Here is a 57,671-nt window from a genome sequence, read left to right as displayed (position 1 = left end):
TATCATAACCATTGTCGTCATTTGGTGATTTGTACATCGGAGAGAGCCAAATGACATCAACGCCCAACTCTTGTAGGTAATCTAGTTTGGTAGTCACACCTTTTAGATCACCAATCCCATCGCCATTACTATCCATAAAACTACGGGGATACACTTGATAAGCGACACTTTCTTTCCACCATTTTTTGTTCACCTGTACACCTCAGTTCTAGACCTAATTCATTTAATAGCTTAAAAATTCTTGTATGCCTCTCAATCTAAACCCACCACATTTGCGAAACCGATTCCTCAATTAAGACCGATTTCAAATTGGTTACTGCCCGATTGAAACCTTCATTAATCGACATAATTGGATCCTCATGTTCGATACTGACCACATAATCATATCCGTAGGTTCGGAGCGCACTCATCATATCAGACCATTCTTTTAGGCTATGTCCACAGCCAACTGAACGGAACGACCATGCCCTCGTTTTCACTTCTCCATAAGGCTGCATATCCGTTAATCCATACATATTCACATTTTCCTGATCAATGTACGTGTCTTTGGCATGGAAATGATGAATCGCATTTTCCTTTGCCAAAATTTTAATCGCTGCCACCGGGTCAATGCCTTGCCACCATAAGTGACTTGGGTCTAAATTAGCGCCAATGGCATCACAGGTCTCCTCACGAAGCTTTAAAAGTGTATATGGAGTGTGAACTAAAAATCCTCCGTGAAGTTCAAGCCCTATTTTTACATTGTGGTCTTTAGCAAATTGACCAACTTCCTTCCAATAAGGAATCAGTTTTTCTTCCCATTGCCACTTTAATACATCGCCATACTCATTCGGCCAAGGCGTAACTGGCCAGTTTGGATATTTAGCTCCTTCATGGTCGCCTGCTGTACCAGAAAAACAGTTAACAACCGGAACTTTCAGCAATGAAGCAAGTTGAATTGTTTTTACGAGTGTTTCGTGCGAGTTTTTAGCAAATTCTTTTTCAGGAGAAATTGGATTTCCATGGCAGCTGAAGGCACTAATCGTTAGTCCACGCTCTTCTACTTTTTGAATATACTCTTGGCGCGCCGCTTCACTCTCCAATAACGTGTCTAAATCACAATGGCTATTACCAGGATAGCATCCAGTTCCGATTTCAACCGCATGTAGTCCTGCACCTTTAACTGTATCAAGCATTTCCTCGAATGATTTTTCAGCAAATAAAACGGTAAAAACGCCTAGTTTCATAATGAATTTCCCTCACTCTCATAAATACGATCAATGATTTGTGAAACTTGAAGTGCCTCTTCAGGCTTTACCACTAGTTCTGCAATTCCAAGACAGGCATCGATAAAATTTTTCGCCTGCGGCACACCCGGATCTTCCTTGCCAGGAAGCCAGGCGGCCTCACTATTTAAAAGCATTCCGTTTTTCGTTGTAAAAAGTTCAAATGGAAAGACGCTTAAACCGCCGTCCGCTCCGGAAATGCTGACATTCGCCTGGTCGTCCTTGATATTCGCCGCCCAAGAAGTTTCAAATAGCATCGATGCGCCATTTTCAAATTTCATATAGGCGGTGACATGATCATCGACATTAAAGGTTTCATGATCAAACCTACCCCATTGGTTCACCTGATTCGGCTGTTTACTTAATGTGTTATATGTGGTGCCTGACACCGCGGTATGTTTTGGATTTCCCATCAGCCAAAGCGCTAAGTCGAGAAGGTGACAGCCAAAATCAATCAGGCTGCCCCCTCCTTGAAGGTCTTTATTGGTAAAAACCCCCCAGCCTGGTACCTTGCGGCGCCTTAATGCTTGGACTCTCACGACTAGCGGCAACCCTACTTCATCCATTGCCTTCTTAGCGGCCTGTGCTTCTTTCATAAAACGGTAATGGTAGGCGATCGCCAGAACTTTGTCCGCTTGTTTGGAAGCAGCGACCATCGCCTCGCATTCTTCGAAGCTAAGAGCCATCGGCTTCTCACATAGAACATGAACCCCAGCATTAAATGCGGCGATGGTAATCTCAGCGTGAAATTTATTTGGCGTACAAATACATACCGCATCCACTTCTGGAAAAAGATCTAGATAATCCTCAAACGCATTAGGGATGTTATACTTCTCAGCTGTCTCTCTCGCTCGGTCGATATTCACATCGCTTAAGGCCGTTATTTCACAAATATCACTTAACTGTAAAAAAGCCGGGATATGGCGGCCCTGTGCAATACCGCCAACCCCGATAATTCCTATGCGAAGTTTTATCATTGTTCTCTCACTCTTACAATTTGTTTTGTTTCATTTGACTCAAGCGCTGCTAAAATAACCTCTAGTGATTTCATCCCTTCTTCACCGGGTACAAGTGGCTCCTGATCGTGAAGCACAGAATCTACAAAATGATTGATAACATGAGAGGTTCTTTGTCCACCCGCGTCATTGGACTGGATTTTCCCTAGCTGATAATTAACCACTTCTCCGTTCGAATATTGAACAACAAGTGAATTGGTTGGATCATCCTCTAATCGTAAGATCGCTTTTTCACCATATATAATAGTAGAATTATCTTCTTTACTTACATAAGCCCAGCTTGCAGCAAGTGTTCCGATTATCCCGCTTTCTGTTTTTAACACACAAACGGCATTGTCATCAACATCGGCAAATTCCTTAGCGCTCGTTTCAACAAAAGCACCTACTTCAACAATTTCTTCTCCTAGCACATAGCGAAGCAAATCGGTCTTATGAACACCTAAATCGCCCATCGCCCCAACGAATGCTTTTTCCTTTTGGAAAAACCATCCTTCTTTGCCTTCGACACTCCAGCCTTCTGGGCCGCCATGTCCGAATGCCGTACGGAAGCTATAAATTTTGCCAATTTCCCCGCTTGCTATTAACTGACGTGCTTTTTGATGAGACGGAACGAAACGTTGATTATGGGCAATCATTAACTTTTTGCCGCTCTCTTTCGCTGCGGCAATCATCGCTTTTGCTTCTTGCTTCGAAGTCGCCATTGGTTTTTCACAAAGAACATGTACACCTGCATTTAATGCCGCAATCGAGATTGGCGCATGAAGATAGTTCGGTGTACAGACGCTGACGACGTCCACTTCAGCATTTTTCAATAACTCTTCATAGCTTGTATATGCTGCTGCTCCGAATTTTTCAGCTACTTGATTTGCCCGCTCTTCGTTAATATCACAAACAGCTAAAAGCTCTACCTGTTTATTTGCTTTATATTCTAGTAAATGACGGTGCTGAGCAATACTGCCGCATCCGATTACTCCGACTCTTAATTTTCCCATTGTTATTTGCCTCCTTTAATTGCTTCTAGCGGTTTTGCATTTCCATAAACTGGACGCTCACGTTTTACTGGCTGCGCCCATTTCACCGCATTGATAATGACGCGTTGAATGTGTTCGTTATGATAGGTTGGATAGGTTTCATGTCCAGGTCTGAAGTAAAACACTTTTCCATTCCCGCGTTTGTATGTACAGCCACTCCGGAAAACTTCGCCGCCTTCAAACCAGCTTGTAAAAATCAACTCATCAGGCTGAGGGATATCAAAATGCTCGCCATACATTTCTTCTTTTTCTAACTCAATATATTCAGAGATTCCTTCTGTAATCGGGTGGCTTGGACTTACAACCCAAAGACGCTCTTTTTCATCCGCTTCACGCCACTTTAAATCACAGCTTGTTCCCATTAATGTTTTAAAGATCTTCGAAAAATGGCCGGAGTGAAGAACAATTAGTCCCATTCCATCAAGGACACGCTGCTGAACTTTCTGCACAATTTCATCTTTTACTTCACCATGTGCCAGATGTCCCCACCATACTAATACATCAGTATTCGCTAGTACTTCATCCGTTAAGCCATGCTCCGGCTCATCAAGAGTAGCTGTTCCTGCTTGGATACCTTCAATCTGAAGGAAATCAGCGATTGTCCCGTGGATGCCGTTCGGATATATATCCCTTACAACCGGATTTTTTTGCTCGTGACGGTTTTCATTCCATACAGTTACTTTCAACATGATCAACCTACTCCTTTTTATCTTTTATTTACCTTTAATTTTAGAGAATAAAGAAATTAATGAAACGGCTTACATTGACAGATAGGGTGGAAAATATTGAACTCCATCGTTATCTATTTGAAATCTGTCTTTTTATAGTTTTCAAGTAATTGATGCTGATTTCAATGCTTTCAAATGGCGTGCGGCGGCTCATGTCCTGCTCAACGACCCACCACTGAACACAAGCTTCTTCGCCCATATTAAGCACGGCTTCTATATCAACGCCGCCTGTTCCTAGCTCTGAAAAAAATTGTTCTCCATCTGTCGTCATGTCTTTTAAATGAATGAGCGGTGTTCTCTTTTGATAACGCTTGATCCACTCCACCGGCTTTTCGCCTGCTTTTGTCAGCCAATACACATCCAGCTCTGTTTGCAGATTGTCTGCCTTAGTATCATCAAAAATGGCTTCGAGCGCCCTGCGTCCATCTGTCAAACGATCAAGTTCAAAATCGTGATTATGATAACAAAGAGTGATGCCCTCCTGACGGCAAGTCCCACCAATTTTATCTAATAAAGAGATAAGAGCTTTGTAATCATCCTCGCTGCGTCGATCGGGCATTAAGTAAGGGCAGACAACATATTTGCTGCCCAGCGCTTTTTGATCTTCAATAACTTGTGCTAAATTGTTCTCCAATTGTTCAAGCGGTACGTGGCTCGCTGCTGCCTGTAGGCCAAGCTCATCTAATAATGCTTTAACTTCCTTTGGCGTCAATCCGCCATACCCGGCAAATTCAACACCATTGAAGCCAAGCTCTGCCACCTTTTTCAAAGTACCGGCAAAATCTTTGGCGCTTTCTTCTCGCAAAGTATACATTTGTACAGCTACTGGAATTTTCGTCATCTTAATCCCCCAATTCTATAACATTACTTATTTGATTCCATCTTAAACTTTGTCTCTACAAATAAACATAGATGATATAATTGAAACATCTACTATTTTGCTATTTTATTTTTTCTGAAGGTGGGCATATGATGACAAATATATTATTCTGCGGCTATTCCTTTCACACAAATGGATATCATGCCCAACATAAATCCGGATACCCTGCGTATCTTTTTCGCCTGCAATCAGAAGGTGTCTGTGAAGTAGTGGTGAAGGGAAGAAAAATGGAACTCGAGAAAGGAGACCTTCTCCTCATTAAACCAGGGGATCACTATGAACTGCTGGTTAAAGCGGGACAAAACAGCGGGGATTATCACATAATCTGTGAAGGAGCTTGGGTGGACGAGTGGTGGAGCCGTTCCGCTAAGCCGCCTGTCTCCCGAATCGATCTTGATGAAAAACTGCTCTCCTTATGGCGTCAAATCATAAACGAAAAACGCCGTCCATCCTCGAGCCAAAACGAAGAACTCACCGATTATTTGCTGCAAGCACTCTGTTTATACCTGGAACGAGGTGTCAACGAAACGGTTCCTACCTTCAATCACCCGTATACCGTCACCCGGATAATGAGGTACATTGAAGAGCATGCCCTAACACCATTTAAAGTGGAGGATGTGGCACGCCATGCTGGTCTTAGCGTTTCGCGTTCCGTTCATCTTTTTAAAAACAGTGTCGGGAAAACGATGATCGAATATGCCTTAGAAATCCGTTTATCCGCTGCAGTCGAGCGAATGAAATACACATCCATGACACTTGAACAAATTGCCGAAGATTGCGGCTTCGGGAGCTATCCATATTTTCACAGGGTATTTCATAAGAAATATGGCATGGCCCCTGGGGCATATAGGCGTCTGGAATACTAGAATTCAAGAACAGGAAATAGTAATTGAATGAGTTATTAAAAGCAGACGGTATAGCGGGAATCTTTTATAGATTCTCGTTACCATCTGCATTTTGTTCATCTATTGTTATAGGAATTTGGTGACTGCACGATTGACGTTCAACCAATTTATGTGGAATGATAATGCGCTTGGTCGGTTCTGTTCTATTTTCGATTTTTTGAATTAAACTCCTGGATGCTTGATATCCTAGTTCAAAAATATTAATATCAATGGAAGTTAAGGGTGGTTTTGACATTTCTGATAAAAGGACATTATTAAAGCTAACGACAGAGATTTCTTCTGGAACCCTGATTCCCAGCTCATCTAATGTGCTCAGTACACCTAGTGCCATTAAGTCGTCAACCACTGCGAGCGAAGTGGGGCGTTGTTCAAGCGCCATTAATTCACTCACCGCTTCTTGACCGCCTTCCCGAAGAAATTCTTCATGAAGGATGTATTCATTTTTTATGGGAATGTTTTCCTTTTTTAAAGCCTGCTTATACCCATTCAAACGGTCAACTGTAACCATTAGCTCTAGACTTCCGCCAATAAAAGCGATTTTCCGATGTCCATGGTCAATTAAGTATTCAGTAGCCTCTCTCATTGCACGAACATTATCATTATCAACATGTGTAATTTCTTCTGCATCTTTAGAAGGTTTTCCAATTACAACAAAAGGAAAATCCCTTTCTCTTAAATACGAAATGGCTTTATCCTCCACCTTGGAATTAAGAAGAATCATTCCATCTACTCGTTTTCCCTGAACCATGTGGATGACTGCTTCAAATATTTCCTCGTCTGATTTTCCAGTTGTCATATGCATGGCATATTTTTTATTATGGGCACTTTCACTGATTCCCTGTAACACCATTGAAAAAAAAGGATTCTGAAACACCACATCACCAGAGCTCGGCATGACAAGCCCGATTGTTTGGGTAGATTGAATGGCAAGGCTTCTGGCATTTTGGTTAGGATGATAACCTAGCTGCTCCATTGCCTTTTTAACTTTTCGTTTCGTCGCTTCGCTGATTCGCGAATTATTGGCAATTACCCTTGAAACAGTTGATGGGGCGACATCTGCAAGCTTTGCCACATCCTTAATGGTAACAGCCATTTTCTTCTCCCCTCTCATTCTAAGTTCATTGATTCTTACTACTAATTTTAGAATAATAGAAACGCTTATTTTTGCATATTCCAACATTTGCGAAAACGATTGCACATTCCACTCTTTATTATAAAGGCTTTATAATCAGTTAAACAGCTAAAAAATAAAAGACCTCTCGATTTCAATAACCATATATCAGAAAATTAAGACTTTATTTCCAATTTTCTATTGAATTGCGCTGAGAAATAGATATAATTAGTTTTGAAAACGATTGCGCAAACGTTTGCACAATAAAACAGCCTCCTAAGCATTTTACATACGATTTTTTGTGCAATTTTCATGCAAACGGTTTCCTAGATTAATAGGTAAGGGAAAGGAGATTTTTCATGAAGAGAAAGCAGAAATCACTTCTGTCACTTGTTACAGTAGTTGGACTAATTCTTCAATTATTTTCTGGACTTGTGACAAGTCAAACAGCCAAAGCGGCAGAAACAGAACCAAAACAGGTTGTACTTGTTGGCAGTCTGCAGGCAGTTTTAGGGAATTCAGGAGATTGGGATCCATCCTCTTCCAAAACGCAAATGGCTTACCAAGGAAATGGTTTGTATAGCTTTACCGGCACACTGCCGGCAGGAGCATACGAGTACAAAATCGCCATTGGAGGAAGTTGGAATGAAAATTACGGAGACGGCGGCGCGCCTGGCGGAAACAACATTAAACTAACTCTGACCGAACAAAAAGAAGTCACCTTCTACTACAATGACAATACCCATGCCATTGCTGATAGTACCCATTATACACTTTTGGCAGAAGACAAGATGCCTCGTTTAGTTGGAAGCATTCAACCTGCCATTAAGGCAGGGTCTGCCTGGAGTCCGGCAGACTCAACAGCGTTAATGGAGGACAACCGTTTTGACAACATCTATTCCTTTACTGCAAAGGTACCTAGAGGCAGCTACGAATACAAGATTGTATTGGGCAAGGACTGGACGGAATCCTACCCTGCTTCAAATGAGAAGCTGAATGTACTCTCTGATACGACAATCACATTTTTCTATAACAACCAAACAAAAGAAGTTTATTCAGATTATAAAACTATTGGATCTGATGGCATGATAGATAAGAATGCTCTTTATCATGATTCATGGGACCAAGTATACCGGACGCCGTTTGGGGCAATTCCTGCAGGGAAACCCGTCACATTACGGGTATCGGCAAAAAAGGGTGACCTAACAAGTGCCAGCCTGTATGTGAAAAACTATAATACAGGCACAATAAAGGTGCTTTCAATGAAAAATGCAGGCTGGACAGACACAAAGGACAAAGGTGCCATTGAGTTCTGGGAAGCCACCTTTACACCGTCTGACAAAGGAGTTCACGGCTATAAATTCATTGTCGGGGATCAGGATACAACAGTGGAATACGGAGAAGACACACAGGATGGGCATACCGGTAAAGCGGAGGATAAAAATGCAGGTCTCTTCCAATTGACCGTTTTCGACCCGGGCTATCAAACACCGGATTGGATGAAGGAAGCTGTTGTTTATCAAATCTATCCTGATCGTTTTTATAACGGCAACAAAGCAAATGACAATGTAAAGGATCAGATTGGAGCCCGAGGCAGCCAGCCAATAGAACATCCCGACTCCTGGTCATCCTTGCCTGATAATCCATATGAACAAGGCACTGGCTCCTACACAGGGGATGGTGAATTTACAAACGACTTCTTTGGCGGCGACATTGCTGGTATTAAGGCGAAGCTTGATTACCTTCAATCACTTGGCGTCAATACCCTATATTTAAACCCTATTGCACTTGCACCGTCCAACCATAAATATGATGCAACAGACTATAAACAGGTGGATCCGATGTTTGGCTCGGAAAAAGAATTCGAGGATTTCTCCAAGGAATTGTCTAAACGGAACATGCACCTGATTTTAGACGGGGTATTTAATCATGTGGCTGATGATTCCATCTATTTTGACCGCTACCACAAATATAAAACAGTGGGTGCCTATGAATACTGGTCTCGTATTTACGATTTAATGAATGACGAAAAATTGTCTGAAACTGCAGCTAAGGATAAGGCCAAACAACAACTCATGGCTGAAGGACAAACCTTTAGCCCATACGGCTTTGAAAACTGGTTCCATATTGAAAATGTTAAAGTTCCAAATGAAAAAGTCAACGGTGTTTCGACGGGGGAGCATTATAAGTATGAAGGCTGGTGGGGATACGACAGTCTTCCTGTATTCGAATCCGTTAATGGCACAAAGGTTGAACATCCAAGTGAACTTAACAACACAGCATTGGCTAATTATATTTTTTATGACAAGGACTCAGTAGGAAAAACTTGGATTAATCGAGGTTCATCTGGCTGGCGCCTGGATGTAGCTAATGAAGTGGACAGTTCCTTCTGGCAGGAATTCCGCAAACAAATGAAGTCCAAGACTATGATAGGAGCTGGAAAAACACTTCAAAAAGAAGAAGAGCCACTTATTCTAGGTGAAATTTGGGATGATGCATCCAAGTACTTCTTAGGGGATCAATATGACTCAGTCATGAACTATCGTTTCCGCGGAGCCATTTTGGATTACTTAAAGAACGGTAATGCCGCTAATGCACAAAACACACTTCTCGCTATACAGGAGGACTATCCAAAGGAAGCTTTTTATGCCCTCATGAACCTGATGGGATCCCATGATACAGCTCGGGCAATCTTCCTGTTAGGCAATGGAACGGATACGTATTTCAGAGCGGAACAAGATCCGAACTACAAATACGATGAAGGTGTGAAGCGATTGAAGCTGGCTTCTATCCTGCAAATGGGTTACCCTGGAGCACCAACCATTTATTACGGAGATGAAGCGGGTCAAACAGGATCTAAAGACCCAGATGACAGACGCACATATCCGTGGGGGAACGAAAACAAAGACCTCATTGCACACTATCAAAAGATTGGTCAAATCCGCAAGGAAAATGCTGACCTATTCGCTCATGGCGATCTGCACCATATATACGCAAAGGGTGATGTGTTAGCCTATGTCCGGACAAAAGAAACAAAATCTGGACTTGTCATTATTAACAGAGGGAAAACCACACAAACGGTTGATATCGATACAAAAGTGCTGCTCGCGAATGGTCTTCGTTTTGTGGACCAATTGGACCCTAAATATGTGACTACAACGAAGGATGGCAAGCTGTCATTAACAGTTCCAGCTGAGTCCGGAAGAATGTTAATAACGGTTAATGATGTTAAACAACCACAGCCTGTTAAAGAAGTTACCGGCACAGCTGGTTCTAAGGAGGTTACTTTAAGCTGGACAGGAACAGGTACAAAATACAATGTCTATCAATCTACAGTTTCAGGTGGATTATGGACAAAAGTGAAGGAAACTACAGGTACATCTGTGAACATTTCCGATTTAAATAATGGTCGTACCTACTATTTTACTGTAACGGCCGTAAATGAAAGTGGTAATGAATCTGTACCTGCAGCCCCATCCGGCCTTGTGCCTCATTACGATGCTGCAAAGGCTAGTATTAAGGACCTGACTACATTAGATAACGGGGAACTGAATCTGGCACAGACCTCCAATGTTAAAGCAGCTTTTTACCTGCCAGGCGCGACAGAAACTGGTGCAGCAGAAGGAATCACGGCCGTTCTCCAAGTAAGAATGAAAGGCCAAACCGCTTGGACATCTTACCAAGCTTTGTATAATGGCCAGGCTCAGGGAGACCAGGCAAATGAGTTTCAGGGAGGCTTTACAGCGTATGAGGCGGGCAAATATGAGTACCGAATGGCCTTTACGCCGGATTTAGGGAATACATGGGTTTACTCAATTACTGGTGAAGTGACCTTTTCACACAGCACGTCTGATACTACCCCGCCTGCTAATGATGTAACTTTGGACACTCCGATCAAGGAATCCGGTCAGGTCAACTTGAATTGGAAACTCACGCAGCCGGATCAGCCATTTAAAACGGTCATTTACCGTGACGGCCAAATTCTTTCAACATTGGACGGCAGCGCCGCCACCTTCCGTGATTATCAGGTGGCAAATGGAACTGCCTACCAATATCAAGTGCGTGTCTATGACCAGGCTGGAAACCATGTAGAATCTAACAAGGTAAGTGTGACCCCTGAAATTGTTATGGTACAAGTAACCTTTAAGGTTCATGCACCGGATTATACAGCTTTAGCAGCGCAGGTAAATATACCTGGCAGCTTGAATGGTTGGAATACTAGTGCCTGGTCTATGAGCCGTAATGGCGCTGTGACACCTGATTGGGAATACACAGTGGAGCTTGAAGAAGGAACTGAGCTAACGTATAAATATACGAGGGATAATACTTGGGATCATGAAGGGTTAGCAGATCATACGCCATCAGATCATTCGGATGACGATATCAGTAAATACGGCTATGGTGCCGAAGGAACCGATATGAAAATTGTGGTCACCAACCAAGGGAACAACAAAATGGTTGTACAGGATACCATTCTGCGCTGGATTGATATGCCGCTGGCAGTCAGCCAAATCGATGTCAATGGATCAACTTTGACTCTAAAGGGGAATGCGATTAAGGGAGCTGACCTCACTATCAATGGGGAAAAAGTGACAGTCGGAAATGATATGAATTTCACTCAATCCTTTACCCTTCAAGCTGGACAGACACAAGTACCTGTTCACATTGAACCAAATGATACAACCAAGTCCAACATCTTTAAAGGAGACGGCGGTTCCATCAACAAGAACACAAAGAACTATGTCATCGATGTCCTAACAAAAACGATAAGCGAGACCAAGTAAGTGGTCATCGAAAAGGTCTGCCGGGATCATGGCAGACCTTTTTGGCTGAAAGTTAAGAAAAGCGACTTGGTATTGAGATCAGGTTTCACATCTGTTGTTTCCGCATAAAGCTCGATTATAGAATCTTTGAATATGCATGGAAATATACATTAACTCTGCATCTGGATATTTTATCCGGTATTTCCCTTCCAAAAATTGGCCAACCTCTCGTGCACAGGCATATGTCACTTTAAAATTTTCCTTGATCATCGAAGCCATTTTTTCATCATAGTCATGGTTCGTCCCATTTGCTAATAGGCTTTTGAGCGAAAAGCGCAAATGAGTAATTAATCGTTCATAGGACATCGTATCTTCCACAATATTGATATTTAAACAACTTTCAATGATTCTCGTAATTTCCTGAATCGTTGTAGTAATGTCTATCGTTTCCTGCATATCTCCTCTATTCATCCTGGCCGTATGAATATGCATCGCAATATTGCCTACTTCATCTTCAGGAATTTCTACTCCGAGTTTCTCTTTTATTAACTCCTTTGCCCAAAGTCCGATTTGAAATTCCTTTACATAAAGAATTTTTATTTGCTCCAGCAGGGCATTTTTAATGGCAATGCCATTTGTTAATCGCTCAATGGCAAACGATAGGTGATCCGAAAAAGCGACATGGATATGTTCATTTACCGTAACGCCCAATTCCCTTTCCGCATAAGAGATAATCTCTTCTGCTAGTTGTATATGTTCTTCTGGCAATAATTGCAGTATTTCTTCGAATTTTTTATGCTCATTTGCATCCCTCATAACAAACACTTTATCAATTTTAGCTTGATTTACAGGATCATTCTTTCGTTTCTGGAATCCTATTCCTTCACCCATTACGATCTTTTCTCCGTCGATGTCTTTCACTACAACCGCACTATTATTTAGTATTTTTTTAATTCTCATTTCTTTCACCTTCCCTCTTTTGCTCTTGCATTAGCTGTAAAATCAAAACTACTCAGTTTCTTCCTTCACCCACAGAATGAAAGTGGCTATGAACGCGGCTATGACAGAGATTCCAAGACCAATAAGGTAATGCATTAAATTCGAAATCCCTATTGGGGCTACAATAGCGATCATGGGAATTCCTGTTAAGCCATAAGAGTTTGCTACTACATGAGTAAGAACTACATACGCCCCTCCAAAAGCACCACCTATGGCTGCACCTATAAATGGTCGGAACAATCTGATATTCATCCCAAACATAACCGGCTCAATAATGCCTAAAAATGCTGAAAAAGCTGAAGGGATAGCAATTTTTTTCAGTCTCTTATTCTTTGTTTTAAAAAATACGGCTAACCCCGCTCCTCCTTGGGCCATGTTGGCCATGGACCAAATTGGCAACAAAAAGTTAACACCTATCTTTGGATTTGCAAGCAATTCCATTTCAACAGCATGTAAAGTATGATGCAGCCCCGTTACCACAATGAGAGAATATAATCCGCCAAATAAAAATCCGGCTATAACTCCCCCAGATTTATAAATAAGCTCAAACGTATTGGTCATCATTTCACCGATGAATAACGAGATCGGGCCAATAATTAAAAGTGAGATAAAACCAATCGAAATAATCAATAGAAATGGGATTAAGAACAAATCCAATGAACTCGGTATTATTTTCCTCAGGCGCACTTCGAGCTTACTCATAAAAAAGACAGAAAGTAAGATTGGTATCACTGTTCCCTGATACCCTATTAAAGGAATATCAACTCCCAGAACCTCGATATATTCCGGTACATTATATCCAAGCTCGGCAGGATTTAATAGCGAAGGGTGAGTTAATATCCCGCCTATCACTGCACCCAGGATGGGATTGCCGCCAAATTCCTTGGCAGCACTAAAACCAATCAATATCGGCAAAATAATAAAGGCGGCACTTGAAAAGATATCAAGCATTCGCATTAATGAGCTTTCAGGCGGTGCCCACTGAAACACCTTGATCATTCCAATCAGTCCCATTAGTAAACCACTGGCAACAATAGCTGGAATAATCGGAACAAAAATATTGGACAAAGTCCTCGCAAATCCAATAAAAGGATTCATTCTCGCCTTTGGCGGTTCTGCAGAAGAGATGCCGCTAACAGGAGTCAGTTTTGTTTCAATTAAGGCCCTGTATACTTTATTGACCAGCCCGGGACCTATAATAATTTGGAAAAGTCCCATTCGGGAAAAGGTTCCATGTACACCGTTCAGTTTATCGATTCCAACTTTATTAACCTTGCTTTCATCTAAAAGTTCAAAACGCAAACGAGTCGTGCAATGGGTCATATTCATAATATTTTCTTTCCCGCCTAATAGCGGTAATAATTCTTGCACAAAATCTTTTGCTTCTTTCGGCTCGTCTTGAATGTTCATCTTCCACCTTGAATTTATAAATTGAATTGTATGTTCCTCATCATAAAGTAGATTTCCCTTCAGGTAAATAAAGACAAATCTTTTCATATGCACAGTGGCGTTCAGCAGAAAACTGAACGCCACAACTGTATCTTATTTAAAAACCCCTTGCTGCTTTTCATGAAGAACCTTGGTTTCATCACGTGTGATCGATATTTTTAAAGACGGTGCAAGCATTCCACCGAAATGCTCCATTTGATACTCTGATGATTGCTCGCCAACCTCAACCATATCTTTACCGTCCACATTAACATAATTCACAAAACTTGTGACAGTGCCATTTGGCATTACCATCCAAGAATATGCTTGATACGGATTATCCGTAGTATTTGCAATGACAAGCCCACTATCATTTAACGGTTGATAGCCTCCAAAAAGAGAGTCTGAAGTAAATCCATATAATCCTTCCGGTGCGTCAAGACCAGATGCAAATTTCTCCGTATGTGTTTTTGCAAAAAGATAGTAGCTGTTTCCTTTGACGATGACACTAGGCCGCTCCAGTTCGTCATTGACATAATTTGCTTCTAATAGAGGCGGCAGCAATTCAAATTTGGATAAATCTTTATTGGTTGCTTTGGCAATACCAATGCTGCCATTAAAAGCTTTTGAACTTTCAGGGGTTACATGGTTCTGACGGAATTCCTCCGAACCAATAAATTCATTATTATATGGACGGTCTGCAAGCTTTCCTGCAGTGTTTGCTTCAAATAATAGATATTGCTCCCCAGTTTTTGGATCCTGGAAAAAATACGGATCGCGGAATGAATAGGAAGATTCCTCCTCCCCTGTCTGTTCCTTTGTTTGATAGTATTTCCCATCGGCCTCAAGAATTATTTGATGTTTGGACCAATTCTTAAAGGACACACCGGTGTTTGTTGTACGAACATCAGCCGTTGCAGTTGCCAGCCGCTGATCATAGCTTAGCCCGGCTTCGTTTTTTTGCCCCGTTGCTGTGTAAAAGATTTGCAATTTCCCATCTTTATTAACGATGGAACTGCCAGCCCATTGCCTGGACCCCAATGCTTCTCCTGCTTTAAAAACGGGGCCGCCAGACTCCCAGCTCTTTCCGTCTTTTGAATAGAAATATTGAATTTGAGCTAGATCATGGCGTTTTCCAGGAAGGACATCCTTCTGTACCGATAGGGCGAAAATAATTTTAAAACCATTTACTACAGCGGGATGACCGTTCAAATCTTGCAATGGCCATGCATCCCAAATATAATAGTCTGATGAAAGTTTAACAAGCTCATCTTTATTAAATGTCGGGGCAATATTTTGATCATTGATTGTTAGATTGCTAACATTTTCTCTGGTCCAGTTGAATGTATCTGCATTTTCTTGGGCAGAAACGGTTGAACCAACAATGGGTATGAAGATAATAAAAAGTCCGATAATAGCTGCTATGATAGATTTGTTTTTTTTAACTTTGTTCCATTTCATGAAAAGTGTTCCTCCAAATGCCTTCTTACTTTTGGCTTTGTTAAAAACTTTGTTGATTAACCATAAATTTTAAGAGACCGATAAGAGCTCAGGAACCGGTACCATGGGCTCTTATATGGATTCTTAGTGACCAATTCACACCATAGGAACCGGTTCCACTAGCGCTTATACGGTCTCTTAGTGAGCGATTAGAGCGCGGGAACCGTTCAAATCATTTCCTTATTGTTTTATCCAGCCAGGTGATAACTCTTTTACGATTTTTGTTGCATCACCTTTGATTGATAGCTGTATCGTAGGAGCCAACGTGCCTCCAAAATGGCTAAATTGGAATTCTGGTGATTGGTTTCCAACATCACCAATTGACATGTCGCCTAAATCGCCAAAATGAGCAAATCCTACGACATTCAAATTAGGAAGGACAAGCCATGAATACGCTTGGTATGGGTTTCCTGGAGGATTCGCTAAAACCAAACCACTCTTATTCAGTGGCTGATAACCACCAATTAAGGTATCGGAAACAAATCCATACATCCCTTCAGGTCCTTTCAGCCCTTCAGCATATTTATTGATATGGCTGTCAGTAAAGAGATAATATTTTTTATCTTTTACTACAATATGCGGGCGTTCCAATTCTTCGTTGACATAATTTGCTTCCAAAAGAGGAGGCAGCATTTTTAGATTGGAAGGATCACCATCCACTACCTCTGCGATACCAATGTTCGCATTGGCATGAACAGCTCCCGCAGGTACCGGGTTATTGCTTGTATACTCGGAACTTCCGGCATATTCTTGTTTAAATGTGCGCTCCCCTACGGTACCGCCTGAATTTCCTTCAAATAAAATATATTCCTTATCCGTTTTTGGGTCTTTAAACCACATCGGATCACGGAAAGCATATCCGCCGCCTTCGCCTTGCTGAGCTTGTTCCTTCGTCTGATAATACTTACCGTCCGGCTCTAAAATGATCTTGTGTTTGCCCCAATTTTCAAAATGAACTCCATTACTATCAGCAATAATATCACCGGATGCCTCAGCAATACGCTGCTCAAATGTCAATCGCTCTTCCCCTCTATGGCCAGTTGCCGTATAGAAGGCATGAATTTTCCCATTATCGACCATGGCAGATCCAGCCCATTCACGGGAACCTAATGAAGCTCCTTCTGGGAAAAGTGTCCCGCCAAGAGTCCAATCCTTACCATTTTTCGAGTAAAAATAGCGGATGGTTGCAATGTCATGTACTTTTCCAGGCAGCACATCATTTGGAGCAGATAAGGCAAACATCACTTTCCAGCCTTTTACGGAAGCGATATTTCCATCACGATCCAACAGGGGCCATGTGTCCCAAATATGGTAATCAGGTGATAATTTCTCTAGCATACTTATATTTGTATAAGGTAAGGTATTATCTTGATTAAGTTCGATTTTTGACACCTGTTCTCGTGTCCAATTTGTCGTTAGCCCTGTTTCTTCTGCTTTTACAGAAAGTCCTGAAAAAGTTGAGGCAACAACACTTGCCGCTAAAACAATCGCAGAAACTGCTTTCTTACTCATAACGGTCATCCTTCTTTCTCCTTTTCGAGTTATCATTATCGATTTGCCCCAAATGGTTTAATTTCGCCCGCTTTACCTTCTTTTACAACTTCAGATGTTTCTCCATTCAGCTTTACTTTTAGAGTTGGGGCGAATGTACCGCCAAATTTCACATTGCCGTTCTCATCTTTCGGCTCGTTAATAAAGCTGATTACCTGCTGGTCTGGAAGAACCATCCAAGAATAGGCTTGATAAGGGTTCTCCTTCGGATTCGCAATAACAAGACCACTTTCGTTCATTGGTTTATAGCCGCCGAACAGCCCTTTGCCAACAAAACCATAAACACCATCAGGACCAGTCAGGCCAGGAGCATAAGTAAAGGTATGGCTGATGGTAAATAGATAATAATCATCTCCGTTTACTACCATGTGCGGACGTTCCATCTGGTGATTGGTTCCAACCGACTCAAGCAATGGCGGAAGAAGCTTCAATTTGGTTACGTCCTTATCAAGTACTTCGGCAATCCCGATATTACCGTTATACAATTCGGCTCCGCCAGGAACGGAATGGGTTTTGCGGTATTCTTCATCACCGATATTTTCCGGTTTGATAAAGTCTCTATCGCTTCCAGCTTGTCCTTCGAAGATAATATAGTCTTTGCCTGTATTCGGATCCTGGAAGAAGAATGGATCACGGAATGCTGTAATGATTGGACTATTCGCTTGTGCAAGTGTCTCGTAATATTTTCCATCTGCTTCAAGAATGACTTGGTGTTTCCCTTCATTCGTCAGATGAACTCCGTCTTTATCCGTTTGAATATCAAAGGTTGTTTTGGCAATACGCTGTACGGCTCTTTTATCCCATCCATTGTTATCCCAATTTGTTTTTTCACCGGTTGCCGTATAGAATAAATGCACTTTTCCATTGTCATCCAGCATTGCTGTACCGGCCCATTGCATATGACCCAGGGCTTTATTATAGTCATAAGGGATTCCTGCGTACGTCCAATCTTTGCCATTTTTGGAGTAGAACATGCCAATTCTTGCTTCTGTATGGCGCTCTCCCCATCCTAAAGAGCGCGGTGCAACCAATGCAAAAGCCACTCGGTAGCCATTGACAATCGCCATTGAACCATCTCTATTTTGTAATGGCCATGTATCCCATACCCATTGATCCGGTGCTACAAGATCAAAATTAAGATCAATTTTCGGTGCTGTTGTTTTGTCTGTTGGCTCTACTTTTTCTGCTTGCTGACGTGACCAGATGGATGTGTAATCTGTACTAATTTCCGCTGCGAATGCAGTTGATACTGACAGGCAATTGGCAGCAACAACGGCTGTCAATACCAGCTTTTTCAATTTCGATTTTTTTCGATTTTTTCTTTCCATTTCCCCATATTCCTCCATTTTCCGCGGTTAACTGTGTCTTTTAGGAATTTTCCGACTTGTCAATCTAGTTAAAATCTTCTTTAAGAGAACAAAAAAAGACCTAAAATGTACAAGGAGATGTCTACCAAAAAAGGTACACTTCGCCTTCATACACTTTAGGTCTTGCCTGCTTTACCAGTCACAATCCCGCATAATTTTGTTTACAGGGAACATTATATTCTGTTCGATAATTTCCTACAATAGGATAATTTACTCTTAATTCCTTCTGGATTTACTAGTTATATTTTCATATGTGCTGATTCAAAACTCATTAGAACAAGTAATACAGCAGGGCTAATCTTTCTCTCCTTCGATTGCCGTATCCATACTCCATGCCTTCATCGAGCGGACAAACGGCTCTCCATCCACTCCAAATACTTCGAGTCCTTTCGATTGATCCATTATTGGAAATACACGGGACGAAATACTTATTTCATTATTGACGTATGCTTCCACAATCGATTTATCAACAAAAAGGCGTACCCTTAAGATATCGTCTTCAAGGTTTAGTGCCCCTCCTTGAATCCCCTTTTCAATATCAGGATTTATACTTGACCGCTGACGGTCAATCTGAATGGTTTTCCGTTCCTTATCATAAAAAATAGTCGTTTCTTCCTGTTCATTTGGGGCTTTTAATAGTTTTAACCCGGCAGCTTTCGTATTGGAAACATCGATTTCCAACTCGATTTCGAATTGATCGCTTTTGATTTTTCGAAGTTGTTTATTTGCTTCACCCATTGTAACATTTTGGGCGGATGCCAGTTCTTCTCTTCGAAGTGACTGCACCTCTTCAATCGGACGAATTCCAAGAGTTTGCTTATCATTTAAATAGATTTCAAGCGGCAGTCCGGCCCCATGTGCCCACCCTGATTGGTATTTTTCCCTTTCCGAACGTCTGTCTTGCAAAATGCTTGTTACAATGGTGCGGCCTTGCCCATCTATAAAACCTTGTGCTCCAGTAAAATGTTCACCATAATCAAACAGTTTAGGCTCCTCGTGGTCAGGAATAAATTCCAGCCTTCCTGGGTCCCATGTCCCAATCCAATAAAACGTATTGCGGGCAGCATCCGGACTAGGGGACATAAAATAAGGACTAATCATGAAAACATATTTTTGTTCACCCGTCTCCTTGTTTTTAATCGGTACTAAAGATGGCAATTCCCATACATCTCCCGTACGCGGATATTTCACTTTATCACCAATCATCAATGGTTTTTCATACTTCCAGTCTTCAAGGTCTTCTGAGGTATAGAGTAAAGCGGTCCCGCCTGCCTCGTTTATCCCCGAGCCGACAAGCTGGTACCATTTGTCTCCCTCTTTCCATACATATGGATCACGAAATTGGCCAAAGATCACCTTTCCTTTTGGTGTTTCGATATTTTCAGCTTGTACGGTTACAGGGGCTGGATTCATGTTCCAATGATTTAAGTTGACATCAGTTGCATCTTTTGGCCGTGCCATACCAGTCATTTGATTCGGATTCATTTCGTCGTTCCCCGCTGTGAAAAATAGCACTGGCACCCCATTTTTGTCATAGGTTGCACTACCGGACCACACTCCATCCCTGGCTGCCGTTCCCTCTGTTGGACTTAACGCAATGGGGCGATCTTCCCAATGAATCATGTCTGTACTTGTGGCATGTCCCCAATGAATCTGATGCCAGAGAGGACCAGCCGGATTAAACTGATAAAATAAATGGTATTTCCCGTTATAATAAATTGGTGCATGCGGTTCATTCATCCAATGCTGGGGAGCAGTAAAATGATAATTCGGGCGGTAGCGGTCTCCTTTATAAACCGTCCGATCGAATGACGTATCCGGTATCGGCAGTTTATGGTTCCAGCTGTTAAGGACTTTTTCATAATGCCGTTTAATCGATTCATGACTAAATGTTTTACTGTATAGGGAAACATTGTCCATTAATCCATTAAACATATTAGACTGGAATATATCGGACACAGCGGCTGCCTGATTATGTTTTCCAACAAGTAACGGCGTATGAGCTGCTGGTGTAAACTCACTATTCGGAGGTACTGCTTTTTCTTGAATGAGTACACCGTTTAAATAAAGTGAGACTTTAGTTGTTTCTTTATCAAATTGTGCAACAACATGAGACCATTGATCTTTCGGCAAAATGTTCCCTTCTGGCGACCAAATTTCCTGCCATTCCCCGTTTATGGCAAGCTGAAACGTGATATATCCATGCCGTCCCATTCCGAGCATAAATCCCTGTTTATTTCCTTTATCCTGTTGATTGATAATCACGGAGGGCTGTCCATTGTCGCCCCATTCATAGGCTCTCGGGGCAACCCATGCTTCAATGGAAAAAGACCCAGCTGGGTTATAAACCTTTTCTGAAGGAATTTCCAGCCAATTGGAATATCCATCAAATAATAATGCTTTACCGCTAATGCCGGTTTTCCATTCCGGATCTGATGTTAATGCATAATGAATAACAGACGACACAGATTGAGAATGATCACGAGTGACGTTACCATCCCCTTCATCAAATCCCCACTGATGAAGAGCACGATTACTAAGCACCAGGTCTAAAGGTTGACCCTTCTTTTGATTGATATTGGTTGTTTCTAATCTGGTATTCACCTGTTTTTTGATTAAAACTCCTGTAATCGTCAGGAAGCATACTGCTAAAACAAGCAGCCGCATCCATATAATCCTCTTCTTTTTCATCTTAAAAACTCCTTATCTAGTACAGTGTATTCAACCTTAATAACAAAAAAAGACCTAAAATGGGTAAGGACATATACACAAAGGTACCTTTTGTCCTTCACTCATTTTAGGTCTTGCCTGCCAACCAGTCGCAATCCTGCCTATTTTGAAATTCACATGATCATTCTAGGTTAATTGCTCCTATCTATCAAGATACGATTTACTTATTTATCGCCACAGGTACATTGACATCATCCACATTAATATGTCCCCATCCGCCCGTTTCATAGTCTACAACTTTGATGTATAACTCCTTGCCTATATAATCCGAAGCATCCCAGTTAACTCTTCGATAGGCTTCCCAGTTACCACCCGTTTCCTTCATTAACTCTTTGCCGTCTGAAGCTCTTACCAGCGCTAGATATAGTCTGTCGATATTAGCTCCGCCTCCAATAAGGAAATCGATTTTTCCGTTTCCACCTAACACAAAGTTCTCCGATTTTAACACTCCTGTCAATGAATCCCCGCCTTTTTCTCCATTAAAACCCCATAAATGGTATCGTTCCGGGTCGATTCGGTCTGAGGCTTGGTTAAAAGGTCCGCCCCATCCCCAATCGTTTGCCTTGGAAACGTGTTCATTACTAAAAGCTTTCCCTTCTACAACAGTCCATCCTGTTAAATCGCCGGTTTGGAAATCATGGTTTGGCAATCCTGTACTTTCTGGAATAGGATCTCCTCCGCCATTCAAATCAGGCCAATAGGCAGGAACCGTTTCCCCGTATGCGGAACCCATTTCCCATACTTTCATCGATACTACTTTCGCCTTTCCGCCACTACTCCATAACTCAAGGCCCAGTGCATCGGAAAGCGTTGGATATACACGTGATGTGATACTTTTTTTGCCATTCGCATAGGCTTCTATCATGGACCGGTCCAGATAAATATGAAGCTTGAGGTTCTCTTTTCCAATCTTAAGCTCTCCGCCCTGTATCCCTTTTTGGATATCCGGATCAAGACTCGATTTGTTTCGATCAATGTTTAGTGATTGTTTTTCAACATCAAAGAATAGTAATGTTTCTTCCTCGCCATTTGCTGACTTTCTAGCTTTTAGCCCCACTTGTTTTGCAGAGGCTGGATTGATTTCCAGTTGAATTTCCAACAGATCACCTTTAACATTTGTTAATAATTCATTGGCTTTATCTGTATTTTCATTCTTGATTGAAACAAGTTCCTTTTTCCTTAAGGAATCTAATTCGGAAATTGGTTTAATCCCTAATCCACCTTCTGAAGTTAATGAAAGCTCAAGCGGCAGCCCTGCATTATGAGCCCAGCCAGCATCGTAATGCTGCTGCTCTGTCCGGCGATCTTGTGCAATACTAAAGAGAATCGAACGTCCCTTTCCATCAACCATTCCGCTTGGTCCTGTAAAGTGTTCACCATAATCAAATTGTTTCGGTTCCTCGTGGTCAGGAACAAACTCTAATTTTTCTTTATCCCATGTTCCAATCCAATACCAAACATATTTGACATTGTGTGGACTGTACCCATCAAACCAAGGATTGAAAAAGAAGACATATTTTTCAACGCCTTTTGCATCTTTACCTAATGGCAAGAACACTGGCAACTCCCAAACCTGGCCTGTTTTCGGGTTTTGCTTATAATTGCCGACAATCAGCGGCTTTTTGTATTCCCAATCTTTCAGGTTCTTAGAGGTATAAAGAAGTGCCGTTCCCCCTGCACCTTTAATACCTGAACCAACAAGCTGGTACCATGTATCTCCATCTTTCCAAACGTACGGATCACGGAATTGCCCGTACCATACCTCCCCTTCTTTTGCCGTCAGGTTTGGCGCTTGAACCGTAACTGGTTTCTCGTACATGGACCATTCTTTCAAATCCGGGTCTTCAGGATCGTTACTCGTTGCCAGACCCGTCATTTGATTTGGAACCTTTTTATCATCCCCGGCTGTAAAAAATAACACCGGATTCCCATTAGCATCAACTGTTGATCCGCCTGACCATACACCATCAGGCGCAACGGAGTTCCCATCAGGTGCAAGAGCTATCGGTTCATCCTTCCAATGAACCATATCCTCGCTTACAGAATGCCCCCAATGAATTTGATGCCAATATGGGCCTTGCGGATTATTTTGATAGAATAGATGATATTTCCCATTATAGTAGAACGGTGCATGAGGCTCGTTCATCCAATGCTCTGGTGCAATAAAATGATATTGCGGCCGGTACCGGTCGCCATCATATCTGCTCCGATCTGGTGCCAAATCAGGTATTGGAAGTTTATGATTCTCAAAACTACTTAAATACGAATCATAATTTTCTTTAATTTTTTCCCCTGATAGCGAAAGGTTATGCATTTTTAATTCGTCCATCATTCCATTAAACATATTGGCAGTGAAAGCTCCATTAACCAAAGCAGCACTGTTATGTTTTCCGATTAATAAATCATTTGAAGATGGTGTGATGGTCCCTTTTGGTGTGACGCTCTCCCCGACTAATTCACCATTCAAATAAAGCTTCATTTTTTGCTCTGCCTTATCAAAGGTGGCAACAATATACGACCATTTATTTTTTTCAAGAGGTTTGTTTTCGGCAGCCCAAACTTCCTTCCACTCACCGTTAATACTTGCCTGAAACGACCATTTCCCCTGTCGACCCATACCAAGGATATAGCCTTCGCTTGCAGCTTTATTGTGTTGATTTACGATCGCTGACAATTGGCCGAGATCGCCCCACTCATAAGATCTTGGTGCGACCCATGCTTCAATTGTGAGGGCATCCGTCGGCTTAATCACCTGGTCAGAAGGCCTCGTAATCCATGTAGAATATCCGTCGAACAGTAAAGCTTTATTACGAATCCCATCTCTCCATAAAGGATCGGTCGATGGCTTGTATAAAGCTTTCGTAAACACATAGGAAATAGGGTCTGCCATTCCTGTTACGCTGTCTTTTGTCATGGTTCCACGACCTTCATCCAATGACCAGCTGGCTATTTGAATGCCGCCAGTCATCACCGGCTCTTGATTAAAAACGTGAAAATCATCGACATTGATGTGACCGAATCCGCCAGAATGATAGTCAACAACTTTCATATACAATGCCTCTCCGATATATTCTGATGCATCCCAACTGACTCTTCGATAGGCTTCTGTATTGGATCCCGTTGCTTTAAAAAGCTCTTTTCCATCCGAAGCACGAACCAAGGAAACATATAGTTTCGTAATATCCTGGCCCCCGCCAACAAGGAAATCAATCTTTCCATTCCCGCCCAGTTTGAATGCAGTTGATTTCATTACACCCGTACGGAAATCAGAGTTTGCATCATTCGCTGCGCCGGCAAATCCCCAAACATGGTACGTTCTTTGCTGCTGAAAAGGACCGCCCCAAAAACTAGTAACATCCGATACTGGACGATCAAATGCAGAGCCTGCCTCTGTCCATCCTGATAAATCTCCAGTCTCAAAATCCGGATTTTCAATTTCATTTGGCAGACTGCCTCCATCAACGGCCACTTGATCTATTTTTGAAACAAAGGTTGCGCTGTCCAAATCATATACTTTTAATGATTTTAGGGATACTTCTCCACCGGTTGTGTAAAGTGCAAGAGATTGATTGTTAGTATTAGGGAAGAATTGATCCGTCATCACAACACGGCCATCTTGACCAAATACTTCAACAGATGCCTTGTCAACAATCAGATGGAGTTTAAGGGTTTGATTACTGGCATTTAACGGTGCTTCATGTTTTGCAGCAAAATTGCCATAGAAACTTGATTCACCAGCATTGGAACGGTCAACAAACAAGTTTTTATTGCCAATATCGTAACCAATCTTTGTTTCCCCGCTATCGCCCTTTCGAACTTTAAAACCAAACTCCGTTGCTGTCACCGAATTCAAATCAAATTCCGCCATAATCTCAAAGGTATCTCCTGATACGTTCGAAAGCAGATTTTCTCCCGGAGTTAGCACTTTATTTTCAAATACTTGTGGCGTTCCCCTCAGACTTTCTAACTCTTTTACAGATTTCTGTGTAAGGCGAATTCCTTCCCCATCAACAGTTGATAAGCCAAGTTCACGCGGAATCGACATCGTTCCTCTGAATGAGGATGTTGGAATGTCCTGCCCATATTTCCAATTATTCATCCACCCGAGCCATAAACGGCGTCCATCAGGGACATCACTCCATGAAACAGCTGCATAAAAATCAGCCCCATAATCGGCCCAGAGGACTTTACTAGGATCATTGGAATTGGTGAAGGTTTTCCCATCAAAATCACCAATAAAATACTGCATCCCCGAACCGCCGGCAGGGGCCCCTTCACTGATACTGACAGCTAATACCCACTTCTTCTTAGTTGGATCTCCATCAACCGGAAGGGCAAATAAATCCGGACATTCCCATGTTCCCTTATGGGAGCCGTCTTGGTTTCCAAATTCACTTACTTTCGTCCATTTTTTTAAATCTGGCGATTGATAAAAATAAACCCGGTCACCAGCTGAAATTACCATAATCCACTTTTTTGTTTCATCATGCCAAAATACCTTTGGGTCCCGGAAAACATCAATCCCCTCTGGCATAGGGATAATTGGATTGCCATCATACTTCGTCCAAGTACGGCCCTTATCGTTGCTGTAAGCTAAACTTTGAACTTGATGACCACCTTTTTCCTGAGTAAATACAGCAACCATCGGCGGTTTAGAGTCTTTTCCAAATCCAGTCGTATTGTTCCAATCCACAACTGCACTCCCTGACCAGATAAAACCTGTTTCATCTGGATAAAGACCGATCGGCAGGTATTCCCAATTGACCAAGTCTTTACTTACCGCATGTCCCCAATACATCGGTCCCCACTTTGATTCAGCAGGATTATGCTGATAAAACAGATGATACTCCCCATCGTAATACACCATGCCGTTGGGATCATTCATCCAGTTTTTTTCCGGAGAAAAATGAAATTTGGACCGATATGGTTCATTTTCGCCATCAACAGCCGAAATCGATGTTTCACCTGTTTCGGCTTTACTAGAAACAGTGGGCATAAATATTGAAATAATTAAAGAAAAAATGACCACTACCGATATTCCTTGATTTTTTAATCTTTGCTTCAACCCTGTTCCCCTCCAACATTTATTTATCACTACTATCCAAGCAATTAGAAGGCGCTTACAAATCAACTTATAAGAATGGGTGCTAATATGTATTGTTTAAGTGCACCCTAGAATAATTTTTAATCTTCAGTTTGTTCCCTTCATGTTTAGCAACTGGTTAAACCATAATTGACATAAGTAATAAACTGCATATGCTGCGAGACTGCCTATGATGAAAATCGTAGCTGGATAAAAGTAGAAAAGAGCAGTACCCGCCCCAACAATTATCAATAAAAGAATCGTTAAGACCGGGTTCATAAGGGAAAAGAGAAAGGCATTTCGAATAACGTGCTTGAAGCTTAGTTCAAAATGGACCATAATCGGAAATAGATAAATGGAGATCGAACTAAACAACAAAATGCCAATGACTAAGATGATATACAGAACGAGGTGACCAACAGAACTGCTTGGATCTATAAGCCTATAATCAAAATATAAGAAACAGGCAAGTACCGACCAAATAATCGAGATAATAAAGCTTTGTTTGAAATTTCCTTTAAAAATTTTTAAAAAGCTTTTAAAAATACTTTCTGTTTCCTGTTGTAAAATGCGTTTGCGGACAACGCCAAACATGGCTGCTGTTGCAGGAAAAAAGGTTATTAAGGGGAGCGAAGTAATGACCCATAGTAAATTTAAAAGAAATAAATCTACCATTGTATCCAAGGTATTAAATAATCTGTTGTTTAAACCATTCATTAATTTCATTCCCCCTATTACCTTTTTACTACATTATCGCCAAGTAGATTTTAACGAATAAAGCTCTAACGAGTGTAACTTAATTTCTCCATGTTTTACATAGAGCTCCAATTGCTTATTTTCTTGATTTGGGAAGATTAAGTCCGTTATGACGGACTTTCCATTATTTCCAAACAATTCTACAGACGACTGGTCAACAAAAACATGTAGAGTGATCTTATTATTTTCTGGTTGTAGATAGCACTCATGTTTTCCTGCGAAGGCCTCATGGAAAGCAGCCTCTCCTGAATTAGTTCGATCAATAAATAATGTTTGGTTTTCTACATCAAATCCAATAATTGTTTCTTCATTGGCACCCTTACAAACTTTGAACCCAAATTCCGTTGCGGTTCCAATTTCAAACTCCGCAATGATTTCGAATGTGTTACTATTCACATTTTCTAAAAGATTTTTACCGGGTACAACCACTTCATTTTGAATTAATATTTTTTCATCACGAATACCTTGTAACTCACGAACTGGTTTTTGTACAAGCCGAATCCCTTCGTCGGTTTTCTTTAGCTCAAGTACTCTAGGAATCGTCATCGCACTTCGCCATTCTTTTGTAGGAGTAACATTTGCATATTGCCAGTTGCTCATCCAGCCAATATAAATCCTTCTTCCGTCCTCAGCTGGAACATCGGACCAGCTAACGCCCGCATAATTATCGCGTCCGTGATCAATCCAAAGAGTCGTTTCTGGTTTGTAATCATTGAAAAATGTTTTACCATCAAAATCGCCAATAAAATATTGCGTTCTGGATCCCTCTTCAAATTTTGGATCATTGCCAATGCTGACAAATAGCACCCATTTTTTCTGATTGGAATCCCCATCAACAGTTAATTCAAAAAGGTCGGGACACTCCCAGACACCCTGATGTGAGCCATGTCCTTCTCCAAATTCACTGGCAAACTCCCATGATAGTAAATTTTTCGAAGTGTATATTCTAACGGTTTGACCTGCGGCTAATACCATGATCCATTGATTTGTTTCACGGTGCCAGAACACTTTTGGATCACGAAAATCTGTTATACTTTCTTCTTGCAGAACAGGGTTCCCCTTATATTTTATCCATGTACGCCCATTGTCTTTGCTATAGGCAAGACTCTGCCTTTGTCGTGGACGATTAGAATCAGGGTATGTATCCGCATGGGTGAAAATTGCCACTAACCCTGATTTCCCTTCAAAGAAACCGCTTGTGTCGTTCCAATCTACGACTGCACTACCTGAGAAAATCGTTCCATGCTCATCTGGTACCAAACCAATCGGGAGGTGTTCCCAGTGAACAAGATCTTTACTTACCGCATGTCCCCAATGCATGGGACCCCATGTTGTTCCATTGGGATGATATTGATAGAATAAGTGATATTCCCCGTTATAAAACACCATCCCATTTGGGTCATTCATCCATTGGCGCTCCGGTGAGAAGTGATACTGCGGACGGTACTTTTCTGTATAATACTGTTTTTTTTCCAAGACGTTATTATTCATTTCTTACACTCTTCCTTTCCCAGGAATCCTTTTTTTACGCTTTGTTAAGGTTTGCTGTTGATTATTTCAGTTAAACTATTAGGCTCAATCTTGTTTTCATCATAATAAAGAGTCTTTGCTGTTGATAAAGATTGAGAATGGTATATGATGTTTTGCAACATGATGATTTTTCCATCTAATTGCTGACTAATTTTTATTACACGTGGATCAGAAATGCCCTTCTTCTTTGCTAATTCGTACATACTCTGGCGAAATTCATCTATAGTCTCCCGTAAAGCTGATACAGTCCCCATTGATTTTATTTCCTTTCCACAGTTTATCGAATATTGTTAATATATAAAAACTAATCTATCTATATATAACCAGCACAGACTTTTACCCTCCGCCCAAAATCAAAACTTTCCTTTAACAAAGCCTTTTTTTAAAAACCTTTCAACTTGCTCGATAGTTGGAATACTAGGAATTCCACCTTTTCCTTCTGTCGTTAGGGCACCAACTGCATTAGCAAAAGTGACCATTTCTTCAAATTCTGATGCAGTTAAATGAGCTAACGGTTTTTTCCTTTCAAGGATTTGATATAATACACCGCCAACAAAGGCATCTCCCGCTCCCGTTGTATCGACAACGTTTACTTGATACCCTTTTATACTGGCATATCCTTGTATGCTTCGGTAAAAACAGCCTTCTGGCCCTAACGTGACAAATATTACAGCTGTACCAAATTGTTCCTGTAAAACTTCCGTGCCCTTTATGACATCACGATAGCCGGTTAAAAATTCCAGTTCCTCCTCTGAAATTTTAACGATGTCAGCATATTCAAATCCCTTTAAAATCTGCCGCTTTGCTTCATCAAGTGACCTCCACAAAGGAGTTCGCAAATTCGGATCATAGGAAATCGTTACTTTATGCTTTTTGGCATATTCCAATGCAGTAAAAGTGGCTGACGCTGCCGGTTCATCTGTTAACGATAAGGAACCAAAATGAAAGATGCGCGATTGTTTAATTGTATCTTCATTAATTTCAGTTTCCTCCAGCATGATATCGGCACCTGGATTTCGATAAAAGCTAAAAGAACGATCCCCTTTTTCATCTAAATGAACAAAGGCCAAGGTTGTATTGACAGTTTTCGAGAATAAAAGATTGGTTGTATCAATCTTTTGGTCTACTAAGACACCCTTAAGCATCTGGCCAAATTGATCATGGCCCACTTTTCCGATAAACGCGGTTTTCTTATTTAATCTTGAAAGTGCCACAAGGACATTGGCCGGCGCTCCGCCAGGGTTTGTTTCAAATAAACCATTCCCCTTTTCCGAATGACCGGACGGAGTAAAATCAATTAATAACTCTCCTAAAGCCGTGACATCAAACATGTACATCATCCCATTTTGTTTTTTAATAGAAAAGCCAGACAACAACGGGGTCTGGCTTTATGTCAGAATTATTGGTTGTTATAGCGGTCTAATCCTTTTTGGTAAATTTTCATTAATTTATCAAGACCCATATCATTTAATTGCTTCACATACCCATCCCAGTCCTTCTGAATTCCTCCCTCGATCAACCATTGAGCTTCTTTTTGCTTCACAAAGGCTTTAATTTCAGGCTCAATCGTATTAATCACTTCAAGCTCTTCAGGGCTAAAGAAGATAGCTGGATAGCTTTCTTGTACCATATGTGGTTTATAATACTGGTCAAGAATTTGTAATCTTTCCTTTGCTCTTGGCTCCATGTCTACAACTTTACCAAAATGCTCCTTTAAGACTACAAACGGACCGCCAGGAGCAACCTTTTGACGTAATTCACCCATTGCTACGCCTGCTGGAAGCTCTTTATTCACTAACATGCCATTCGCATCTTCCTCGTAAATTTCACCAATTGGGCCCCAGTTAATTTGTGCTGACATTTTTGGCTCATATAATTGGTCAACCCAGCGCATCGTAATCTCAGGGTTCTTGTTTGCTGAGGTAATCACAAAGGCATCTCTTCCATACTCAGAATAGTTTGATCGCCCAATGACAACTTTGCCATCTTTCCCTTTTAATGGAGGTAATACCACGTAATCTTTCACTCGATCTGGTCCAACTACTTCCGTATTTTCCCACCAAATGAAAGAGCCAAGTGTTGGATTCTGCGTTTTCCCTTTTGCAAAAAGCTGCTCTGTCTTTTGGGTGACAACCTCAGGATCAATTAAACCTTCTTTTACCCAGCCGTTATAATACTTAATGGCTTCCTTAAATTCCGGCTGAACCGCTGCATAAATAACTTTTCCATCTCTGACGATACGGTGATCGGCTTCAAATGGAGCATCCGGCAGCCCGAATAATCCAATTAAATCTCCTTCATTCCCGCACCAGCCGTTATACCAGAAAGTCAGCCCAATTTCATCTTTCTTACCGTTTCCGTTTGCATCCTTTTCGACAAATGCCTTTAACACATCATGATATTCTTCTAATGTCGTTGGCATTTGCAGACCCAGTTTATCTAACCATGTTTTATTAATGAACATAATGTTAGGCATTCCGATTAAATCCATTTCTTCTGCACGCGGCAGGGAATAAATATGTCCATCCGGTGCTGTTACAACTTTTTTCAAGTCTGGTCTTTGTTCAAATAACTTTTTTAAATTCGGGGCATATTCGTCAATTAAATCCTCTAATGGGATAATGGTGCCATTCTGCCCATTTTGCACAAGATCATTATCTGAAAAGCCTGACGCATAGAACGCATCTGGCAGGTCGCCACTTGCCAGCATTAAGTTTTTCTTTTCTTGATATCCATCGCCAGGGATATTATTCCATTTAATTTGAACGTTTGTTGCTTTTTGAAGTCGGTCAAAAATCACCATTTTGGAATAGTCGGGTGCGAGAGCTGCCTTTGGTGAAACAATGTTTAGCGTTACTTGTTTGTCGACAATCGGTAACCCTGTTTTATGAAAGGCGGCATCTGCTTTTTTTTCGGAACTAGCTGAATCATTGTTTGAGCAGCCAGTTAATGCTAATGAAGCACTTAATCCTAAAACCAACGCCATTGCCATGCTCTTTTTCTTGTTTTTCTGAACATTTTTCCTGATTGATCGAATCATTTGTTTTTCCCCCTCTAGGATATTAATTGGATGGTAAACAATCAATTACGTCTACCATCACCCCCTTAATGCAGATCATTACTATTAACCTTTAATTCCGCCAATCATAACACCTTTTACAAAGTACTTCTGAACAAATGGGTAGACGATTAAAAGCGGAATGGAAGCTACAATAATCACACCGTACTTAATTAGCTCAGACACTCTTTGTTTTGCTGCTAAGGAGTCCAAATCACTGATCATCATCGTCGAGGCCTGATTTTGAATTAAGATATTTCGTAAAATTAATTGCAAAGGATATAAGTTTTCATTATTCAAATAGATTAACGCATCAAAATAGGAGTTCCAGTGCCCCACTGCATAAAATAGGACCATAACAGCCACAATCGGTTTTGATAAAGGAAGGACAATCTTCCAGAAAAATTTCACATCCGAGCATCCATCTATTCGTGCTGCTTCTAATAACTCATTAGGAATAGAGGACTCAAAAAACGTTTTGGCCACGATGACGTTCCATACCGCAACAGCTTTTGGAAGGATTAGCGCCCACATAGTGTTAAGCAAACCAAGATTCTTAACAACCAGGTATGTAGGAATTAATCCGCCTGAGAAAAACATCGTCATGAGGAATAAAAACATAATCACATTTCTTCCATATAAATCTTTTCTTGATAATGCATAGGCAGCCATTAAGGTAAAAGAAACGTTTACAATCGTACCAACCACCGTATAGATGATGGAGTTCTTATAGCCCAGCCAAATCTTGCTGTCTCCAAAGATTCTCTGATACCCTTCAAGGGTCAGCTCTTTTGGCAATAGCCATACCTTTCCTTCGTAAATCATGTTTGGGTCACTGATAGAGGCAATTATAATAAAGTACAATGGATAGACTACCAATAGTAAGATGATCGCGACCAGAAAAAAGTTAATAATATCAAAGACCTTATCTTCCTTCGATTTTCTTGTCATCCTCTTATTCTTTAAAGCTAATATACTCATTTATGCTGCACCTCCCGTTACCATAATCCTGTTCCGGATAATTTTTTTGCAAACTTATTTACTGAGACTAATAAAACTAAGTTAATCACTGAATTAAACAATCCTACTGCGGCAGCAAAACTATATTGCGCCTGCTGTAACCCCATCTTATAAACATAGGTTGGGATAATCTCTGCTGCAGGCTGGTTCATTGGTGTTTGTAACAGGTAAGCCTTTTCAAAGCCAATATTCATAATGTTACCAACGTTTAGAATTAATAGAATAACAGCCGTTGGCATAATGGCCGGAATATCAACATGAAAAATACGCTGCCACTTATTTGCTCCATCCATTACCGCAGCCTCATGCAGTTCAGGGCTGACTCCTGCAAGCGCTGCTAGATATATAATCGCAGCCCATCCGGTTTCTTGCCAAACGCCTGAGGCAATATATAATGGTTTAAACCAATCAGGTTTTGCCATAAACGAAATCGGATCACCGCCAAAAATCAGGATTAAGTTATTAATAAGACCATTGTTTGAAAAGAAGACATAAATCATACCCGCTAAAACAACTACTGATATAAAATGCGGCGCATAAACAACGGTTTGAACAAAACGTTTGTACTTATCACTTCTAATTTGGTTCATCATGAGAGCTAGGAAAATTGGAAGCGGAAAACCAACGATTAGTTGTATAACGCTAAGACCAAGAGTATTTTTAATCAGGCTCCAAAATTGATAGGAGTCGAAAAATCGCTCAAAATGTTTAAATCCAACCCACGGACTTCCCATAATTCCTTTTGTTGCAACAAAATCTTTAAAAGCAATTAATATTCCATACATCGGGACATAATGGAAAACAATAAAATAAACTAAAGCGGGTAAAAGAAATAAATAGAGCTGATAATTACTCAAGATTTTTTTTAGTTTTGATGCTTTTCTTACTTGAATGGGTGAATCGATGATCGGATTTGCCTTCCTTGCCACTTCCATATTCTTGCCTCACTTTCAACAATGTTTTTTTGTTTTGTCTAACATTCCAATTGAAACGTTTCCAACAATAGCTAAAAAATTTTGTGTTATCTAAACCGTTTCTTCCTTTCTTTACATCATAGGTATTTCGATATATCTCTTACTTGAATTCTTCATTGAAACGTTTCCAAAGGGAGTTAAAAAAAATTATATTTCTAAGGTTCCTCCCTCTCTGTAACGAGAGGCATTTGATAAACCCTTATTCTCCAACTTTTTAATTGAAACGTTTCCAATGAAGAGTTAAAAAAATTGCAAATAATAGCTAAGTTGTTTCGCCCTCTCTGTACATGACAGGGATTCGATAAATCTCTTGCTCCAGTGCTTCACCTTCAATCTTTCTTAAGAGAAGCTTTACAGACATTCTTGCCATTTCCTCAACTGGCTGCCGGATTGTTGATAGAATTGGATGAAACAGCTTATTATCCTGAATTCCATCATATCCGATTACTTTTACATCCTCTGGAGTCCGCAAGCCATATTGTTTAGCTTTATCGATATAATTGGCGGCAAGTAGATCGGTATTGGCAAATATCCCGTCCACATCCTGATGTTCTTTCATTTTAAAGAAATTTTCGAAATATTTTTCATTATTAAAAACAGCACCAAGCTCCTCGTAGATGATATATTCGATACCTTGAGCCTCTGCTTCATCGATAAATCCCTTTTTCCGAAGTTCAACCTCACTATAAACATCACTATAGGTTGCAAGATATGCGGCTTTTTTAGTTCCCACTTTCACAAGCTCTCTTACGGCAATGCGGCCGCCAGTGTAGTTATCCGAGGTTACGCATGTGATTTTTTTTCCAAAATGGCGGTCAATGCTGATAATCGGAATATCAGTACTCACACTATCTTCGATGTCATTGTAAGTGATTCCAATAATGCCTGCTACTTTATTCTGATTGAGCATATCTAAATAATAAAGCTCTTTGTCAGGTCTTCCCCCACTGTTGCAAAGCATCAATTTATACCCTTCTCGGTCAAGCTCATCTTCGATATAATAGGCGAGCTCTGAGAAAAATGGATGCCATACACTCGGAATCACCAGCGCAACCATTGTTGATTTTTGCATTTTAAAATTTCTTGCCACTTCGTTTGGAATATAATTTAATTGTTTGATCGCTGCATTCACTTTCTCCCGGGTTTCAGGCTTTACAGTTGGATGATTGTTTATGACTCGTGAAACAGTGCCAACCCCAACTCCTGCCAGTTCTGCAACATCTTTAATGCTTGGCACTACCACTACCTCCAGTAATAAAGCGATAATATTATCGCTTTGGAAACGTTTCATCGTTCCATACACCTATAATATCACCATCTTGGAAACGTTTCAATGCTTTTTTATAAAAAAATTCTGATTTCTTTTTTCAAGCTAGAATGTATTTTTTAATGCCTCTGCTACACCGTCCTCATCATTGGAAAGTGTGATATCATTAGTACACCAGAACCATAAATAAAGATCCGTCTCAAAACGGAGTCTTTACATGTTGGCTGCCTCTTCATTTTAATCTTTCATTTCTGGTGTCTTGATGCTAAGCCCTGTGCGGACGATCGAAACATGAGGATGTATACTCACCTCGAGATTTGGAAATTCTTCCATCCACTGGATTTTAAACTGTTCTTTCCATACTTTCGGATAGGTGCGGTAAAGAGCATTGCCAAACCCAAATATATCGGAATGAAGCTGTTTTTGCCCCTTATCAAGAGCTAATTGGCATTTTTTCTTTACATCCTTTTCCAGCAAGGTTTGAACATATTGCAACTCTTTAGGGTTGCCTAAATCTAATTTCGAACCATTTTCAAAGAGTTCAACTTCCGCATCAATATTCACTTTCATCTTAACCTTGCGCTGCTCAAGAATGGGTTTCACTTTTGACTGTCCTTTCATAAGCTGAACACTGATTTTTCCCCCTCCCTTTTCCTTCGGTACCGTCACCGTGAGGTTAGCTTTTTCTATCTCATTACGAATCCACAGTACCCCTTTTGTATCCTGATCATTCATCCATCCTGCCAATTTATCTCCATGAAAAACTGCCGTTCCAACGATGGCGGGAGTCTGCTTGGAATTTTTCTCTTCCTTTTCTTCAGGTAAAATGGCGACTTGAGCCCCAAGAGGGGAAATCCCTTCAGTTGTAAGCATATCAATAAAATCCTTTATCCTAATCCTGACTACCATCCCCAATTTCTCCTCCTCCCTAATGGTTTCTGAAGTATATCGCTCCATGGAAGGAGGCAGTTTCAAAAGAGGTGCTGCTTCTCCCTTTGTAAACAATATAAAACTACGGATACGTGCTTCCCTAACTCTCGAAACGAAATCTAGAATCGGAAAAATCCCATCCCTCGCAGCCCTTTCCCCAATGATTAGATTCCGATTATGAGAAAAGAAAATACGACGAGGCAATTTTACTTGAAGTCTCTGGATGGCGTCCATCACCGATTCTCCTGTCTCCGAAATAAGAACGGTTGTTACATTTCCACCTCCAGAACCACCGGCACCAACAGGTCCAAGCTGCTTTGGGATCGCTACCTGAACCGAGACACGGTATTTCCCGTTATTCATCTTATCGATGGCTGTAGCCATTACGATTGAAAGATCATTGACCTCAATTCTGCTCCAACAGCCAGTCAGTATGACTATTAAGATGTAGTTGATAATCAGGACTCCTCGTTTTCTCATAGCGTTTCCCTCCAACCAAGACTCTTCTAGTTCTTTCGATGGGGCGGCCGTGGACGCATGGAATGATTCATCCGTTCTTGATTCTTGTTCCCGGTTTGATCGGAACGCTTGATCATTCCCCACCATGGTGCTCGAATATAAATATCTTTCAGACTGGTTAAATTCAAAGGTGCTACTGGTGACAAATAAGGGACACCGAAAGAGCGAAGCCGTACCATATGGATCAAAAGAATCAAAGTTGCCACTAAGATTCCATACAAACCCAAAGTCGCTGCACAGATCATCATGGGAAATCGAAGTATACGAATGGCAATCCCTTGACTGAAGGCAGGAAAAATAAAGGAAGATATACCAGTAATCGAAACAATAATGACCATCGATGCAGATACAATTCCGGCTTGCACGGCCGCCTGCCCAATCACAAGGGCTCCAACAATACTGACTGCCTGTCCAACGGGCCGTGGCAGACGAACACCAGCTTCCCGCAAACCCTCAAAGGATATTTCCATAATTAAGGCTTCGACAAAGGCTGGGAAAGGAACCGTTTCCCTCCCGGAAGAGACACTTAGTAATAAGGTAGTTGGAAGCATTTCCTGATGAAAGGCGGTTATCGCAATATAAAGAGAGGGCAAAAGCAAGGCGCTTGCCAACATAAAAAAGCGAAGCCATCGGATTACCGTCGAAACCATAAAATGCTGATAGTAATCCTCACTCGATTGGAGCATTTCATAAAACGAAACAGGTACAAGGAGAGCAAAGGGCGTATTATCAACCAGAATGCCTATTTTCCCTTCCAATAAATAAGCCGCTACTTTATCCGGTCGTTCGGTATTGTTCACTTGGGGGAAAACAGAATAGGGGTTGTCCTGAATGAGTTCTTCGATATAATTACTTTCTAAAATGGCATCGATGTCAATTTGCCCTATCCTTTCCTTTACCTCTGCAACAAGAGCTTGCTCTGCAATTCCCTCTAGATAAGTAATTGCGATTTTGGTATTAGATAACCGTCCGACAGTCATCTCTTCCATTTTAAGCTGAGGGGTTTTTAACCTTCTGCGAATTAAACTGGTGTTGGTTCTAAGGTTCTCTGTAAATCCTTCTCTAGGACCGCGGATCACCGCTTCCGTAGAGGGTTCTTCAACTGATCTCATTTCCCATGCTTGGGCGCTAATAAATAGGGCTTGCTCTACTCCCTCCAATAATAAAACCGTTCCCCCATTCAAAATATGATCCACGACTTCCTTCATCGTCTGTCCTATACTCACCTGTGAAACATAGATGACTTGATCCCGCAGAAAAGTCTCCATTTCTTTTAGGGGGATTGTTGTGGAAAGAGATGTCCTCTTCCCTAAATCCAAAAGGGGTTTCATCACGTCAGAATCAATCGTCTGGATATCCACCATGCCATCTAAAAAAATAAGCCCTCCTTTTTGTATCCCGCCTAACTTAAATTCACGGTACACAATATCGGAAGATCGTTCAAAAATCATTTTCAATTGCTTTAATTCATCCTGAAAATGACCTTTAAGCTGATTGGATTGTAAATCATCCGCCTGGTAAAATAACCGATGATCATAATTTTGATTCGTTTTTAAGACCTTCTTATCTAACCATCGCAATATCTTCATCTCTTCACCCCCCTTTACTAAAAATTTTTTTCTTATTTTAACCAGTTATTAAATAAATTACTAAATTTTGTTTATGGTAATACTAGATAGAAACTAGCTGAATGGCGAGACCTAAAAGCGAAGACAGGGGCGTAGTTTCATTTATGCCTGATAGGACAGTTATACTTTCTATTAAAAAAAATGGGTCAGGGGGTGGCAAAACCATGGAGAGAATCTCAACGGGCCAATTATTTATGCTTACCTTATTGTTTCAAATTGGTACTTCGGTGATATTTGGATTTGCATCAGCCGCTGGAAGAGATGCTTGGCTGTCTTCCTTGATATCTACTGGAATCGGGACATGTCTCATCTTAATGTATCTGATCTTAATGCGTCTTCAGCCAGGGTTGACTCTAGTTGAATGGTTTCCTGCCCAGTTTGGATTTTGGCTGGGAACCCCCATTGCTTGGTTTTACTGCCTTCATTTTTTATATAACGCGGGTCGTACGCTGGGTGATATAAAGGATCTCATCCCAACGACCATTTTGCCTGGTACGCCTAATTGGGTCATACTAGGCATATTTATGATTGCCATCACATATGCGTTGTTTAGTGGAATTGAGGTTCTAGCCCGGCTGGCAGAAATAATATTACCCGTCATTTTAGTGTTGTTTTTGATTGAGATCATCTTAATATATGCCTCTGATATAACCGATATCAAGCGATTGCAGCCCGTTTTGGGGGAAGGATGGGGGCGTATTTGGAAAGCAGTATGGCCTAGCGGTATCCAACAATCATTTGGGGAGACCATTGAGTTTGCGATGATCTGGACATTATGTTCACCTTCAAAACGCATAATTAAAACGACTCTTTTAGCATCCATTATATACGGAATTCTCCTTTCCTGTTTCGACGCACTGGCGATTCTTGTCTTTGGCGAAGGCACTTTTTCAACGAGCAGGTACCCCTTATACCGATTAGTCAAAGTCATCTCTATTGCGGACTTTCTCGAAAACCTGGATGCATTAGGAATTTTGTATTTTATGGGAACCGCCTTTTTTAAAGTGACACTACAAATGTATGGAGCCATTCGGGGAATACAGCAATTGTTGTCCCTTCGCGACAACAGATTACTCGTTTTTCCTATTGGAGCCGTTGTCTTCTTATTAGGCTTAACAATGTCCAGAAGTACATCAGAACATTGGTTTTCTTCAACATACCTTGGGAATCCTGGATTAATACTTTATCTGATCCTTCCTGGTGTGCTATTGATCCTAGTACTGGTTCGCAAGAAAATATCTAACACTAAAATGGAGAAAAGTGGATAATAGTATGAATAGGAGTTGAATTTGAAAATGGAAAAATTTCTTTGGCCTTGGCAGTCCGAAGTAATCGTTGAATATCCTTGGATACTCTACATATTCCTTTTTTCTCTGTCTATTATTTTATGTATCATTACATGGGTAAGAAAGAAAAGTAGATAGATCAAACCAATATATATTTTTGGCTCACCCTGCTTCATAGAAAATTGTATTAGAAAAATGTTAAGTCACTATGTAAATAGCATATAGACATTATTAAAGTAATGTAAAAAAGCATAGGTGAATGAGCATTACTTAATTTACAAAAATGTCGTTCTTTTTGCTTTTTCCAAAAGAAAAACACCTCCAAATTTTAGACTGTGTCTAAAATTTGGGGTGCAGTTCAAAGCCGGATTTTCGGCACTGATCATTTCTGTTTCAGATAGGCTTCACGGTATTCATTCGGGGTAATCCCCTCAACCTTTTTAAATACTTTTCGAAAATATTTGTCGTCTTGGTAGCCGATCATATTCGCTATTTCATAGATTTTTAGCTGGCTGTTTTTTAATAACGATTTCGCCTTTTTCATTCGAAATTTAACAATATAATCGGAGATATTCACATTAAATTCTTGTTTGAATTTTCTCGAGATATACTCTCGGCTAATATAAAAATGATCGGAAATCTCTTGCAGTTTTACCTCGCGATCGAAGTTTGCCTGCAGGTATTTTTCAATTTCATAAATGATGTTGCTATTTTTATGAAGGGTGCTTTTATTAACCTTTTTCAAAAAGATAGCAATCTCTCGTTTCTTTCTCTTAATGTATTCTTCTAACATGAAGGAACCGTTTTCATCGAAAAATAAATCCAGCCGTTTTTGGATATCCTCTATTGCTACATTAGGAAGATGATAATGTTTAAACCATCTATTGCTGATGACTAAATATTCATTTTCAACATGGAGCAGCTGTTTTATGGATAAATAGTTTTTTGCCGTAATATCCGTAGTTATTTGATGAATTACTTCATCAAATGCCTCCATTTTACCGACTTGTACAGCCAAATCGATGCTGGCAGAATAGTCCATAAGATTCCTTAATGCATGGTTAGCCGGGGTTTCGTTCACATAGATTCGATTTGCCACTTTATCTAAAATATTTGAATAAGAAAATATCTGTTTGGCATGAAGATAGGAATCCATTAATCTGGCGTTCTTACTCACTAGTTTCCCTAAAGTAATCGGACAAGAGATATTCATCGTACTTTTAAGAGTCTTATAGATTCGATTTAATATTTTTCCAATTTCCGCAAACTTTTTCCAGAAGATAATTATCACTTCGCCTTTACTGGATAAATATCGAAATCCAATTCCTGATTCATTTTCCAGCATGATTTCATTTATGACATTGAGAATCGTATAGTACGCTAAATCACGATCTCCTTGAAATACCTCCATGGTCTTGCCATTAATCCGGACAAGAGCCACTTGATAGTTATCAGACGGTTGAATTCCGAAGCTCTCATATAAATCGCCATTCAGATTATCACTATTCATCAGTTTGGTAAGCTTTCGGTCTCGATAAACAGGCTTCATTTCATTGATTAATTGTGTGCTGCTCTCTTTTCGGGCACGCTCTAAGGCTTCTTTTTTCCATTCATGCACGGCGGTTTCCAAGGTATGATTTAAGATTTCGGGATCAATCGGCTTTAGGAGGTAGTCAGAACTGCCGAAATGAATCGCTTTACGCATGTAATGATAATCATCATAACCTGTCACAACGATGGTTTTGCTGGTAGACTGATTTTCTTTGATCCATTCTAGCAGCAAGACGCCATCCATTTTTGGCATTTTCATATCTGAAAAAATAATCTCTGGCTTATATTTTTGGATGAGATGAATGGCTTCCTCACCATTTCCTGCTTCATAAATTTCACTAATCCCATTTTGTTCCCACTCACCTAGTATCTTAATTCCTTCACGAACGTGCTTTTCATCATCAACGATTAATGCTTTCATGAATGCTCCACCTCTTTTTGGATAGCCTTTGGAAATTGAACGGTAACCGTAAATCCGTATCCTTCAATACTATGAATCGACATATGTGCTTGATTATTGTAATAAATTTGTAAGCGGTCATAAATATTTTTTAACCCAATCGTTTCTCTTTGTTCACTTTCTCTTATTGCACCATTTAATAATTCCTGCCTGATTCGTTCCAACTGTTGACCGCTTACGCCTATTCCATTATCTCTGACCGTAATGCAAACCATCCCGTCCTCTTGCAGCTGACCGTCAATTTGAATGGATGCGTTATCGATTTGCTGGTCAAATCCATGCTTAAAGGAATTTTCTACAATAGGCTGCAAGATCATTTTCGGAATGTGTATTTCTTGGACTTCCTTTGAAATAGTTAAATCAAATTCAAACTGCTCATCAAAACGTTGTTTTTGTAATAATAAATATGCTTTTACATGCATTACCTCCGAATGAACCGGGACAATATCTTCCTTCATATCCATGCTGTATCGCATGATTTTCGATAATGAAGTGAGTAATGAATAAACAGGAGCAGCCTTAGATTTTAACGCTAAGGTCCCAATCGATTGAAGGGCATTATATAAGAAATGCGGGTTAATCTGCGAACGTAATACTCTCAGTTGTGATTCGTTGTTTTCAATCGCGAGTTTATATTCTCTCTCGATTAAATCATTGATTTTAGCGATCATTAATTTGAAATGTCTTCCCAACATCCCCATTTCATCGTTACCTAACGAGTCAAAGTCCGCCTCAAATATACCTTGTTCAACCTTTTTCATGTTATCTATTAATACTTTAATCGGTGCTGTAATCTTAAAAGAAACAAACATCGTAGCGATGAATACAAATACGAGCGTCACAATCCCAATGACAATATTAATTAGCGCTGTTTCCCTAGCACTTTGATAGAGAACACGGTAGGGAATCCGTTTAACAATATACCAATTCTTATAAGGAGCGGAGAACTTATCATAGACAATCACACCATTGAATTGCTGATCCTTCCATTCCGTACTTTTACTAGAGACAGGCTCCTTCTTTACAAACTCAAACCACTTTTCCTTATTTTCCTTGCCAATCATCGTTTCATTGGAGGAATAGATAATCGCCCCATTTTCATCCATAATATACAAGTCTTCCATATTCTTTGTAAATAATCGACCAGCAATCGCACTTATTTTTGAAAGATTAATATCAATCGACAAAAATCCTAACATCTTATCAGAAGGAACGTCACGAAGGATGTTATGAAAGCTAAGGACATTTTTCTTTTCCGAGTTTGGTATGACGGAAATATTGTTATAGCTGTACATTTCATGTGGTGGTTCGATGAGTGAAAAGCCGTCATAGCGAGTTAGCTTGGAATAATAGGGATGCGACAAAATACTTTCATATTTACCTCTTCCGCTTATTCTTGAATGATAATTCGTATACGAATCTTTTCCTATATCAATATAGAGATGCATTTGTTCAATCTCTGGCCGGGTATTAAATAAATAAGCAAGAGCACGGCGAACTTCTTCCTGTTTGTTATTTAAATTCTCTGAAAGACCATCCCTCATCACATTCATAAAGGGTGTATATCGATAAAGTACGGACGACATCTGAGCGACATCTTCTAGATAGACCGTAAGTTCTTCCTCCCCTTTGACAATTAGGTCATGATTGGTCGAAACAAAACGTTTATTGAGAGAGGTTGTTGTTTGATAATATGTAATCGCGATTGAGCTTCCAAAAGGCAGGACTGTTACAAGCATTAAAAATATAATCAACTTTTTACGGATACCCCATTGCATAGACATCTTGGTTAGTTACCAATGAACCAACCTTCCTCCACTTAATGAATTTTCTCTATTGTAACAACATTCCCTATCCATTCCTATGGCATTTATTGACTTGTCATCTATTTGGACTGTTCAATATATTCCACCCTACTGGTCAATGTAAGCCGTTTCATAATTTTCTAGATTCTCTAAAATGTAATTATGGAGGTGCAGGTTATGAATAGCCAAAGTAAGTTGGAAAAAGTAGAAACCCCCGTCTTAGAAGTTCACAGAAGCGCAGCGGTTTCGAAGTCAGTTTCCTTAAATAAACACAAGAAACTGAAAGATGCAGGATTATTTGCACTATTTGTGGGACCAGTTTTGCTAGCTTTTACCCTGATTGTTCTGATTCCTTTTTTTACAGGTATTTATTATGCCTTTACAGACTGGAACGGGATCACGGGAGCGGTCAAATGGGTGGGCTTGGACAACTTTAAGTACATCTTTACCGAGGACAAGCAATTCCAAGATTCCTTCAAACTTACCACGAAATATACGGTTGTTGCGATCCTTTTAACAAATGTAATTGGGTTTGGATTAGCATTACTTGTCACACAAATGCTAAAAACAAGAAATATCTTACGAACCGTTTTCTTCATGCCAAACTTGATCGGCGGCCTTTTATTAGGCTTTATCTGGCAGTTCATTTTTGTAAAGGGTTTTGCATCGATTGGACAGTTAACAAAGATTCCCCTTTTTGAAATGGCTTGGTTAGGAGATGCGAATACCGCGTTCTGGGGAATTGTGATTGTCAGTGTTTGGCAAGGTGCAGGCTATATTATGATTATCTATATCGCTGCACTGCAAAACGTTCCTCAAGAATTAATTGAAGCAGCGAAAATAGACGGAGCTAATAGATGGCAGATTCTTCGCCACATAACCATGCCACTCGTTGCACCGGCGGTTACTATCTGTTTATTTTTAACTACTGCATCATCCTTTAAAGTCTTTGATGCAAACCTGTCATTGACAAATGGCGGTCCTTTTAAGTCTACTGAAATGTTAGCACTAAACATTTATACAGAAGCCTTTGTGAATAACCGTTACGGAATTGGCGAGGCAAAAGCACTGATATTCTTCCTTGTCGTCGCAGCCATTTCCATCATTCAAGTGACGTATTCGAAGAAAAAGGAGGTCGAGTCCTAATGGGAAACAGGTATACAGGAAAAACTTTTATAATGGAGATTCTTGCCATCCTGCTTGGTCTAGCCTTTTTAGTCCCTTTCTATTATGTGATTTCAAACTCCTTGAAACCTTTCGCAGATATTTTATCTAACACCTCAGCCTTGCCGAAGGTTCTGGAGCTTCAGAACTATGTGAGTGCTTTCGAAAAATTGAACTATCTTAAAGTATTTTCAAACTCTTTAATTGTTACTGTTGTCAGTAATATAGTTCTTGTCATCTTTTGTTCGATGGCAGCCTATATGCTGGTTCGAACAAGGAAGAAAATTAGCCATGTGATTTTCATGATATTTGTGGCAGCGATGATCATTCCGTTTCAATCGATCATGATTCCGCTTATCAAAACAGCCAGTACTTTTGGACTTTTAAATAGCGTATGGGGCCTTGTCATCATGTATCTAGGCTTTGGCTCAGGGATGACCATTTTCTTGTATCACGGATTTATTAAAGGGATTCCAGTTGAACTGGAAGAGGCAGCTATCATCGATGGCTGTTCAAGGTTTGGCGTATTTTGGAGAATTGTCTTTCCATTATTAAAACCAATTACAGTGACCATTGTGATTTTAAATAGCTTATGGATTTGGAATGACTTCTTATTACCATCACTTGTGCTTCAGGATCCGGAATTAAAAACGATTCCTTTAGCAACGTTCTCCTTCTTTGGACAGTATACAAAGCAATGGGATTTGGCATTAGCTGCCTTAGTCATGGGCATTATTCCATTATTAATCTTCTTTTTTGCGATGCAAAAACACATTATTAAAGGAATTACTAGTGGCTCTATCAAGTAGAAAATTTACCATAGGAACAACCTCTGCTGTCTGCATGACAGATAGCAGAGACAAATATAAAATAGATTTATATACCAGGAGGGAATTTTAATGGGGATCAAAAAGTATTCTTTACTTGCAGGTGTTCTATCCGCTTCACTACTATTAGCAACAGCTTGTTCTAGCGACAGTGCATCTACTGATAAAAAAAGTGGCGGGAAAGACGGCAAAGTAGTGGTCGATCTTTTTAATGGAAAGGTTGAAATTGCCGACCAATTGAAAGCGTTAACAGATCAATATTCAAAAGAACATCCCGACGTTACTTTTAATATTGAAACCGTCGGTGGCGGTGCAGATGGATCTGCAGCATTAAAAGCTAAGTTTGCTTCCAACAAGGCTCCTGATATCTTTGGCAATGGCGGTTATCAAGAGGCTCAAACATGGAAAGATAAATTCGAGGATTTATCCGATCAGCCGTGGGTAAAAGATGCCTATGAAAATGCCTTAAAGCCAATGACAATCGATGGAAAAATCTACGGACAGCCAGTTAATATGGAAGGCTATGGCTTTGCTTACAATAAGAAACTATTTGCAAAAGCCGGCATTACAGAACTGCCAAAAACATTTACGGAATTAGAAGCAGCATCGAAAAAATTAAAAGCTGCCGGTATTACTCCTTTCTCTGTCGGCTATGCGGAATGGTGGGTTTTAGCAAACCATGGTCTAAACGTACCATTTGCTTACCAACAAGCAGATGACGAGAACTACATCCAAGGTTTAAACGAAGGGTCAGCGAAAATCGAAGGCAATAAATACTTCAATGACTACTTCAAGCTTGTTGACTTAACGATCAAATATGGCAACAAAAATCCTTTAACAACAGACTACAACACGGAAGTAACCCAATTTGCCAACGGTGAAACGGCAATGATTCAGCAAGGTAACTGGATTCAACCAATGCTTGATAAACTAAATCCAGGCATGGAAGTTGGCTTTATTCCATTGGCACTTACGGATGATGCTGCACAGGCAGATAAATTAATGGTTGACGTTCCAACGAACTGGGTAGTTCATAACAAAGCTCCTGAAGCGGATAAAAAAGCAGCAAAAGATTTCTTAAACTGGATGGTTACCTCTGAAGAAGGGAAAACAGCTCTAGTTAAGGAGTTCAAGTACATCCCTGCTTTTAAAACAATTGAAGCAAAAGCGGAAGATATTGGACCTCTAGGTGCAGAACTTCAAAAATATTCACAAGAAGGCAAAACCTACTCTTGGCAGTTCATGAAATATCCGGATGGTGCAGGCCAAGAATTTGGAGCTACTCTTCAAGCGTATGTTGGCGGCCAAAAATCGAAAGCCGAAACAGAAAAAGCTTTAGATGCAACTTGGGCTAAGTTAAAGAAATAGAATTTCATTCAAAAGGCTCCTCTCTATCTGAGAAGAGCCTTTTGATTATTCACGATCCGGGCTATTGACCATAATTCCAGCCACTTGCGTTAACCGGTCATAAAACGCAAGCCCGGCAGGTTGTTGATCAAGTCCAATTTCTTCAAATGCTTCTTTCATGCAGCGAAGCCAGCATTTTGCCCTTCTAGGCGTTACTTCAAATGGCAGATGTCGATGTCTCATGGCAGGCGGTCCAAATTCCTGACTATAAAGGGCAGGACCCCCTAAGAATTGCGGCAAAAACATCCGCTGTTTACGCTTTATTTCTTCCATATCCCCTTCAAACAATGGTCTTAGTTCTGGGTCGGCATATACACGCGGATAAAAAGCATTGACCAATTTATCTATTGTTTCTTGCCCGCCTATTTCATCATAGATCGACTTAAAATTGTAATCCACTTTTCGTCACCATCCACTATTAATTTTCCCTCTGTTTTTGATTATTATAATGTTAAAAGGGATGGTGTTTTGTGATGTAAATCACTATAAATAGCGAAATACAAAAGTTTCCAATCTTAATGTAGAAGGGTCAGACCGAAACTGCTAGAATGGAGCGACCAATTCCACTTTAATTCGATCTGGATCTTCGAAAAAAACAGCGTAATGAGTATCTCCACCGGCAAATGGATGTTTATCCTGATAAAGAATATGGACCCCTTTTTCTTTTAATTGCATTGTTATTTGATCGACTTGTTTTCTTGATTCCGCATGAAAAGCTAAATGATTGAGCCCAACTCGTGAACGATGGTACGAGACATCCAAAAATCGTTCTTCAGCTTGTACAAAAACAAGATAGGTTTCTCCATCTTTCCAGCTGATACCCGACTCCCATTTTTGATATGGTTGATATCCTAACTCCGTGAAAAACCACTGCCAAAATTCGATCGTTTTGCTTAGATTGGAAACATTAATTTCTATATGGTGCAGCATTGTTTCAATCTCCTTGTCGGCTTATCTAATTTTCCCTAGCTCCTCTATGAACGCAGGCCGGCGCATATACTTTTCTCTTAATTCCCCAATTAGCTTATGCGACTGAATCGTTCCACAGGCATTTTTGTAGGTTTTTATGATGGAACAAACCTTACGATATTTTTTTCGATCCGTAGCCTCTTCAGCTTCATTCTCAATGTACTTAATAAACAAGGCAATTACTTCTTCTAAATAATCCTTAATTATATATGGATACAGTTCTGTAATAGTTCGAATATTTTTTTGGCAATAAATTAAAAGTTCATCAGTCAATTTCTCCTCTTGTAAAATAGAAAGGTATGCTGAGGGCTGATAATCCATTTTTTTAAATTCAGCGACAGTTTTTTTCAAAACGCCCTCCCATTCACTTGTTGTATATAGTTCTTTTAGTTTTATGTAATATGTAAATTCACCTTTGAATAACAGTTTGCTCGCCAATTGTTTTTGTTGTTCAATATCTCCAAGCAATTCATAGGCTTGGTATCGGTATTCCCGCCACTTATGGACAAGTCCTCGATATTCTTTATCCGCTTCTTCTCCATCCAAACAAAGTTGAATTACTTTTTTGAAATCACCTTTTCCTAGTTCATTAACAATTGCCTTTTCACGGAATTCGCTAGATTTTATATTTTTATAGATAAATTCTCCCGCAGCGGCTGCCCCATCACATCGTTCAATGATTTCAAGCTGAAGTAATTTTATTTGTGTTTTTTCATATCTGTCACTCCAAGAAGCTTCAGTCTTCTCAAGGAGGGTTTCCAACTGTTTTTCTAACTTTTTTCTCAAATCTTTCATAGGAGAATAGTAGGTGCAAATTTTCAATAATGCATATCGCCAATCACTCCAGCCATCATAATGTACTTTTCCGGCTTCTTTCATGATCGCCTCAAAAAGACCTTTCTTCTCTTTTTCATTCAACACGGGCAGACTGGCAATCACCACATCGTCAATTGTTCGAATCGCCCAATTCATAACATCACCGATCGAACCATTTGAATCATCAGCAAAATTGAGCATTTTTACAACTGGCTGCATGACAACAAGTGATAATAAAATCGCACTCTCGTATTCACCGTTTTCTACTTTATGCCGCGCTTTTTGGAGGCTCAATTCTGCACCTTGTAATGCAGGACCAACATGACGCCAATCGATAAACCCTTTTCTTTTTGCCCCATTAATTGATGCAGAAATAAGTTTTTTCGCGGATGAAATTTCGTCTTTATGAGGAGTGTATTTAAATAGTAACTGTTTTTCAATTTCGGGATAATCTTCTGACAGGACAAGAATAATCTTAATTAGTTCTTCTTTGTTTTGATTTGATAGGACGGTAATTAAATCGATTTCGCTCGACTGTGAGGTAGTGTTCGGATTAGATGGACTCATGATTTCCCCCCCATGATAATAATTTATTCTAATTGTAACATTTTTCGGTTTGGCGGGCCGATAACATCGCTTCTACTGAGGTCCACTTTTGTTTATAATCGGTCAGAATTTTCCCCTTTGCTATGATTCAATTAAAAAGACATAGCATAACGAGAAAAGGAAACACCATATGAAAACAGCATCTACCCACTGTTTCCCATGGTGTCTCCTATGAGAATATTCTTTGAAGAAGAGATTTAGGTTTTTTACGCAATCTAGTCACCGTGCTCTGAAGTCCGTACATGAGCACTGATTTACTCATAAACAAAAGTACCATTTGGTAGGGTCTTAGTCTTATAAGAGAGGCAATTCCTAGTCTTTTTAAAATGTACATCCCTGGATAAGCAAAAAGAGTATCAAAAATTAAATTTAAAAATAGGTATCGAATAAAATTACCAAAAGTCCATTTTAAAATCCATAATGAACCGACAAAAAATGGCCCCAGCATGAATGGCAATTCGCCAATTACCCTAGGATTTATCCTTTCATAAATCCGCCACCACATTCTTTTTTTGGCGAGAATACTTTCAACAGCTACCCAGATGAACATAAATATAGCCCCTGGAAATAAATGCTTAATTGTTCGTTTTCCCATGAACGGCATCGATAACCAAGGCAGGATCATGATAACGAGTAAAATCATTTTATTTTTTCTCATCTATGTGTGCCAATCCTTTTTCTTTTTAGAATGCACAAATTTGGAAAAAACTATTTATGATTTTATAAAAATATTTTTTTCTTTAAATTGGAATTTCATATAGTAGCTATTTTTTTGTATAAAAAGCAAGTACGAACAGATTTAACGCACTATTTACGATTTATGGTAAAATTATGTATGATGATTATCCGAAAATTCAATTTTGTCATTAGAATTAGGAGGGAGAAATTGAAAATGTTACAACGCCCACTAGTAAATGAGTACCCAGAATATTATAAACCGTATGTAACTCTAGTTCCTGATGGTGATCTATTATTACTTTTGAAGGAGCATTTGGTCAAAACAATCGAACTTTTCGAGTCACTATCCGAGGGGGTTGGCCACTTTCGTTATGCTGAAAATAAATGGAGCATCAAAGAAGTACTGTGCCATATGGCGGATACAGAAAGAATTATGAGTTATCGACTTCTCCGCGTTGGACGTGGGGACCAGACCTCTTTGGCGGGTTTTAATGAGAATGATTATGTTCAAGGCTCGCAAATTCATAAATTACCCATAAAAACTATTCTCGAAGACTTTATTGCCACTAGAAAAGCTACCCTTACTTTAATTCAAAATATGCCGGAAGAGGCCTGGACAAACATTGGATTTGCCAATAACACAGAAGTCACTGCCCGTGCCATCGCCTACATTATCGCAGGCCACGCTCTCCATCATTTGAATATTATTAGTGACCGATACCTGCCGTTATTAAAATAGACCAATATCGAGTCCGTGGGAAAATTTATCCTGCGGACTCAATTTTCGCTAATTTTATTGTTGCGAACATAAGTTCCCCGTTTTATAATAGAATTATCGGTAATAATAAGAAGTGGAACTTTTAAATCAAAATGTCCACAACAGCTATTATCGGATAGAGGTTCTCGAAAAAATAATTTTTTAACTGAGGAGAGGTTAATTATGACATTACGTTTGATTCCCTATTTTGTGATGGATGGAAATGCGAAGGAAGCCATACAATTCTATGAAAACGCTTTAGATGCACAAGTTCTTTTTTCACAATCTTTCGGAGAAATGCCAGAAAATCCTGATTTTCCACTACCAGCTGAAGCGAAAGACCGTATAAGTCATGCTACGATTAAAGTGGGCGAAACAGAATTAATGTTTTCCGACACTTTCCCTGGCCAACCACATCAAAGCGGTAATCAAGTGACCATCTGTATTTCAACGAACGATGCAGACCAAGCGCATAAATTCTTTGAAGCCCTGCAACAAGGCGGCCAAGTAACTATGCCTCTTCAAGAAACATTTTTCAGCCCGGCATATGGCAGTGTAATCGATAAATTTGGTATAACCTTCCAAATCTTCACTGAGGGAAGACAATAAATTCATACATACAAGTTGTATTAAGATGAACCCGGTCCAATATGTGACCGGGTTTTTTTGCCATTCTAACAAAAAAACTAATCAAGCGTGATTAGTTTTTTTAACCCATTTTCGATCGTGAAAATGCTGGCTGATATTTTCTCATTGGGGACTTTTCTAGCACTTCTTGAAGATAATAGTTTCCATTTGGACTTGTTTTCTTAAGCAGCTCCAACAAGTATGTAATATCATCTAATGCTCTATGTGTTTGGTAGTCTGTAATGTTGTGTGCTTGTAATAGCGTGAGTAATTTCCCATTGGGAAATCCGTAATTTTTCCAAGGGATATTTCTCATTGTACAGTACCATTTCAGATCGTTAACTTCTGGATACATATGATAAAGAAAGCTTCGGTCGAAGGAGGCATTATGAGCAAACACGGAATCGGCACGATGGAAGTATGTTTTTATTTTTACATCATAAAAGCTTTTCCCTTGAACCATTTCATATGGGATTCCATGAACTCGGTACGCTGAGTCATAATTATTCCTTGCTGTACGGGAGAGCGGCTCACGTAAAAAGGAATCTTCTTCGATAATATCGATTACCTCGCCAGTGTCGGCTCGATAAGAAAATAACTTTAAGGCAAGTTCGATTACTTCATCTTTGGTTGGCCCTAAACCGGTAGTCTCAACATCTAATACTAATCCCAATTTTTCTGATCTCATTTACATGATCATCCCTTAATACTAAACTTTAACCCATTATACCAAAGGTCAATGGAGAACTGCTATCTCCAAAATGTACCTTCATGAGTATACTCAAGGGAAGAGGCGCTCCAGAGTGCCCACGACAGGTATTTTCTATGTCTTTGGGCACAATGAACCTTCCTATCGACATTAATTAATTCCCTCTTCCATCCCCGCAAGAAATGCCTTGATAATAATCATTAGACTTTCGTTCAAATCCAACGACATCTTGAACCCGCCCTTTTGCTCTAAGGATGAAAATCCATGTAAAATACTGCGCAAGCCCCTCACAGCATGCAGGGCACGCTCCCCTTCTAAATGATATGCCTGCAAAATCCGAACAGAAAGGTCAACGATTTTCACCCCTGCTTGCTGCACATCCACATCTTCCGGATTCGGTGCAAGTAAAGTAGCCTCATAAATTCCTGGATGCCTACGGGCAAAATCTACATAAGCCTGACTTACCGTGAGGACAGCTTCGGTGCCTGACACCCCAATTGCTGCATCTGCCATCACTTTATAAAGCATATTGATTCCATAGATCGCCAATTTCTTTCGTAATCCTGGAAGTCCGTCGAAATGGTTATATAAAGAAGGCGAGCGGATACCTAGTTTCTTCGCTAGGTTTGCTAAGGTAACTTCCTGGATTCCCTGCTGGTCGGCAAGTTCTCCTGCCGCTTCAATAATAAAAGATAATTCGAGACCGATTTTTGGTCTTGGTGACATAGTCATGACTCCCTATCCAATTTTTCGTTCAAGATGTTTGATTGCCTGTTCCATTTCTTTCCTAGGATTCATCACCATCTCCCCATGGCCGACCGCAAGTAACTCTGGTTGGTAACTCACTAATTTCCGTGCGCTAATCATGGCTGTTTCTTTACTCCAAGTACCAAAGGCTGGGAATGGAAACCATGGGACTATATCCCCTGCTACCGCCATTCCACCCCGTGTCTGCAAGGCGTCCCCAGCAATCAACGCCTTTGTACGTAAATCTAAAAATGACATCGAGCCGGGTGTATGTCCTGGCGTTTCAATCGCGGTTAACGAACCAATCAAGTCGCCTTCCTTCAATAAAATACTAGGTCTCGTTTTTAATTTTTTCGGTACACCGCCTTTAATCGCGGTTTGCGCCTCATGAGGGTCAAGCGAACGATCACCATTCATTAGCCTATTGTCGCGAACCGAAATATACACCGGTACTACTGGCAGCATTTCTTTTATTGAATCCAGCGCACCGACATGATCTTCATGAGCATGTGTCAGTACTATTTTGGTAATTGGCTTTCCAATCGATTCCGCGGCCTTCATAATTCCCTTCGTGCAAAAACCTAGTGCCGCATCAATTAACGTTAACCCATCCTCTTCCTCCACCAAATAGCAGTTGACTGGAAAAACTCTTGCCATGAAAGTGACTTGATATAAATATCCATTTTTAATCATCCTCACTGGCATATCCCCTTTAACTAATATCGTTAGTTTTATAATAACTAATACTATTAGTTTTATCAAGCCCTTTTTTGGTAAAAATTTCAACCCTTACTTTAAAGCTATATTCATCCCCTATACCAAAAAATACTAACGAAGCACTCCCTGAAAAAGGATTGTTTGTTCAAAATTTGTTCAAAACTTTTTTACGAATATGTGAAATAGTGAACAATTTACCCTAATTTCGAAATAAGTTTGTTATAGTAACAATATAGAAAACAAATAAAAAACTTATTAAACAAGGAGTGTTTCACATGGTAGTAAATTGGTTAAGAGAAAACAAAGTTGCCGCAGGAATTTTAACAGTCCTCCGCCTATATATCGGTTATTCTTGGTTAACAGCTGGGTACCACAAATTAGCAGGTGGTTTCGATGCTTCTGGATTCTTAAAAGGAGCCATTGCTAATCCCGTAAAAGGACCTGACGGCAGCGTAGTTTATGGCTGGTATGTTGATTTCTTACAACACTTTGCATTACCAAACGTTGATATTTTTAACACAATCGTTCCACTTGGCGAGTTTTTAGTTGGACTTGGACTAATTCTTGGATGCTTAACAACTGCTGCAATGTTCTTTGGTCTTGTGATGAACTTCTCTTTCTTCTTAGCAGGAACTGTATCTCATATTCCAACTGACCTTTTCATTGGAGCAATTATTCTTTTCGCTGGTTATAATGCCGGCCGCATCGGTCTTGATCGTTGGGTAATTCCATTCATTCGTAAAACAGCTATTGGAGGTAATAAATTCGTAAAACACAACGTTTAAACCAAACAAAAAGCGACGCCAATCTTGGGCATTATGCCAGATTGCGTCGCTTTATTATTAATAGCTATTATCCTCTTCTAAACTTTCCTTGTTCACGTACCAATTGGTTACTTGTGTAAGAATAGCAAAGACGAAAAAGAAATTCATAGCCCAGACATTTATGAATGGAGCTATGCCGCCAAACTCAATGGTCTCAAGGCCTTTGAGATTCATGACAATCATCGATTCGATAAAAATAAGCACAAAACCCACTACACCAGCAATAGCCGCCCTAATCATATGTCTTCCCCCTGAAAAATTATTTTGTATGTAAATTCGATAAATGTATTTTGACAATTTTGTGAACACCTTACTTTTATTATATTGCAAAAAAAGGGAATAACAACACCCGGTAAGAAAAAAATTTATCCACCAACAAACGGCGCAATTTTTATAAATATTCGCTAGTTTAATAGTATCGAGTAAAAATATGGGGAGAAATTTAGATTTCAAATTTTTATAAGTATATGCCATCTTAACTACATTGCACATATAAAATCTTCACAACTTCCACACAAGTTCCACCTAAATTCTACATAAGTTTTTCATATGATTAACTCAAGTTAATACGGAAATGGTTTGAAGAACTCATTTCTTAAAACTTCCCATTATTGGATTGGTGCCTGACACCAATCCTTTTTTTTGCTCAAAGAAAAAGTCAGCCATCCCCTTTTATGATGGCTGACCTCTTTCTTTTCTTAGTTTACTCCTACTTGTGTCCAAGCGGATTTAACGGCATTGTATTGTGTGCTGCCTGATCCATAAAGGTCAGCTGTTGCAGCAAGGAGCGCTGCACGTGCCCCACTAAAATTACTTGTTGGAGTCAAATAAACTGTAAGTGCACGATAGTAGATTTTTTCAGCCACAGCTGTCCCTAGACTTGAAATCGTTAAATAGGCTGCTTTATTCGGAATTCCGCTGTTTGTGTGAACGCCGCCATTATCAGATGTTGTATTTACGTATCCGCTCATATTATCTGGCTGTCCATAAAGTTTAGGATTGGACAGGCTGCGAAGTGCATCACCAGCTGTATTCGGCGTGTAAACATCTTCCCCCATTAAATAATCACCTTTATCAAGAAACACCCCGAATGTGTCAGAAATGGACTCATTTAAGGCACCCGATTGATATTGGTACTGTAACCCAGCTGTTCTTTCCGTAACCGCATGGGTTAATTCATGGGCTACAACATCAAGAGCACCTGACAGCGAACGGAAGGTTTTTCCATCCCCATCTCCATAAACCATTTGTGATCCATTCCAGAAGGCGTTGTTGTAATTTCTACCATAGTGGACAGTGGAGCGAAGAGTGGCTCCATTATTATCAAAACTATTTCTATTAAATGTATTCTTATAATAATCATAAACAACACCAGCATAGTAGTGTGCATCTACATCGGCTCGCTGTCCGGTAGCGTTGAAATTATTATCAGCATCCACTGTATAATTACCAGGTAATCGGGATTGATTTGCTGCCGTTCTTGTTTCAATGACACCCGTCATCGGCTTAGTAATATCATATAAATAGTAAGTTCCGCTTGAGTAGTAGGTGTTTATTGTTTTCGTATCCCCAAGGACACCTACTCCTGTTCCATCAGCCACCGCATTATAGGACTTTAAGATATTCCCGTTGACAGCATCCACATAAACAACCCAATTAGCAGGGTATGGCTGAATAAATTGGAGATTTGTTTTGTAAGCCAGATTAAATTGATCGCCATTCTTATAAACTACTAATTCAGCCTTTTCAACGGTATCCTCTACCTTTTTACCGGTAGGACCATCCTCGGCATTGGTTAGGGTTTCTGCTTTTGTTACTGTAATAGATTTCCAAGACTTATCGAGAGCAGCATCCTTCGATAGCTGAGCTTTTAATGCGCCCTTGAAATAGGAAGATGCTTCTGGAAATACATCTCCATTCACTGCCGTAACGATTCCATTTTTATCGGTATGGACCTTAAACTGTGCTCCATCCACCGGAATCCCCTGAACCGATTGAACAAAATTATAGTGCTTGCTGCCAAGTTCGTCCGTCTGAACATCTAGTAAAGTTAAATCTTTAGCTGTATCTAATTGATATAGCTCTTTATTTTCTTTTAAAAATTGCTTAATGGCATCTTTATCTTTATATGCTTTGGTAGATAACTTTCCATGAACAAAGGATGGTACCTTTTGACCTTGTTTCCAATGAACCTTTGCATCCTTACCAAACTGCATAGCATCTTTCTGAACCGTAACATTATACGGTACAGTTTTTGCTGCAGCCGTTATTGGCAGAGCAGACCCCACTGTTAATCCCAATGCTAATACTAGTGATGTTCTCTTTTTCATCGCCAAACGCCTCCTAATTTCTCTTTGTGTAGAATTTTCAAAATAATCATAACACGATGAATCTATTAGGATAATTGGGAAAAAATAGGGGACATGGTGTCAGGCACTAACGAAAGTACTAACGAAAAATAACCTATTCTATTAAAAATCCCAACGCTAGGATCTCAAAAGCGTTGGGAAAATTTTATTATTTATTTTTTCGGGGGTCTAAACTTTATTTTATTTTTTGTACCTTTTTATATAGCGATTAAACATTAATTTAAGTTACTCTTTTCATAATATGAATTGATAATAATAATCCATTCGGTATTAGAATCCACTAAATAAAAACATACTATTACCAATAATAAACAGCAAAATGTATTTTCGAGTGCTAAAAAAAATAGTAGAATAATCCTATACAACATTGAGGAGTAGATTACACTTGGTTTTCATTCGCGTTCTATCGTCAATTCTAAAAAATAAATTTCTACTTTATCTACTTCTCACTTTGATTCCCGCTTTAGCCGCTAGTTCGGTGTTAGCCCAACACCAAGTAAAAATTTTGGAAGCACAAAATAAAAATAAAGCCGCACGATATGCCACCTTCCACACAATGAATATAGAAAATTTATTTAACGAAACGGTTGGCCGATTAGAAATGCTCGCAACTTCACTTAAGTATCAGAACACCAACCTATCTAATTTGGAAACAGTGCTTCGAGAAACAAAAGGGAAGGATCCTCGTCTATCTGGTTTCTTTTGGACAAATAGCCAAGGTGACTTATTAATTAGTACGAATACAAATTCTAAAAATGTGAATGTAAACGATCAACCTTATTTTCAACATGCCATCCAGACAGAGAAAACAAGTTTTTCGGACGTACATATTGGCCGGGTTACAGGCAGGCAAATCATCACAATTGCTACTCCGATTGTCGATCATGGAAAAGTGCAGGGTGTGCTTGTTGCCAGTTTACGGACAGATAAAATTGAAGCAGCCATTAAAAACCTGGTTAATGGCGAAATGGTCATTATCACCGATGATTCAAACAAGATTTTATTTAAAGCGGGTTCCCTACCTGAAAAGGACTCGGTAAAATCCAGTATGAAAATAGCCAATGTTAATTGGAAAATATCCGTCTTTGTCCAATCGGAAAATGAAGTAGCTTTTTGGAAATCGTTTGTTAAATATTTGATGATTTTTTTAACCATTTCCAATATCGTCTTTTTATGGGCTCAATACTTTCTTTTGAAAAAGAAAGTGCAAAGGGAAAATGCGCAAACGGAACATCATAAACTAGAATTAATCGGGAAACTTGCGGCAAGCACAGCTCATGAAATCCGGAATCCATTAACCGGAATAAAAGGAT

45 protein-coding genes (2 of these 45 running past the window's edge) are annotated in these 57,671 nt (G+C 40.0%); 10 read left to right on the top strand and 35 right to left on the bottom strand.

What is annotated here, in order from left to right:
• The 6 genes from AC4QJR_RS04640 to AC4QJR_RS04615 all read right to left on the bottom strand — a co-directional run.
• Positions 1 to 193, bottom strand: partial view of a glycoside hydrolase family 13 protein gene (locus tag AC4QJR_RS04640; RefSeq protein WP_496525465.1) — the start only. It extends 1,478 nt beyond the left edge of the window; only the first 193 of its 1,671 coding nucleotides appear in the window; the start codon lies at positions 191 to 193; its stop codon lies off the left edge, out of view.
• Positions 194 to 257: 64 nt separating this feature from the next.
• Positions 258 to 1,226 carry a sugar phosphate isomerase/epimerase family protein gene (locus AC4QJR_RS04635; protein ID WP_098575824.1) on the bottom strand — a complete coding sequence of 323 codons (969 nt, stop codon included), beginning with the start codon at positions 1,224 to 1,226 and terminating at the stop codon, positions 258 to 260.
• On the bottom strand, positions 1,223 to 2,242 hold the full coding sequence (locus tag AC4QJR_RS04630) for a Gfo/Idh/MocA family protein (RefSeq protein ID WP_496525464.1): 1,020 nt from the start codon (positions 2,240 to 2,242) through the stop codon (positions 1,223 to 1,225). The genes AC4QJR_RS04635 and AC4QJR_RS04630 overlap by 4 nt, the downstream gene beginning before the upstream one ends.
• Complete coding sequence (locus AC4QJR_RS04625; protein WP_496525463.1) at positions 2,239 to 3,273, bottom strand: Gfo/Idh/MocA family protein; 1,035 nt, start codon at positions 3,271 to 3,273, stop codon at positions 2,239 to 2,241. The genes AC4QJR_RS04630 and AC4QJR_RS04625 overlap by 4 nt, the downstream gene beginning before the upstream one ends.
• Before the next feature lie 2 nt (positions 3,274 to 3,275).
• Positions 3,276 to 4,001, bottom strand: coding sequence for a ThuA domain-containing protein (locus tag AC4QJR_RS04620; RefSeq protein ID WP_098575827.1), 726 nt, complete (start codon positions 3,999 to 4,001; stop codon positions 3,276 to 3,278).
• A 109-nt stretch (positions 4,002 to 4,110) separates the two neighbouring features.
• Positions 4,111 to 4,881: a sugar phosphate isomerase/epimerase family protein gene (locus AC4QJR_RS04615; RefSeq protein WP_496525462.1), complete on the bottom strand. Its 771-nt coding sequence runs from the start codon at positions 4,879 to 4,881 to the stop codon at positions 4,111 to 4,113.
• 128 nt (positions 4,882 to 5,009) lie between these two features.
• On the opposite strand from AC4QJR_RS04615, the gene AC4QJR_RS04610 reads away from it, so the two are divergent.
• On the top strand, positions 5,010 to 5,786 hold the full coding sequence (locus tag AC4QJR_RS04610) for an AraC family transcriptional regulator (protein ID WP_496525461.1): 777 nt from the start codon (positions 5,010 to 5,012) through the stop codon (positions 5,784 to 5,786).
• A gap of 64 nt (positions 5,787 to 5,850) precedes the next feature.
• Here the strand turns inward: AC4QJR_RS04610 and AC4QJR_RS04605 are convergent, their stop codons facing one another.
• Complete coding sequence (locus tag AC4QJR_RS04605) at positions 5,851 to 6,918, bottom strand: LacI family DNA-binding transcriptional regulator (protein ID WP_098575829.1); 1,068 nt, start codon at positions 6,916 to 6,918, stop codon at positions 5,851 to 5,853.
• A 377-nt stretch (positions 6,919 to 7,295) separates the two neighbouring features.
• On the opposite strand from AC4QJR_RS04605, the gene AC4QJR_RS04600 reads away from it, so the two are divergent.
• On the top strand, positions 7,296 to 11,720 hold the full coding sequence (locus AC4QJR_RS04600; RefSeq protein ID WP_496525460.1) for a pullulanase X25 domain-containing protein: 4,425 nt from the start codon (positions 7,296 to 7,298) through the stop codon (positions 11,718 to 11,720).
• Positions 11,721 to 11,798: 78 nt separating this feature from the next.
• Here AC4QJR_RS04600 and AC4QJR_RS04595 read toward each other — a convergent pair whose 3' ends face one another.
• From AC4QJR_RS04595 to AC4QJR_RS04515, 17 genes are all read right to left on the bottom strand, one after another.
• Complete coding sequence (locus AC4QJR_RS04595) at positions 11,799 to 12,659, bottom strand: PRD domain-containing protein (RefSeq protein WP_496525459.1); 861 nt, start codon at positions 12,657 to 12,659, stop codon at positions 11,799 to 11,801.
• Between the two features lie 48 nt (positions 12,660 to 12,707).
• Positions 12,708 to 14,108: a sucrose-specific PTS transporter subunit IIBC gene (locus AC4QJR_RS04590; RefSeq protein WP_496525458.1), complete on the bottom strand. Its 1,401-nt coding sequence runs from the start codon at positions 14,106 to 14,108 to the stop codon at positions 12,708 to 12,710.
• Positions 14,109 to 14,240: 132 nt separating this feature from the next.
• Positions 14,241 to 15,587 carry a glycoside hydrolase family 68 protein gene (locus tag AC4QJR_RS04585; protein ID WP_496525457.1) on the bottom strand — a complete coding sequence of 449 codons (1,347 nt, stop codon included), beginning with the start codon at positions 15,585 to 15,587 and terminating at the stop codon, positions 14,241 to 14,243.
• 219 nt (positions 15,588 to 15,806) lie between these two features.
• Entirely contained in the window at positions 15,807 to 17,138 is a 1,332-nt protein-coding gene (locus AC4QJR_RS04580; RefSeq protein WP_496525456.1) for a glycoside hydrolase family 68 protein, read from the bottom strand.
• 35 nt (positions 17,139 to 17,173) lie between these two features.
• Positions 17,174 to 18,505: a glycoside hydrolase family 68 protein gene (locus tag AC4QJR_RS04575; RefSeq protein WP_496525455.1), complete on the bottom strand. Its 1,332-nt coding sequence runs from the start codon at positions 18,503 to 18,505 to the stop codon at positions 17,174 to 17,176.
• A 333-nt stretch (positions 18,506 to 18,838) separates the two neighbouring features.
• Complete coding sequence (locus AC4QJR_RS04570; protein ID WP_496525454.1) at positions 18,839 to 21,235, bottom strand: GH32 C-terminal domain-containing protein; 2,397 nt, start codon at positions 21,233 to 21,235, stop codon at positions 18,839 to 18,841.
• Between the two features lie 199 nt (positions 21,236 to 21,434).
• Positions 21,435 to 26,339: a GH32 C-terminal domain-containing protein gene (locus AC4QJR_RS04565; RefSeq protein WP_496525453.1), complete on the bottom strand. Its 4,905-nt coding sequence runs from the start codon at positions 26,337 to 26,339 to the stop codon at positions 21,435 to 21,437.
• Between the two features lie 126 nt (positions 26,340 to 26,465).
• A complete protein-coding gene (locus tag AC4QJR_RS04560; RefSeq protein ID WP_496525452.1) occupies positions 26,466 to 27,074 on the bottom strand; it encodes a YesL family protein in 609 nt (202 codons plus the stop codon).
• A 33-nt stretch (positions 27,075 to 27,107) separates the two neighbouring features.
• On the bottom strand, positions 27,108 to 28,604 hold the full coding sequence (locus AC4QJR_RS04555) for a glycoside hydrolase family 32 protein (RefSeq protein ID WP_496525451.1): 1,497 nt from the start codon (positions 28,602 to 28,604) through the stop codon (positions 27,108 to 27,110).
• Between the two features lie 44 nt (positions 28,605 to 28,648).
• Complete coding sequence (locus tag AC4QJR_RS04550; RefSeq protein WP_496525450.1) at positions 28,649 to 28,897, bottom strand: Spo0E family sporulation regulatory protein-aspartic acid phosphatase; 249 nt, start codon at positions 28,895 to 28,897, stop codon at positions 28,649 to 28,651.
• A 99-nt stretch (positions 28,898 to 28,996) separates the two neighbouring features.
• Complete coding sequence (locus AC4QJR_RS04545; protein ID WP_496525449.1) at positions 28,997 to 29,974, bottom strand: PfkB family carbohydrate kinase; 978 nt, start codon at positions 29,972 to 29,974, stop codon at positions 28,997 to 28,999.
• Between the two features lie 68 nt (positions 29,975 to 30,042).
• Complete coding sequence (locus AC4QJR_RS04540; RefSeq protein ID WP_496525448.1) at positions 30,043 to 31,683, bottom strand: ABC transporter substrate-binding protein; 1,641 nt, start codon at positions 31,681 to 31,683, stop codon at positions 30,043 to 30,045.
• Between the two features lie 84 nt (positions 31,684 to 31,767).
• Positions 31,768 to 32,682, bottom strand: a complete 915-nt coding sequence (locus AC4QJR_RS04535; protein ID WP_496525447.1) for a carbohydrate ABC transporter permease — start codon at positions 32,680 to 32,682, stop codon at positions 31,768 to 31,770.
• 17 nt (positions 32,683 to 32,699) lie between these two features.
• Positions 32,700 to 33,656 (bottom strand): ABC transporter permease, encoded by a 957-nt coding sequence (locus AC4QJR_RS04530; protein ID WP_496525446.1) that lies wholly within the window; start codon positions 33,654 to 33,656, stop codon positions 32,700 to 32,702.
• A gap of 301 nt (positions 33,657 to 33,957) precedes the next feature.
• The gene (locus tag AC4QJR_RS04525; RefSeq protein WP_496526620.1) at positions 33,958 to 34,932 is read right to left on the bottom strand and encodes a LacI family DNA-binding transcriptional regulator; all 975 of its coding nucleotides are present in this window, start codon (positions 34,930 to 34,932) and stop codon (positions 33,958 to 33,960) included.
• A 267-nt stretch (positions 34,933 to 35,199) separates the two neighbouring features.
• Positions 35,200 to 36,372, bottom strand: a complete 1,173-nt coding sequence (locus tag AC4QJR_RS04520) for a Ger(x)C family spore germination protein (RefSeq protein WP_496525445.1) — start codon at positions 36,370 to 36,372, stop codon at positions 35,200 to 35,202.
• Positions 36,373 to 36,398: 26 nt separating this feature from the next.
• Positions 36,399 to 38,000 (bottom strand): spore germination protein, encoded by a 1,602-nt coding sequence (locus AC4QJR_RS04515; protein ID WP_496525444.1) that lies wholly within the window; start codon positions 37,998 to 38,000, stop codon positions 36,399 to 36,401.
• Between the two features lie 203 nt (positions 38,001 to 38,203).
• Between AC4QJR_RS04515 and AC4QJR_RS04510 the strand changes: the two genes are divergently transcribed.
• Positions 38,204 to 39,307: a GerAB/ArcD/ProY family transporter gene (locus AC4QJR_RS04510; protein ID WP_496525443.1), complete on the top strand. Its 1,104-nt coding sequence runs from the start codon at positions 38,204 to 38,206 to the stop codon at positions 39,305 to 39,307.
• Between the two features lie 400 nt (positions 39,308 to 39,707).
• On the opposite strand, the gene AC4QJR_RS04505 is transcribed toward AC4QJR_RS04510, so the two are convergent.
• Both AC4QJR_RS04505 and AC4QJR_RS04500 read right to left on the bottom strand, forming a co-directional pair.
• Positions 39,708 to 41,297, bottom strand: coding sequence for a response regulator transcription factor (locus tag AC4QJR_RS04505; RefSeq protein WP_496525442.1), 1,590 nt, complete (start codon positions 41,295 to 41,297; stop codon positions 39,708 to 39,710).
• Positions 41,294 to 43,120 (bottom strand): sensor histidine kinase, encoded by a 1,827-nt coding sequence (locus tag AC4QJR_RS04500; RefSeq protein ID WP_496525441.1) that lies wholly within the window; start codon positions 43,118 to 43,120, stop codon positions 41,294 to 41,296. The genes AC4QJR_RS04505 and AC4QJR_RS04500 overlap by 4 nt, the downstream gene beginning before the upstream one ends.
• Before the next feature lie 198 nt (positions 43,121 to 43,318).
• Between AC4QJR_RS04500 and AC4QJR_RS04495 the strand changes: the two genes are divergently transcribed.
• From AC4QJR_RS04495 to AC4QJR_RS04485, 3 genes are all read left to right on the top strand, one after another.
• Positions 43,319 to 44,287, top strand: a complete 969-nt coding sequence (locus AC4QJR_RS04495) for a carbohydrate ABC transporter permease (RefSeq protein ID WP_098575843.1) — start codon at positions 43,319 to 43,321, stop codon at positions 44,285 to 44,287.
• Positions 44,287 to 45,114: a carbohydrate ABC transporter permease gene (locus AC4QJR_RS04490; protein ID WP_496525440.1), complete on the top strand. Its 828-nt coding sequence runs from the start codon at positions 44,287 to 44,289 to the stop codon at positions 45,112 to 45,114. Before AC4QJR_RS04495 ends, AC4QJR_RS04490 begins: the two co-directional genes overlap by 1 nt.
• A 90-nt stretch (positions 45,115 to 45,204) precedes the next feature.
• Complete coding sequence (locus tag AC4QJR_RS04485) at positions 45,205 to 46,500, top strand: ABC transporter substrate-binding protein (protein WP_496525439.1); 1,296 nt, start codon at positions 45,205 to 45,207, stop codon at positions 46,498 to 46,500.
• A gap of 45 nt (positions 46,501 to 46,545) precedes the next feature.
• Here AC4QJR_RS04485 and AC4QJR_RS04480 read toward each other — a convergent pair whose 3' ends face one another.
• The 4 genes from AC4QJR_RS04480 to AC4QJR_RS04465 form a co-directional block, all read right to left on the bottom strand.
• Positions 46,546 to 46,938: a globin domain-containing protein gene (locus tag AC4QJR_RS04480; RefSeq protein ID WP_251459401.1), complete on the bottom strand. Its 393-nt coding sequence runs from the start codon at positions 46,936 to 46,938 to the stop codon at positions 46,546 to 46,548.
• A 144-nt stretch (positions 46,939 to 47,082) separates the two neighbouring features.
• Positions 47,083 to 47,469: a VOC family protein gene (locus AC4QJR_RS04475; protein ID WP_496525438.1), complete on the bottom strand. Its 387-nt coding sequence runs from the start codon at positions 47,467 to 47,469 to the stop codon at positions 47,083 to 47,085.
• A 21-nt stretch (positions 47,470 to 47,490) separates the two neighbouring features.
• The gene (locus tag AC4QJR_RS04470; RefSeq protein WP_496525437.1) at positions 47,491 to 48,891 is read right to left on the bottom strand and encodes a hypothetical protein; all 1,401 of its coding nucleotides are present in this window, start codon (positions 48,889 to 48,891) and stop codon (positions 47,491 to 47,493) included.
• A 208-nt stretch (positions 48,892 to 49,099) separates the two neighbouring features.
• Positions 49,100 to 49,588: a hypothetical protein gene (locus AC4QJR_RS04465; protein ID WP_496525436.1), complete on the bottom strand. Its 489-nt coding sequence runs from the start codon at positions 49,586 to 49,588 to the stop codon at positions 49,100 to 49,102.
• A 234-nt stretch (positions 49,589 to 49,822) separates the two neighbouring features.
• On the opposite strand from AC4QJR_RS04465, the gene AC4QJR_RS04460 reads away from it, so the two are divergent.
• Positions 49,823 to 50,347, top strand: a complete 525-nt coding sequence (locus tag AC4QJR_RS04460) for a DinB family protein (RefSeq protein ID WP_496526619.1) — start codon at positions 49,823 to 49,825, stop codon at positions 50,345 to 50,347.
• Positions 50,348 to 50,548: 201 nt separating this feature from the next.
• A complete protein-coding gene (locus AC4QJR_RS04455) occupies positions 50,549 to 50,974 on the top strand; it encodes a VOC family protein (protein ID WP_375376264.1) in 426 nt (141 codons plus the stop codon).
• A gap of 100 nt (positions 50,975 to 51,074) precedes the next feature.
• Here the strand turns inward: AC4QJR_RS04455 and AC4QJR_RS04450 are convergent, their stop codons facing one another.
• The 3 genes from AC4QJR_RS04450 to AC4QJR_RS04440 form a co-directional block, all read right to left on the bottom strand.
• Positions 51,075 to 51,680 (bottom strand): exonuclease domain-containing protein, encoded by a 606-nt coding sequence (locus AC4QJR_RS04450; protein WP_496525435.1) that lies wholly within the window; start codon positions 51,678 to 51,680, stop codon positions 51,075 to 51,077.
• Positions 51,681 to 51,851: 171 nt separating this feature from the next.
• Entirely contained in the window at positions 51,852 to 52,427 is a 576-nt protein-coding gene (locus tag AC4QJR_RS04445; protein ID WP_496525434.1) for a TetR/AcrR family transcriptional regulator, read from the bottom strand.
• Positions 52,428 to 52,439: 12 nt separating this feature from the next.
• On the bottom strand, positions 52,440 to 53,147 hold the full coding sequence (locus AC4QJR_RS04440) for an MBL fold metallo-hydrolase (RefSeq protein ID WP_496525433.1): 708 nt from the start codon (positions 53,145 to 53,147) through the stop codon (positions 52,440 to 52,442).
• A gap of 293 nt (positions 53,148 to 53,440) precedes the next feature.
• Here AC4QJR_RS04440 and AC4QJR_RS04435 point away from each other — a divergent pair, with 293 nt between their 5' ends.
• Positions 53,441 to 53,950 carry a DoxX family membrane protein gene (locus AC4QJR_RS04435; protein WP_375376267.1) on the top strand — a complete coding sequence of 170 codons (510 nt, stop codon included), beginning with the start codon at positions 53,441 to 53,443 and terminating at the stop codon, positions 53,948 to 53,950.
• A gap of 57 nt (positions 53,951 to 54,007) precedes the next feature.
• Here the strand turns inward: AC4QJR_RS04435 and AC4QJR_RS04430 are convergent, their stop codons facing one another.
• Both AC4QJR_RS04430 and AC4QJR_RS04425 read right to left on the bottom strand, forming a co-directional pair.
• Positions 54,008 to 54,229, bottom strand: coding sequence for a hypothetical protein (locus AC4QJR_RS04430; protein ID WP_098575855.1), 222 nt, complete (start codon positions 54,227 to 54,229; stop codon positions 54,008 to 54,010).
• A gap of 458 nt (positions 54,230 to 54,687) precedes the next feature.
• Positions 54,688 to 56,319: a M4 family metallopeptidase gene (locus AC4QJR_RS04425; protein ID WP_496525432.1), complete on the bottom strand. Its 1,632-nt coding sequence runs from the start codon at positions 56,317 to 56,319 to the stop codon at positions 54,688 to 54,690.
• A 424-nt stretch (positions 56,320 to 56,743) separates the two neighbouring features.
• Here AC4QJR_RS04425 and AC4QJR_RS04420 point away from each other — a divergent pair, with 424 nt between their 5' ends.
• On the top strand, positions 56,744 to 57,671 hold the 5' portion of the coding sequence (locus tag AC4QJR_RS04420; RefSeq protein ID WP_496525431.1) for an ATP-binding protein. The gene runs 584 nt beyond the window's last position; only the first 928 of its 1,512 coding nucleotides appear in the window; its start codon is at positions 56,744 to 56,746; its stop codon lies beyond the right edge, outside the window.

The sequence above is a fragment of the Neobacillus sp. BP17 genome (assembly GCF_059579525.1).
This window is presented reverse-complemented; position numbering and strand designations above follow the sequence as displayed.

Coding starts and splice junctions, on each gene's coding strand:
- AC4QJR_RS04635 (WP_098575824.1), bottom strand. CDS start 1,226: ATGAAACTAGGCGTTTTTACCGTTTTATTTGCTGAAAAATCATTCGAG.
- AC4QJR_RS04630 (WP_496525464.1), bottom strand. CDS start 2,242: ATGATAAAACTTCGCATAGGAATTATCGGGGTTGGCGGTATTGCACAG.
- AC4QJR_RS04625 (WP_496525463.1), bottom strand. CDS start 3,273: ATGGGAAAATTAAGAGTCGGAGTAATCGGATGCGGCAGTATTGCTCAG.
- AC4QJR_RS04620 (WP_098575827.1), bottom strand. CDS start 4,001: ATGTTGAAAGTAACTGTATGGAATGAAAACCGTCACGAGCAAAAAAAT.
- AC4QJR_RS04615 (WP_496525462.1), bottom strand. CDS start 4,881: ATGACGAAAATTCCAGTAGCTGTACAAATGTATACTTTGCGAGAAGAA.
- AC4QJR_RS04610 (WP_496525461.1), top strand. CDS start 5,010: ATGATGACAAATATATTATTCTGCGGCTATTCCTTTCACACAAATGGA.
- AC4QJR_RS04605 (WP_098575829.1), bottom strand. CDS start 6,918: ATGGCTGTTACCATTAAGGATGTGGCAAAGCTTGCAGATGTCGCCCCA.
- AC4QJR_RS04600 (WP_496525460.1), top strand. CDS start 7,296: ATGAAGAGAAAGCAGAAATCACTTCTGTCACTTGTTACAGTAGTTGGA.
- AC4QJR_RS04595 (WP_496525459.1), bottom strand. CDS start 12,659: ATGAGAATTAAAAAAATACTAAATAATAGTGCGGTTGTAGTGAAAGAC.
- AC4QJR_RS04590 (WP_496525458.1), bottom strand. CDS start 14,108: ATGAACATTCAAGACGAGCCGAAAGAAGCAAAAGATTTTGTGCAAGAA.
- AC4QJR_RS04585 (WP_496525457.1), bottom strand. CDS start 15,587: ATGAAATGGAACAAAGTTAAAAAAAACAAATCTATCATAGCAGCTATT.
- AC4QJR_RS04580 (WP_496525456.1), bottom strand. CDS start 17,138: ATGAGTAAGAAAGCAGTTTCTGCGATTGTTTTAGCGGCAAGTGTTGTT.
- AC4QJR_RS04575 (WP_496525455.1), bottom strand. CDS start 18,505: ATGGAAAGAAAAAATCGAAAAAAATCGAAATTGAAAAAGCTGGTATTG.
- AC4QJR_RS04570 (WP_496525454.1), bottom strand. CDS start 21,235: ATGAAAAAGAAGAGGATTATATGGATGCGGCTGCTTGTTTTAGCAGTA.
- AC4QJR_RS04560 (WP_496525452.1), bottom strand. CDS start 27,074: ATGAATGGTTTAAACAACAGATTATTTAATACCTTGGATACAATGGTA.
- AC4QJR_RS04555 (WP_496525451.1), bottom strand. CDS start 28,604: ATGAATAATAACGTCTTGGAAAAAAAACAGTATTATACAGAAAAGTAC.
- AC4QJR_RS04550 (WP_496525450.1), bottom strand. CDS start 28,897: ATGGGGACTGTATCAGCTTTACGGGAGACTATAGATGAATTTCGCCAG.
- AC4QJR_RS04545 (WP_496525449.1), bottom strand. CDS start 29,974: ATGTTTGATGTCACGGCTTTAGGAGAGTTATTAATTGATTTTACTCCG.
- AC4QJR_RS04540 (WP_496525448.1), bottom strand. CDS start 31,683: ATGATTCGATCAATCAGGAAAAATGTTCAGAAAAACAAGAAAAAGAGC.
- AC4QJR_RS04535 (WP_496525447.1), bottom strand. CDS start 32,682: ATGAGTATATTAGCTTTAAAGAATAAGAGGATGACAAGAAAATCGAAG.
- AC4QJR_RS04530 (WP_496525446.1), bottom strand. CDS start 33,656: ATGGAAGTGGCAAGGAAGGCAAATCCGATCATCGATTCACCCATTCAA.
- AC4QJR_RS04520 (WP_496525445.1), bottom strand. CDS start 36,372: ATGAGAAAACGAGGAGTCCTGATTATCAACTACATCTTAATAGTCATA.
- AC4QJR_RS04515 (WP_496525444.1), bottom strand. CDS start 38,000: ATGAAGATATTGCGATGGTTAGATAAGAAGGTCTTAAAAACGAATCAA.
- AC4QJR_RS04510 (WP_496525443.1), top strand. CDS start 38,204: ATGGAGAGAATCTCAACGGGCCAATTATTTATGCTTACCTTATTGTTT.
- AC4QJR_RS04505 (WP_496525442.1), bottom strand. CDS start 41,297: ATGAAAGCATTAATCGTTGATGATGAAAAGCACGTTCGTGAAGGAATT.
- AC4QJR_RS04500 (WP_496525441.1), bottom strand. CDS start 43,120: ATGTCTATGCAATGGGGTATCCGTAAAAAGTTGATTATATTTTTAATG.
- AC4QJR_RS04495 (WP_098575843.1), top strand. CDS start 43,319: ATGAATAGCCAAAGTAAGTTGGAAAAAGTAGAAACCCCCGTCTTAGAA.
- AC4QJR_RS04490 (WP_496525440.1), top strand. CDS start 44,287: ATGGGAAACAGGTATACAGGAAAAACTTTTATAATGGAGATTCTTGCC.
- AC4QJR_RS04485 (WP_496525439.1), top strand. CDS start 45,205: ATGGGGATCAAAAAGTATTCTTTACTTGCAGGTGTTCTATCCGCTTCA.
- AC4QJR_RS04475 (WP_496525438.1), bottom strand. CDS start 47,469: ATGCTGCACCATATAGAAATTAATGTTTCCAATCTAAGCAAAACGATC.
- AC4QJR_RS04470 (WP_496525437.1), bottom strand. CDS start 48,891: ATGAGTCCATCTAATCCGAACACTACCTCACAGTCGAGCGAAATCGAT.
- AC4QJR_RS04465 (WP_496525436.1), bottom strand. CDS start 49,588: ATGAGAAAAAATAAAATGATTTTACTCGTTATCATGATCCTGCCTTGG.
- AC4QJR_RS04460 (WP_496526619.1), top strand. CDS start 49,823: ATGTTACAACGCCCACTAGTAAATGAGTACCCAGAATATTATAAACCG.
- AC4QJR_RS04455 (WP_375376264.1), top strand. CDS start 50,549: ATGACATTACGTTTGATTCCCTATTTTGTGATGGATGGAAATGCGAAG.
- AC4QJR_RS04450 (WP_496525435.1), bottom strand. CDS start 51,680: ATGAGATCAGAAAAATTGGGATTAGTATTAGATGTTGAGACTACCGGT.
- AC4QJR_RS04445 (WP_496525434.1), bottom strand. CDS start 52,427: ATGTCACCAAGACCAAAAATCGGTCTCGAATTATCTTTTATTATTGAA.
- AC4QJR_RS04435 (WP_375376267.1), top strand. CDS start 53,441: ATGGTAGTAAATTGGTTAAGAGAAAACAAAGTTGCCGCAGGAATTTTA.
- AC4QJR_RS04430 (WP_098575855.1), bottom strand. CDS start 54,229: ATGATTAGGGCGGCTATTGCTGGTGTAGTGGGTTTTGTGCTTATTTTT.
- AC4QJR_RS04425 (WP_496525432.1), bottom strand. CDS start 56,319: ATGAAAAAGAGAACATCACTAGTATTAGCATTGGGATTAACAGTGGGG.